Source organism: Fretibacterium sp. OH1220_COT-178, assembly GCF_003860125.1.
In the GTDB taxonomy this organism is placed as follows: Bacteria; Synergistota; Synergistia; order Synergistales; family Aminobacteriaceae; genus CAJPSE01.
In genome coordinates this window covers 1-57,671 of the sequence record NZ_RQYL01000012.1, presented here as the reverse complement: position 1 = coordinate 57,671, position 57,671 = coordinate 1, and the positions used below count along the sequence as shown (strand labels likewise).

The 57,671-nt window shown below is 65.4% G+C and carries 49 protein-coding genes and 1 tRNA gene (1 of these 50 running past the window's edge); 7 read left to right on the top strand and 43 right to left on the bottom strand.

The genetic code is table 11. The features are described from left to right. On the top strand, positions 1-349 hold the 3' portion of the coding sequence (locus EII26_RS06445) for a hypothetical protein (protein ID WP_124888327.1). 275 nt of this gene lie to the left of the window's left edge; 349 of the gene's 624 nt are visible here — the last part of the coding sequence; the start codon falls outside the window, past its left edge; it ends in the stop codon at positions 347-349. A gap of 54 nt (positions 350-403) precedes the next feature. Here EII26_RS06445 and EII26_RS06440 read toward each other — a convergent pair whose 3' ends face one another. The 16 genes from EII26_RS06440 to EII26_RS06365 form a co-directional block, all read right to left on the bottom strand. Next, positions 404-1,306, bottom strand: coding sequence for a chemotaxis protein CheV (locus EII26_RS06440; RefSeq protein WP_124888326.1), 903 nt, complete (start codon positions 1,304-1,306; stop codon positions 404-406). A 39-nt stretch (positions 1,307-1,345) separates the two neighbouring features. After that, entirely contained in the window at positions 1,346-2,533 is a 1,188-nt protein-coding gene (locus EII26_RS06435; protein ID WP_124888325.1) for an NAD(P)-dependent malic enzyme, read from the bottom strand. Between the two features lie 50 nt (positions 2,534-2,583). Beyond that, positions 2,584-2,781: a heavy-metal-associated domain-containing protein gene (locus tag EII26_RS06430; protein ID WP_158612186.1), complete on the bottom strand. Its 198-nt coding sequence runs from the start codon at positions 2,779-2,781 to the stop codon at positions 2,584-2,586. Between the two features lie 207 nt (positions 2,782-2,988). After that, positions 2,989-3,858 carry a hypothetical protein gene (locus EII26_RS06425; RefSeq protein WP_124888323.1) on the bottom strand — a complete coding sequence of 290 codons (870 nt, stop codon included), beginning with the start codon at positions 3,856-3,858 and terminating at the stop codon, positions 2,989-2,991. Continuing rightward, positions 3,855-4,622: a ribonuclease III gene (rnc, locus tag EII26_RS06420; protein WP_124888322.1), complete on the bottom strand. Its 768-nt coding sequence runs from the start codon at positions 4,620-4,622 to the stop codon at positions 3,855-3,857. The genes EII26_RS06425 and rnc overlap by 4 nt, the downstream gene beginning before the upstream one ends. Continuing rightward, positions 4,573-5,808, bottom strand: coding sequence for a beta-ketoacyl-ACP synthase II (gene fabF / locus EII26_RS06415; protein ID WP_124888321.1), 1,236 nt, complete (start codon positions 5,806-5,808; stop codon positions 4,573-4,575). The genes rnc and fabF overlap by 50 nt, the downstream gene beginning before the upstream one ends. A gap of 165 nt (positions 5,809-5,973) precedes the next feature. Beyond that, positions 5,974-6,225, bottom strand: coding sequence for an acyl carrier protein (gene acpP, locus EII26_RS06410; RefSeq protein ID WP_124888320.1), 252 nt, complete (start codon positions 6,223-6,225; stop codon positions 5,974-5,976). A gap of 32 nt (positions 6,226-6,257) precedes the next feature. Beyond that, positions 6,258-6,995: a 3-oxoacyl-[acyl-carrier-protein] reductase gene (gene fabG / locus EII26_RS06405; RefSeq protein WP_124888319.1), complete on the bottom strand. Its 738-nt coding sequence runs from the start codon at positions 6,993-6,995 to the stop codon at positions 6,258-6,260. Next, on the bottom strand, positions 6,992-7,939 hold the full coding sequence (fabD, locus tag EII26_RS06400) for an ACP S-malonyltransferase (RefSeq protein WP_124888318.1): 948 nt from the start codon (positions 7,937-7,939) through the stop codon (positions 6,992-6,994). The genes fabG and fabD overlap by 4 nt, the downstream gene beginning before the upstream one ends. Before the next feature lie 33 nt (positions 7,940-7,972). Then, complete coding sequence (gene fabK, locus EII26_RS06395) at positions 7,973-8,932, bottom strand: enoyl-[acyl-carrier-protein] reductase FabK (RefSeq protein ID WP_124888317.1); 960 nt, start codon at positions 8,930-8,932, stop codon at positions 7,973-7,975. Between the two features lie 70 nt (positions 8,933-9,002). Then, positions 9,003-10,019 carry a phosphate acyltransferase PlsX gene (gene plsX / locus EII26_RS06390; protein WP_124888340.1) on the bottom strand — a complete coding sequence of 339 codons (1,017 nt, stop codon included), beginning with the start codon at positions 10,017-10,019 and terminating at the stop codon, positions 9,003-9,005. A gap of 114 nt (positions 10,020-10,133) precedes the next feature. Beyond that, positions 10,134-10,721: a transcription factor FapR gene (gene fapR / locus EII26_RS06385; RefSeq protein WP_255415941.1), complete on the bottom strand. Its 588-nt coding sequence runs from the start codon at positions 10,719-10,721 to the stop codon at positions 10,134-10,136. 193 nt (positions 10,722-10,914) lie between these two features. Continuing rightward, a complete protein-coding gene (locus EII26_RS06380) occupies positions 10,915-12,483 on the bottom strand; it encodes a hypothetical protein (protein WP_199735089.1) in 1,569 nt (522 codons plus the stop codon). Between the two features lie 15 nt (positions 12,484-12,498). Further along, positions 12,499-14,280 (bottom strand): adenine deaminase, encoded by a 1,782-nt coding sequence (locus tag EII26_RS06375; protein WP_124888315.1) that lies wholly within the window; start codon positions 14,278-14,280, stop codon positions 12,499-12,501. 254 nt (positions 14,281-14,534) lie between these two features. After that, on the bottom strand, positions 14,535-16,562 hold the full coding sequence (locus EII26_RS06370) for a TRAP transporter permease (protein ID WP_124888314.1): 2,028 nt from the start codon (positions 16,560-16,562) through the stop codon (positions 14,535-14,537). An 82-nt stretch (positions 16,563-16,644) separates the two neighbouring features. Further along, positions 16,645-17,655, bottom strand: coding sequence for a TAXI family TRAP transporter solute-binding subunit (locus tag EII26_RS06365; protein ID WP_255415940.1), 1,011 nt, complete (start codon positions 17,653-17,655; stop codon positions 16,645-16,647). A 262-nt stretch (positions 17,656-17,917) separates the two neighbouring features. On the opposite strand from EII26_RS06365, the gene EII26_RS06360 reads away from it, so the two are divergent. Further along, complete coding sequence (locus EII26_RS06360) at positions 17,918-19,678, top strand: GGDEF domain-containing protein (RefSeq protein ID WP_158612185.1); 1,761 nt, start codon at positions 17,918-17,920, stop codon at positions 19,676-19,678. Between the two features lie 82 nt (positions 19,679-19,760). Here EII26_RS06360 and ftsH read toward each other — a convergent pair whose 3' ends face one another. The 3 genes from ftsH to EII26_RS06345 are packed head-to-tail and all read right to left on the bottom strand — an operon-like array spanning position 19,761 to position 23,515. Continuing rightward, positions 19,761-21,638 carry an ATP-dependent zinc metalloprotease FtsH gene (gene ftsH, locus EII26_RS06355; RefSeq protein WP_124888312.1) on the bottom strand — a complete coding sequence of 626 codons (1,878 nt, stop codon included), beginning with the start codon at positions 21,636-21,638 and terminating at the stop codon, positions 19,761-19,763. Positions 21,639-21,657: 19 nt separating this feature from the next. After that, entirely contained in the window at positions 21,658-22,116 is a 459-nt protein-coding gene (locus tag EII26_RS06350; protein WP_124888311.1) for a hypothetical protein, read from the bottom strand. A 43-nt stretch (positions 22,117-22,159) separates the two neighbouring features. After that, positions 22,160-23,515, bottom strand: a complete 1,356-nt coding sequence (locus EII26_RS06345; protein WP_124888310.1) for a dihydroorotase — start codon at positions 23,513-23,515, stop codon at positions 22,160-22,162. A gap of 112 nt (positions 23,516-23,627) precedes the next feature. Here EII26_RS06345 and EII26_RS06340 point away from each other — a divergent pair, with 112 nt between their 5' ends. Continuing rightward, positions 23,628-24,014 (top strand): DUF3870 domain-containing protein, encoded by a 387-nt coding sequence (locus tag EII26_RS06340; protein ID WP_124888309.1) that lies wholly within the window; start codon positions 23,628-23,630, stop codon positions 24,012-24,014. Here the strand turns inward: EII26_RS06340 and zupT are convergent. Continuing rightward, complete coding sequence (gene zupT / locus EII26_RS06335) at positions 23,992-24,816, bottom strand: zinc transporter ZupT (RefSeq protein ID WP_124888308.1); 825 nt, start codon at positions 24,814-24,816, stop codon at positions 23,992-23,994. The genes EII26_RS06340 and zupT overlap by 23 nt on opposite strands. 226 nt (positions 24,817-25,042) lie before the next feature. Here zupT and EII26_RS06330 point away from each other — a divergent pair, with 226 nt between their 5' ends. Continuing rightward, entirely contained in the window at positions 25,043-26,593 is a 1,551-nt protein-coding gene (locus tag EII26_RS06330; RefSeq protein ID WP_124888307.1) for an AbgT family transporter, read from the top strand. A 103-nt stretch (positions 26,594-26,696) separates the two neighbouring features. Here the strand turns inward: EII26_RS06330 and EII26_RS06325 are convergent, their stop codons facing one another. Both EII26_RS06325 and EII26_RS06320 read right to left on the bottom strand, forming a co-directional pair. Beyond that, on the bottom strand, positions 26,697-27,272 hold the full coding sequence (locus EII26_RS06325; RefSeq protein ID WP_124888306.1) for a flavin reductase family protein: 576 nt from the start codon (positions 27,270-27,272) through the stop codon (positions 26,697-26,699). A 70-nt stretch (positions 27,273-27,342) separates the two neighbouring features. After that, positions 27,343-28,626, bottom strand: coding sequence for an amidohydrolase (locus EII26_RS06320; RefSeq protein ID WP_124888305.1), 1,284 nt, complete (start codon positions 28,624-28,626; stop codon positions 27,343-27,345). Between the two features lie 330 nt (positions 28,627-28,956). Between EII26_RS06320 and EII26_RS06315 the strand changes: the two genes are divergently transcribed. Then, the gene (locus tag EII26_RS06315) at positions 28,957-29,604 is read left to right on the top strand and encodes a hypothetical protein (protein ID WP_124888304.1); all 648 of its coding nucleotides are present in this window, start codon (positions 28,957-28,959) and stop codon (positions 29,602-29,604) included. A gap of 143 nt (positions 29,605-29,747) precedes the next feature. Here EII26_RS06315 and EII26_RS06310 read toward each other — a convergent pair whose 3' ends face one another. Beyond that, positions 29,748-30,968 (bottom strand): ABC transporter permease, encoded by a 1,221-nt coding sequence (locus EII26_RS06310; RefSeq protein ID WP_233572637.1) that lies wholly within the window; start codon positions 30,966-30,968, stop codon positions 29,748-29,750. Between the two features lie 209 nt (positions 30,969-31,177). On the opposite strand from EII26_RS06310, the gene EII26_RS06305 reads away from it, so the two are divergent. Beyond that, complete coding sequence (locus EII26_RS06305; RefSeq protein WP_124888302.1) at positions 31,178-31,660, top strand: PH domain-containing protein; 483 nt, start codon at positions 31,178-31,180, stop codon at positions 31,658-31,660. Between the two features lie 124 nt (positions 31,661-31,784). Here EII26_RS06305 and EII26_RS06300 read toward each other — a convergent pair whose 3' ends face one another. The 9 genes from EII26_RS06300 to speD all read right to left on the bottom strand — a co-directional run bounded on the left by EII26_RS06300 (position 31,785) and on the right by speD (position 46,648). Beyond that, positions 31,785-32,732 carry a D-alanine--D-alanine ligase gene (locus EII26_RS06300; protein WP_124888301.1) on the bottom strand — a complete coding sequence of 316 codons (948 nt, stop codon included), beginning with the start codon at positions 32,730-32,732 and terminating at the stop codon, positions 31,785-31,787. A 5-nt stretch (positions 32,733-32,737) separates the two neighbouring features. Continuing rightward, positions 32,738-35,320 carry a selenium-dependent xanthine dehydrogenase gene (gene xdh, locus EII26_RS06295; protein WP_124888300.1) on the bottom strand — a complete coding sequence of 861 codons (2,583 nt, stop codon included), beginning with the start codon at positions 35,318-35,320 and terminating at the stop codon, positions 32,738-32,740. Between the two features lie 347 nt (positions 35,321-35,667). After that, entirely contained in the window at positions 35,668-37,077 is a 1,410-nt protein-coding gene (locus EII26_RS06290) for a uracil-xanthine permease family protein (protein ID WP_124888299.1), read from the bottom strand. A gap of 143 nt (positions 37,078-37,220) precedes the next feature. Next, complete coding sequence (locus tag EII26_RS06285) at positions 37,221-38,462, bottom strand: YgeY family selenium metabolism-linked hydrolase (RefSeq protein WP_124888298.1); 1,242 nt, start codon at positions 38,460-38,462, stop codon at positions 37,221-37,223. Positions 38,463-38,559: 97 nt separating this feature from the next. Next, positions 38,560-41,814, bottom strand: a complete 3,255-nt coding sequence (gene ygfK / locus EII26_RS06280; RefSeq protein ID WP_124888297.1) for a putative selenate reductase subunit YgfK — start codon at positions 41,812-41,814, stop codon at positions 38,560-38,562. Positions 41,815-42,223: 409 nt separating this feature from the next. Continuing rightward, a complete protein-coding gene (gene ssnA, locus EII26_RS06275) occupies positions 42,224-43,549 on the bottom strand; it encodes a putative aminohydrolase SsnA (protein ID WP_124888296.1) in 1,326 nt (441 codons plus the stop codon). A gap of 73 nt (positions 43,550-43,622) precedes the next feature. After that, positions 43,623-44,396: a helix-turn-helix transcriptional regulator gene (locus EII26_RS06270; RefSeq protein ID WP_233572636.1), complete on the bottom strand. Its 774-nt coding sequence runs from the start codon at positions 44,394-44,396 to the stop codon at positions 43,623-43,625. 237 nt (positions 44,397-44,633) lie between these two features. Then, the gene (locus EII26_RS06265) at positions 44,634-46,028 is read right to left on the bottom strand and encodes a cobyrinate a,c-diamide synthase (RefSeq protein WP_124888295.1); all 1,395 of its coding nucleotides are present in this window, start codon (positions 46,026-46,028) and stop codon (positions 44,634-44,636) included. 155 nt (positions 46,029-46,183) lie between these two features. After that, positions 46,184-46,648 carry an adenosylmethionine decarboxylase gene (gene speD / locus EII26_RS06260; protein ID WP_255415939.1) on the bottom strand — a complete coding sequence of 155 codons (465 nt, stop codon included), beginning with the start codon at positions 46,646-46,648 and terminating at the stop codon, positions 46,184-46,186. Between the two features lie 493 nt (positions 46,649-47,141). Here speD and EII26_RS06255 point away from each other — a divergent pair. Then, positions 47,142-47,216, top strand: a tRNA-Thr gene (locus EII26_RS06255). A gap of 48 nt (positions 47,217-47,264) precedes the next feature. Here EII26_RS06255 and EII26_RS06250 read toward each other — a convergent pair. From EII26_RS06250 to EII26_RS06200, 11 genes are all read right to left on the bottom strand, one after another. After that, positions 47,265-47,648 carry a hypothetical protein gene (locus tag EII26_RS06250; protein WP_124888293.1) on the bottom strand — a complete coding sequence of 128 codons (384 nt, stop codon included), beginning with the start codon at positions 47,646-47,648 and terminating at the stop codon, positions 47,265-47,267. Positions 47,649-48,307: 659 nt separating this feature from the next. Further along, positions 48,308-49,408: an ADP-ribosylglycohydrolase family protein gene (locus EII26_RS06245; RefSeq protein WP_124888292.1), complete on the bottom strand. Its 1,101-nt coding sequence runs from the start codon at positions 49,406-49,408 to the stop codon at positions 48,308-48,310. Then, positions 49,405-50,454 carry an ADP-ribosylglycohydrolase family protein gene (locus tag EII26_RS06240; protein WP_124888291.1) on the bottom strand — a complete coding sequence of 350 codons (1,050 nt, stop codon included), beginning with the start codon at positions 50,452-50,454 and terminating at the stop codon, positions 49,405-49,407. The genes EII26_RS06245 and EII26_RS06240 overlap by 4 nt, the downstream gene beginning before the upstream one ends. A 14-nt stretch (positions 50,455-50,468) precedes the next feature. Further along, positions 50,469-51,524 (bottom strand): sugar ABC transporter substrate-binding protein, encoded by a 1,056-nt coding sequence (locus EII26_RS06235; RefSeq protein WP_124888290.1) that lies wholly within the window; start codon positions 51,522-51,524, stop codon positions 50,469-50,471. Positions 51,525-51,564: 40 nt separating this feature from the next. Further along, positions 51,565-52,527, bottom strand: a complete 963-nt coding sequence (locus EII26_RS06230; protein WP_124888289.1) for a carbohydrate kinase family protein — start codon at positions 52,525-52,527, stop codon at positions 51,565-51,567. Positions 52,528-52,573: 46 nt separating this feature from the next. Next, positions 52,574-53,521 (bottom strand): ABC transporter permease, encoded by a 948-nt coding sequence (locus EII26_RS06225; RefSeq protein WP_158612184.1) that lies wholly within the window; start codon positions 53,519-53,521, stop codon positions 52,574-52,576. Next, positions 53,518-54,270: an ATP-binding cassette domain-containing protein gene (locus tag EII26_RS06220; RefSeq protein WP_124888287.1), complete on the bottom strand. Its 753-nt coding sequence runs from the start codon at positions 54,268-54,270 to the stop codon at positions 53,518-53,520. The genes EII26_RS06225 and EII26_RS06220 overlap by 4 nt, the downstream gene beginning before the upstream one ends. Before the next feature lie 47 nt (positions 54,271-54,317). After that, positions 54,318-54,842 carry a PPC domain-containing DNA-binding protein gene (locus tag EII26_RS06215; protein ID WP_124888286.1) on the bottom strand — a complete coding sequence of 175 codons (525 nt, stop codon included), beginning with the start codon at positions 54,840-54,842 and terminating at the stop codon, positions 54,318-54,320. A gap of 29 nt (positions 54,843-54,871) precedes the next feature. Beyond that, positions 54,872-55,684: an ABC transporter ATP-binding protein gene (locus EII26_RS06210; RefSeq protein ID WP_124888285.1), complete on the bottom strand. Its 813-nt coding sequence runs from the start codon at positions 55,682-55,684 to the stop codon at positions 54,872-54,874. Beyond that, positions 55,681-56,478 carry an ABC transporter permease gene (locus tag EII26_RS06205; RefSeq protein ID WP_233572634.1) on the bottom strand — a complete coding sequence of 266 codons (798 nt, stop codon included), beginning with the start codon at positions 56,476-56,478 and terminating at the stop codon, positions 55,681-55,683. Before EII26_RS06205 ends, EII26_RS06210 begins: the two co-directional genes overlap by 4 nt. Next, positions 56,475-57,428: an ABC transporter substrate-binding protein gene (locus EII26_RS06200; RefSeq protein ID WP_233572633.1), complete on the bottom strand. Its 954-nt coding sequence runs from the start codon at positions 57,426-57,428 to the stop codon at positions 56,475-56,477. The genes EII26_RS06205 and EII26_RS06200 overlap by 4 nt, the downstream gene beginning before the upstream one ends. Positions 57,429-57,671: the final 243 nt, after the last annotated feature.

Genomic DNA, 57,671 nt, shown 5'->3' with positions numbered 1-57,671 from the left:
GGCTCCCCGAAAAGCCCCGGCCGATCTCTCGGCCTACGGCGTTCGGGCCCGAAGCGCGGAGGGCGAGAGCTATCTGCCCAGGGACAGGAGCCTCTCCGCAGCCCAACTCGAGGGCCAGCTTGCCCCCAAGTCCGCCTCGGACGACAAGGACCACGGCCTGCTCGGCGACATCGCCCGCGGGGCGCGAAAGATCGTGAAGGCCGTGGACGACGCCGCGCTCTCCGCCTCCCGGCGCGCCTTGGGCGACGTCGCCCGTCCCGACAAGGCCAGGATCCGCCCGCAGGGCGACGGCGTTCGGCTCCACATCAACATCCCCGCACACACCGTGGACCTCGACGGAAAAAAGTAGCGCCCGCCCCCGCAGGGACGAGCGCCTTCCTCCTCGCCGCAGAACCCGCCTCGGCTACTTCGGACAGGGCTCGCCCTTGTAGACCGCCACCACGCTCTCCGCCAGCCCGTAGACGTCCGGCTTCAGGATGCGGGCATGGGCCCCCAGGCTCTCCGCCCGGGCCAGCAGGTCCCTCACCATGATGGAGGAGAACAGAACGATGGGCATGGACTGGGTTCGAGGATCCTTCCTCAGGGCCTCCATCAGGGACAGCCCGTCCATTCGGGGCATCTCGATGTCCGAGATCAGCAGGTCGAACGCCTCGCCCTTCTCCAGCAGCAGCTCGTAGGCCTCGGCACCGTCCCGGACGGGGACGATCCGCTCGAAACCGGCCCTCGTCAGGACGTCGCGGACCTGCTGACGAAGCAGGGGGGAGTCGTCCGCCACCAGGATGCGAAAATTCTGGGCGTTCCCGACCCTGGAGTGCAGCGCCTCCAGCTTGCCCTCGTCGAGCATCCGCTCCGCAACGGAGGGGGCCGTAGCCTGGACGATCGCCTCATAGTCCAGAAGCAGGATGTTCCGGGAATCCCGCTTCATGACGTAGAGCACCCAGGGGCCGGCACAGGTATCCGACAGGGAGGCGTCCAGGTCGTCGGCGCTCACCCGGTGGATGCGCTCCACGGAGTCGACCAGGAAGCCCAGGCGGACATCGTTGAACTCCACGATCATCACCTTGGTCTGCTCCATCGGCACCGGGGAGTCGATCCCCAGAAAAAGGCGCAGGTCGATCAGGGGCAAAGTCATCCCCCGAACCGTGGTGATGCCCACGAAGGCCGGAGCCGTATGGGGGACCGGACGGCACCCCGTCCAGCGCAGAATCTCCCGCGTCTTGTTGACGTTGATGGCGAACGCATCCTTGCCCAGAGAAAAAACGACGACCTCCCATTTGTTGTCCGCCGACAACGACGCACCCTTCATTGATCCGACACCTCCATCGAAACTCCCCCGGCGAGGCGGCTATACGCGCGCGACGCCCGTCCTGCGGGCGGCCTCGGCCACCCGTTCCGCCACGGCGGGGACGACGCGGGCGTCCAGAGCCTCGGGAAGGATGTAGTCCGGATTCAGTTCCTTCTCTCCCACCAGCTCGGCCAGAGCGTAGGTGGCGGCCAGCTTCATCTCCTCGTTGATGCAGCGGGACCGGGCGTTGAGCGCCCCGCGGAAGATGCCGGGGAACCCCAGGCAGTTGTTCACCTGGTTCGGAAAGTCGCTGCGCCCCGTGGCGACCACCGCCGCCCCGGCCGCCTTGGCCTCGTCCGGGTAGATCTCGGGCGTCGGGTTCGCCATGGCGAAGACGACCGGCCGCTTCCCCATCGACCTCACCATCTCGCCCGTCACCGTGCCGGGCGCGGAGATCCCCATGAAGACGTCCGCGCCCCGGATCACGTCGGCCAGGCTTCCACGCTCACCCGCCGGGTTCGACAGAGCGGCCAGTTCCTCCTTGGCGGCGTTCATGCCCTCGGCCCTGCCCCTGTAGAGGGCTCCGGCCCGGTCGCAGAGCACGACGTTCCGGGCTCCCGCCGCGATGAGGTAGCGGCAGATCGCGCCGCCGGCCGCCCCGGCCCCGTTCAGGACGATCTTGACGTCCTCCAGCTTCTTTTCGACGATCTTCAGGGCGTTCAGCAGCCCCGCCAGGGAGATCACGGCCGTACCGTGCTGGTCGTCGTGGAACACGGGAATGTCGCACTTTTCCTGGAGACGCCGCTCGATCTCGAAACAGCGCGGGGCGGAGATGTCCTCGAGGTTGATGCCGCCCAGCCCCGGCGTCAGCAGCCACGCCGTCTCCACGATGGCATCCACATCCTGGGTCCGCAGGGCCAGGGGAAAGGAGTCGATGTCCGCAAAGCGCTTGAACAGGACGCTCTTGCCCTCCATGACCGGAAGAGAGGCCTCCGGGCCGATGTCCCCCAAACCCAGGACCGCACTGCCGTCGGTGATGACGGCCACGGTGTTCCACTTGGACGTCACCTCGTAGACCGCGTCGGGGTTGCGCACGATTTCGCGGCACGGCTCGGCCACGCCGGGCGTATAGGCCAGGGCCAGGTCCGCCATCGTCTCCACGGGCACCTTGCTCCCCGTAAAGAGCTTTCCCCTCGCATCTCTGTGGACCTTCAGGGCCCGGGCTGCGATCTCCTCACGATTCGTCATCGTCGCCTCTCCTCCCGTCATGACATCACGGCCTGAAAAACGTGACTGCGCTAATCCTTCGGAACACAGGGATAGCCGGCCTCCGAAAGTGCCGAAGCGGCAAGGGCCGCCTGAGATTCTGCGACCCGGACCTCCTTGGCCTCGAGCACGATTTCGTAGTCCGTCACCCCCGCGGCCTTCAGGGCCTTTTCTATACGCCCCACGCAATGCTGGCAAGCCATGTCCGCAACACCCAACGTCTTTTTCACCTTGCGACCTCCTTCAGAAAGGGCCTTTCGCCATATCGGCGCCATCGCGGAGCGCAGACACCGGAGCCCCCGGAATCCATCGGGACACGGTCCGCGCTCTCTCTCGCCTCATCTTACCATTTTATGTTTCTGCCGCAACCTGGGGGGAATGGAGAATGGGGCCCCAAAAAACCGTGAAGGAGCCCGGTGGAGCGGGGCCCTCCCTCGTCAACGCCGCTTGGGCCTCGGTTTGGGCTTCTCCGGAACGGGAAGGGGTTTCGTCGTGATCTTGAGCCACAGCGAGATGTACTGGGCGTGCAGAAAGGCAGGGTAGTCCTGGGTCATGGGCGGGCGCCCGAACGAGAAGACCTCCGGCCGGGAGGCCAGAAGCCGGCGCAGCGCCCTGGGCGTCCCCCCGTCCATGACCACCGTCACCTTATCCTCCCGCCTCCGGTCGAGCTCCTGGACCAGAAGATCCTGCTCCTTTCCGGCGCTCCACGCGGCCCAGTCCGCCGAGGCCGGGCGCTCGATCCGACAGCCCGCCGCCCGAAGGAGCACGCCGCTGCAGCCGGTCAGATCGTAGACCGGAACGTCCCGAAGAATCTGGCGCCCCGCGAGCACGGAGCTGGAGAGCCGCGCCTGGAACTCCGCCAGGCGGCGCTGGTAATAGGGATAGTTCGCGGGGTCCCAGTCCGCCAGCACGGTCAGCACGCGCTGGGCGACGAAGGGGAGCACCGAGGGGTCCGACAGCGCGGCGTCGATCCGCGGCTCCTCGACGGGAAAGGGCCGATACAGGGTTCTGAGGTTGGGGAACTTCCGGACGTCCAGCCTGGCGCGCTGCGCGTCTCCGGAGTCGAGCGCCATGACCCGGGCGTCCCTGGGCAGGGAACGGAGCGTCCTGCCCCCCGCGGCCCGCACCATGTCCCCATCCGCGTTCCACTCCAGGAGGGGCGCAACCGTGACGTTGGGGCCTCCGATAAAGGAGGTCAGAAGGGCCAGCCAGGGGAGCGTCACGACGACGTTCACGCTCTCGGCGGCCGCACGCAGGGGAACCGTGAGGAGCAGCCCCAGAAGGACCGCGAGACGAAGCCCCCTCACACGCTTCCCTCCACGCCCTCGACATCCTGCAGAGCCAGCTCCGCGGCCGAGGTCTCCGCCTCCTTGCGGCTGCCCCCGAAGCCGACCCGATCGATGTTTCCAACCCGAAGCCGCACCCGGAATCGGGGCGCATGGGACGGCCCCGAGACCGACTCCACCCGATAGCGGGCCTCCCCCATGCCCCGGGCCTGAAGCAGGATCTGCAACCGGGACTTGGCGTCCGGCCCCGAAGCGGGGACCGGCTCGTCCTCGAAGAACAGACGGCGCACCACGCGCTCCGCCTCGGGGACACCGCCGTCCAGGCAGACGGCGCCGATCAGGGCCTCCAGCGCGTCCTCGCAGAGGGACGGGGGAAGGTCCCGCCTTTTCATGGAGCGGCCGCAGAGGAGGAACTGCGTGAGCCCCAGGGCCTCGGCCCGACGGCGAAGGGAGGCCCCGCAGACGAGATCCGAGCGCCTCCGCGAGAGCTCGCCCTCCGCAGCGCCCGGGTACCGCTCGTACAGGACGCGCGCGACGAGAAACCCCAGCACGGAGTCCCCCAGGAACTCCAGGCGCTGGTTGCTGAGGTCCAGGCCATGTTCGTGGGCGAACGAGGAATGACAGAGGGCCTCCTCGAGAAGCCCTCCGTCCTTGAAACGATAGCCCAGCGCCTCCTGGAGCGCTCCCAGGTCCCGCCCGGCGATGCGGGCGGCCTCCCCCGCACGGAGGAAGGGGCTAAACGTACCGCTGGAAGGCGAGAACCCCGTTGTGCCCGCCGAACCCAAAGCTGTTCACCAGAAGCCTGTCGACCTTCTTCTCCACGCCCTTGCCCGTCGACAGGTTGATGTCGCACTCGGGATCGGGGGTCGTGTAGTTGAGGGTGGGATGGATGTAGTTCTGCTCGATGGCCTGGAAGGCCGCGATGGTCTCGAGCGCCCCGGCCGCACCCAGGCAGTGCCCGATCAGGGACTTGGTGGAGGTCACGACGACCTCCTTGGCCCGGTCCCCGAACACCTTGTGCACCATCATGGACTCCATCTTGTCGTTCAGGTCGGTGGAGGTCCCATGCGCGTTGATGTAGTCCACCTGCTCGGGGGACCATCCCGCCATCTTCATGGCGTGCCTCGTGGCGTAAAGGGCACCCGCGGCCTCGGGGTCCGGCGCCGTGATGTGCCCGGCGTCGCAGGAGGTGCCGTAGCCCACGAACTCTCCGTAGATGTGCGCGCCCCGGGCCTTGGCATGCTCAAGCTCCTCGAGGACCAGCACCCCGGCCCCCTCGCCCATCACGAACCCGTCGCGGTCCTTGTCGAAGGGGCGGCTGGCCGTCTCGGGCGAGTCCATGCGGGTGGACAGCGCCTTCATCGAGGCGAAGCCCGCGATGCTGATGGCGCGCAGCGCGGCCTCGGTGCCGCCCGCCAGGATGACGTCCGCATCGTCCCTCACGATCGTGTGGTAGGCCTCGCCCAGGCTGTGCAGCGACGTCGCGCAGGCCGTGACGACGCAGAGGTTCGGCCCCTTGGCGCCGTGCACGATCGCGACGTAGGCCGTCGACATGTTGCTGATCATCATCGGGATGAAGAACGGGCTGACCCGGCGCGACCCCTTCTCCATCATCGTCTTGAAGCTGTTGAACGAGGTCTCGATGCCGCCCTGACCGGTGCCGATGTAGACGCCCAGGCGATAGGGATCGAGGCTTCCGGTGTCCAGCTTCGCATCCTCGACCGCCAGTTTGGAGGCGGCCACGGCAAACTGGATCGCACGGTCGGAGCGCTTGGCCTCCTTGCCGTCCATCCAGCGCGCGGGGTCGAAGTCCTTGATCTCGGCGCCGAACGTGACGGGACAATCCCCCAGTTCGAACGTCGTGATGGGACCGATCCCGTTACGTCCCTCACGGAGCGCCTGCCAATAGGCGTCCTTCCCCGTGGCGATGGGACTCAGGGGCCCAAGGCCCGTTACGACCACTCTTCTCATAGTATTGGTTTCACTCCCCGGCTGTGCCGTTATACTTGCCTTGCTCTATAGTCATAAGGCCCGCCGTCCGCACGGCGCGGCCGCAAATCCCTTTCGTGGCGTTCCCGAGCTTACTTTTTGAAAAGAGGGGGAAGGCGTTGCTCCCCTCCCCCCCTCGGCCCTGCATTACTCGTCGACCCCAATCTTGCTCAGCGTGTAGTTCAGCGCTTCGCCCACCGAGGTCAGCTTCTCGGCATCCTCGTCCGGAATCTCGATGTCGAACTCCTCCTCGATGCCCATGATCAGCTCGACGATGTCCAGCGAATCCGCTCCGAGGTCCTCGACGAACGTGGCCTCCGGGACGATCTGATCCTCCTCGACATCGAGGCGCTCGGTGATAATCTCCTTCAGCCTGGAAAGGACTTCCTCCTTCTTCATTCTTCTTCACCTCCCTCCGGCAACGTATATCCTTAACACATTGTCATTCCGCCGTCAACAGCCAAAACCTGACCGGTGACGTAGGAGCTCTCCTCCGAGGCGAAAAAGACAACGGCCCTCGCCACATCCTCGGGAGCCCCCATACGGCCCATCGGGATCTGGCCGAGGATCGCCTCCTTGACCTGGTCCTTCAGCACCCCGGTCATGTCGGTCGCCACAAACCCGGGCGCGACGGCATTGACCGTCACGCCGCGCGCGGCATATTCCCGCGCCACGGACTTGGTGAAGCCGATCAGCCCCGCCTTGGACGCGCTGTAATTGGCCTGACCGACGTTGCCTATGAGCCCCACCACCGAGGCGATGTTGACGATGCGGCCCCATCGGGCCTTCGCCATGCCCCGGATGGCCTCCCGGGTGCAGTAGAACGCGGAGTTCAGGTTCGCCGCCAGAACGGAGTCCCACTCCTCGCATTTCATGCGCATCAGCAGGTTGTCCCGCGTGATTCCCGCGTTGTTGACGAGCACCTCGACCGGCCCCATCCCGGCCTCGACCGCCTTGAAGAGCGCCTCGACCTGGGCCCGGTCCGAGACGTCCGCCTTGAAGGCCGACGCCCGCACGCCCAGAGCGGCCAGCTCGCCGCAGAGCTCCTCCGCGGGGCCCGCGCTGTTGTTGTAGTTCACCGCCACATCGAACCCGCTTCTCCCCAGAGCCGCAGCGACGGCTCTGCCGATCCCGCGCGAGCCCCCGGTAACCAGGGCCAGACGGCTCATCGGGAGGCCCCCAGGGCGGCGGCCATGGCCTCGAGCGCCTCGGGCGTCCCGGCGGCCATCTGCGTCAGCCCCTTGCGAATCCTCTTGTTCAGGCCACTGAGCACCTCGCCGGGCCCGAGCTCCAGGAAGGCGTCCACGCCGTCGTCGGCCATGTACGTCACCGAGTCCGACCACAGCACGGGGCTGAAGGTCTGGGCATAGAGCGCCGCCTTGATGTCGGCCGCAGTGGATACGGGCCGCGCGCTCACGTTGGCAACGATCGGCCAGCGGGGGTCCGACCAGGAATACGTCTCGAACTGCGCCTTGAGCTTCTCGGCCGCCGGCATCATGAGGCGGCTGTGGAAGGGCGCGCTGACGTTCAGCATCACGGCCTTGCGGGCCCCCCTGGCCTTGGCCGCGGCCACCGCCTTGTCGACGTACTCCGCGACGCCGGAGATCACGACCTGTCCCGGCGAGTTGAAGTTCGCCGCCTGGCACTCCTCGTTCGGCGCGACCTCCCGGCAGACCGCCACGATATCGTCGGGCTCCAGCCCCATGACGGCGGCCATCGCCCCCACGCCCTCCGGAGCGGACTCCTGCATCCAGCGGCCCCGTTTGTTCACGAGGTCCACCGCGTCCCGAAACGCAAGGACGCCCGAGGCCACGAGGGCCGTGTACTCGCCGAGGCTGTGCCCGGCCCCGCAGGCGGGGGCGAGCTCCGCTCCCATCTCCCCCTCCAGGACCCGCAGCGCGGCGACGCTGGTCGTCATGATCGCGGGCTGGGTGTTGGCCGTCAGCTTCAGCACCTCATCCGGCCCCTCGAAGATCAGTTTCGTCAGGTGCATGGACAGGGCGTCGTCGGCCTCGTCGAAGACGGCCTTGGCGGAGGGGAAGGACTCGTAGAGGGCCCTGCCCATCCCGACCTCCTGAGCCCCCTGTCCGGGGAAACACAATGCGTACTTCATGTAGGTTCCTCCCAAATCGTTTGTCCAAGCGGGCTATTTCGGTTCCAGGTCACAGCTTCCCTGGATCTTTCGCAGCACCTCGCGCGCCTCGCCGAAGAGCCTTTCGAGGATCTGGCGCGCGGGCAGGATGTCGTTGACCATGGCCGCGGACTGCCCCGACATCAGGGACCCCCAGTCGACGTCCCCGTCGACCACGGCGGCGCGGAGGCGCCCCGTCCCCAGGGCCTCGATCTCCTCCAGGGGCGCGAGGCGTGCGTCCAGCTTGTCGAACTCCGCGGTCAGCTTGTTGCTCAGGCAACGGACGGGATGCCCCGTGCGCTGGCCCGTGACCGCGGTGCTTCGGTCCCGGGCGTCCAGGACCGCCTGCTTGAAGTTCGGGTGGACGGTGCACTCCGTGCAGCAGATGAAGCGCGTCCCCAGCTGCACGCCCTCGGCCCCGAGGGCGAAGGCGGCCGCAACGCCGCGCCCGTCGGCGATCCCGCCCGCGGCGACGACCGGGATCTTCACGGCCTCCGCGATCTGCGGGACCAGGACCATCGTCGTCAGCTCGCCGATGTGCCCTCCGGCCTCCATGCCCTCCGCCACCACGGCGTCCGCGCCCTGCTTTTCGACGCGGCGCGCCTGGGAGACCGAGGCGACGACGGGAATGACGATGGTGCCGAGCGGCTTCAGACGCTCCAGGACCTTCCCGGGGCTGCCCGCGCCCGTCGTCACGATCGGCAGCCGGTGTCGGGCCGCCAGCTCCAGGGCATCCGGAGCCGTCGGAGACATCAGCATGATGTTGAGCCCGAAGGGCCGGTCCGTCAGGCTCTTGGCCTTGAGGATCTCCTTATCCAGAATATCCGGCGGGGTGGCCGCCGCTGCGATTATCCCGATCCCTCCGGCGTTGCTCACGGCCGCAGCCAGGGGCGCGTTGGCGACCCAGGCCATGCCCCCCTGAAGAAGCGGGTACTCCGTTCCCAGTAGCTTGCACACGCGGTTGTTTACGATCATGGAAAGCCTTCACCTCAATCCAGGGGACGGACCCCTTTTCGTGTAAATGCCTGACGATAACCTTCGAGTTTCACGCGCCCGAGGGATGATGCAGCTCCTCGCCCAGTTCCTCGCGAATCTGCCCCACGCCGTCCTCGGCGATGAAGTTGCGCGCCGCCGAGAGCGCCCCCAGGATGGCCGGGGCCTTCGACCGGCCATGCGCCTTGATGACCGTCCCCCGGACGCCCAGGAGCGGCGTCCCGCCGTACTTCTCGTAGTTGAAGCGGGCCCAGAGGGCCTTCACCATCGGGATCATGAAGAGCATCCCGAGCTTGGGGAGGAGGCGCTGCCCCATCTCCTGGCCGATGATGGACTTGGCGCCGTGCATGAGCCCCTCGCCGAACTTGAGGATCACGTTGCCCATGAAGCCGTCGCAGACCACCACGTCCGCATGCCCCCAGGCGATGTCGTCGCCCTCCACGTACCCCTTGAAGTTCAGCGGGCTCTCCGCGATCAGGGCCCGGGCCCCGGACACCGACTCGTCGCCCTTGATCTCCTCCGTGCCGTTCGAAAGAAGCGCCACCTCGGGGTTCGCCACCCCCAGAATCTTCCGGGAGTAGACGCTGCCCATCAGGGCGAACTGGTAGAGGTTCTCCGGCCGGCACCGCACGTTCGCGCCGACGTCCAGCAGAAAGGTGCAGCGCTCGATGGTGGGCAGGGGAGCCCCCAGGGCCGGGCGGTCGATGCCCGCCAGGCGCCCCACCACCAGGACCCCTCCCGCCACGATGGCGCCGGTGTTGCCCGCGGAGACGCAGCCCTGCGCCTCCCCGCTCCGCACCATCTCCATGGCGATGCGCAGGCTGGAGTTCCGCTTCCTCCGGATGGCCACGGCGGGCTGCTCGTCCATCCCCACCACCTCGGGAGCATGCACGACCCCGATACGGCCCCGCACCCCGGCGGGAGCGGAGTCGAGATGAGGACGTACCCTCTCCTCGTCCCCGGTCAGCACGACCTCGAGATCGGGGAACGCCTTGCACGCGTCGATCGCACCCTTGCATATCTCCTGCGGTGCGTTGTCGCCGCCCATCGCGTCCAGAGCTACGGTCATCTTTTTCATGTTATGAACGAAATCCCTTCAAGACTCTCAGGATAGGATCGCACCTCGCGCCCAGACACGGACAAGACGGAGGCGAGTCGCAACAAAAACAGCGCGTCCCAGCCCTCAGGACCGGTCCCGGACCTCCACGATGAAGCGTCCGACGAAGATCTCCTTGTCGCCCACCCGGGTACGGACACTGACGATCCGGCGGCCGTCCCGGCTCACGCCGACCTTGGCCCGCGCGATCAGGACATCCCCCACCCGGGCGTGGCCCTTGTACTCCCCCCGCATGGAATCCACGATGACGACCTCCGCCTCGATGGCGGCGACCGCTATCGAGCTGGCCTGGGCATAGATGTAGTGGTCCCAGATGATGTCGGTGGAGCGAAAGGCCATCTCCCGCGCGGTGCGCAGGACGGAGAGGGCCCAGCGGTCGGGCTCCAGCTCCAGCAGCTCCCCGACGATCTCGCTCTGGCTCAGGGAGCGCAGCCGGCTGCTGGCCCTCTGGGCCATGCAGCGCACCCGCTCTCGAAGCTCCGGGACGCCCATCAGGGCACGGTCGAGGCGCACCGTGCTGACGCTCACACCGAGCGTCGCCGCGAGCTCCTGGTCCGTGGCCATAGGATTGCCCTCGATGATCCCGGCAAGACGTTCCTGGCGGAGTTTCTTCGCGGTCTTGATGACAAACGCCCCCTCATCGAGATGTCCCACGGCTCGGATTTGCGCACGCCCAATCCGGCGGCAGCTCCGGCCGGGACGACCCAATCACGATTTAACACCAGGTATCAATAGCTGTTACGCTAACCTGAGTGCAGTATAGGGGCTCGGGGGCTCACCGTCAAGATAAAAATACGCGTTTGGAGGGCCGCCGCCGTTCGGGTCCCCGAGCCCCGGGGAGGGCGATCTAAACGTACTCGAAATCGTCGTCCGGCGCTTCGAGCCACTTGTTCTTCTCCGCCCGGTGCAGGACGGCACACAGGACGGCGACCAGAAGGTACCCCATCATGTAGGGCGAGGAGGGATAGACGCCGAGGGCCGCGCTGTGGATGAAGCCGAAAAAGGAGAGAAGAGCCGCGCTCAACGCGGTCCAGGCCACCTTGTCCAAACGCCTGTCGATGATGAAGACCGTCATGGCGCCCAGCAGCAGACCGACGATGATGGCCCCGTGCTTCACCGCCGGAACGCCGTTCCACATCACGCCGTTCTCCAGGAGGAGCCTGGTGATCTCCTCGTTGTAGCCGGACAGGCCCGAGGCCAGGGTCTCTGGCCATACCTTCGCCACCCCGACCGCGCCGGAGACCTGGGTGAACAGGTATTCGGCCACCGGCGGGACCATCGCCACTCCGATAGCGGCATAATGCCTCTTCTCGCAGGCCTTGAACGCCTGTGCCAGCATGACGACCGCACACCACAGAAACGTCACGGCGCAGATGGCCGGGGGCACCAGGCCGCTGAGGAAGGTGAACAGCCCGAACATCCCGGCGCCTCCCAGGACGAGCCCGGAGAGCCAGGAGTATCCCATGCCGGCCCCGGACTTCTTCAGGCCGGCGTGCCCCAGCCAGACGGTGTTCGGGACGACCCCGCCGAAGAGGGCGGAGACCATCGTGCAGGCGCCATCCGCAAACTGGGCCTCCCGCACGCTGTAGTTGTCCCCGGCGGCGTTGGCCCCCTCGACGTTGTCCATCGTCTCGATGAAGTTGTAGATCTCGACGGGGATGATGATGGTCAGGTAGGGAACGACGACGGCAAAGCCGTTGGCGAGCGACTCCAGGCAGCCGGCCGGGTCCGGGAAATAGAACCCGACCCCGGAGAAGTCGAAGCGCGTCCGGCCCAGGGCGTAGGCATAGACGATCCCCCCGAGGATCGCCACCACGATCGGAGGGATCCTGCGCGGGAACAGATAGCCGCCGAACACCCCGATCATGGCCACGACCAGGATGGGCAGCCCCACGAGGGGATCGCCGTAGACGTCGAACACCCCCTGCGTCGCCATCCAGATGAAGCCGATCCCGGCCACGGTCCCGAGCAGTACGGCACGCGGCAGGCTTTTCTTCATCCAGGGTCCGACGAAGCCGCCGACGAACTCGATCGCCCCCCCTATGAAACAGGCCGCGAGGGCGGCCGACCAGGCCAGCTCGGGGTCCCCGAGCGCGTAGTGGATGGGCATGATGACCCCGTACAGGATGACGAACATGGCGGGCGTGGAGACCCCGGAGGGCAGGGCCGTCACGTCGCTCCGCCCCTCCTTCCTCGAAAGGCGGTACGCCATGAAGGCGTAGTACAGGCCGCCCAGCATCAGGCCGATGGACATGCCCGGGATGACGCGGCCGTAGACGATGGCGTCCGGCCACCCCAGAACGCCGGACAGGGTGGCGATCACGATGAGGTAGTTCACGATATTGTTCGTGATGATGTACGTCATGCCTCCGACATCGCCGCGGCAGAACAACGGGACAAACGCACGCTTTTCCATGATGCACCCCTCTCCTTATCGCCCTTTCAGGTTCAGTATGGGATCGAACGTCCTCAGGGCGATGCAGTCCACCGGCCCCACGTCGGTAATGGCGTAGTCGGGTATGGCCGTTATGGGCAGGAAAAACATGTACATGAGCGGCTCGGGAAGGTCGCAGCCCAACGCCCTGGCGGCATCGGACAACAGTTTTTCGCGGCGGGCGATCTCCTCCGGCTCGTCGTCGCTGGCGATGCCCCCCACGGGCAGGGGCAGAAATTCCATCACCTCGCCGTCCGCGACGACCACCTGCCCTCCTCCGTGGGCGATGAGATGATTGACGGCAAAGGCCATGTCCGATGCCGAGGCCCCGATGACGATGATGTTGTTGTCGTCGGGCGCGGCGGACGAGGCCATGGCCCCCCTCTTGAGCCGCCATCCCGAACAGAAGGCCAGCGACCGGTTTCCATTGCGCCCGAAGCGCTCCAGCACCGAGACCATGAGGACGTCCTGCTCCGTATCGGGGAGCACCACGGAGCCCCGAACCTGGAGGGTGACGTCCCGCCTCTTGCGGACGAAGGGACCCTTGACCTCCATGGCCAGCACCCGGGCCTCCCCCTCCTCGATGTCCACGCGATACTGGAAGTCCCGTTCGGTGACGGGAGGACACTTCAGGACACCGCTGAGGACCGCGCTCCGCCTCGGGGCCCTGAGCTCCCCGATCAGCTTTCCGTCCTGAGCCGCAAGGCGTCCGTTGCTGAAGACGGCGCCCACGCGGAACGTACGGGGATCGTCCACCAACAGGATGTCCGCGATGCGGCCCGGAGAGATGGAACCGACCAGGTGATCGATGCGGTAGGCCTCCGCGCTGTTGATCGATCCCATCTGGATGGCGGTCATCGGTTCGACCCCCTCGGCGATGGCCAGGCGCACCAGGTTGTCGAGGTGTCCCTTCTCCAGGACGTCGGAGGCCGTCACGTCGTCCGTACAGAAGCTGACGCGACGGGCAAAGGCCGGGTTCACCTCGGTCACCGCGCGGATGTTCTCCTTCAGAAAATGCGTTACGGAGGACTCGCGGATCACCATGTGCATCCCCTTGCGCATCTTCTCCACGACCTCCTCGTGGTCGTAGCTCTCGTGATCCAGCCTCACGCCGCCACAGAGATAGCCGTTCAGGTCCTTTCCCCGCGCCATGGGGGCGCAACCGAGGACCGGAAGCCGGTTCTTCATGGCCTCCGCTATGGCGCCGAGGGTGTCCTCGTCCCCCTCCTGGACGAACTCGCGCACGGTCTCCCACACCCCATAGCACTGAGGCCACCGCTGCACCTCGGCATGGACCTCCTTGGTGAAGTTGAAGGCGACGGTCGAGGGGGGGAAGGTGTAGGGCGTCTTGTAAGGAGCCCCCCAGAACACCTTGAGCGGGGTGCCGGCCACCTCCTCGAAGATCTCCCTGAGCCCCTCGAGCCCCGAGACCGAAATATACTCGTCCAGGCCGGAGACGATGCTCGTGGTCCCGCAGGGGACCACCGCCTTGGCGAAGCCGGTGATGCTCAGCTTGCTGCACTCGCTGTGGATGTGCCCGTCGATCAGGCCCGGGACCAGATACCTCCCGCCGGCGTCGAACACGCGGGTCTCGGGCCCGATATAATCCTCCACGTCCCCGACGGCCACGATCATCTCCTTGTAGATCGCGACGTCCGCAGGGTAGATCTCGGAGCTCATGACGTTGACCAGAAGGCCGTTTTGTATCGCCACATGGGCCGGGATCAATCCCCTGCCCGCCCGAACCCGCTCCCGCAACTCCTCGACGCTTCTTCTCATGTCCTTCCTCCATCCATCCCGAATCGTCCTGAATTTCGTTTCCCAATCATCCGCAGGTCATAAGCCGCGAGGCCGAAAAGCGCAGCGACGAGCCGGCGACCAGCGAGCATGGTCGTGCCGATCACCCGGCTTCGGCATCCGCTGCACGAACCGCCATAAGCCGAGCGGCAGCTCTCCGAGCCGACGTCCCTGAGCTCAGAGAGGCCGTCAGGGACCTCATCCGGCTCGCACTCCGGAGCATGCCGGGGAAAGGATCAGACGGCAGCCCTCTCCGACAGTTTTTTCGAGTACAGACAGGCCCCGGCGACGACGACCAGGCCGGCGACGACCGCGGCGTTGACCGGGGAGAGGCAGAGCACCCCCGCGACGCCCAGCAGCACCCGCAGCCAGAGCGGAATGGCCGACTTCATGTACCCCATCCACATGCTGGCGAAGGCGACCACCGACCCCACCCCGCTGACCACGGACCAGGCGATCTCCACCGCGCTGCCGTGCATCAGGAGCCCCGGGTCGTAGCAGAAGGCGAAGGGGACGACGTAGGCCAGAAACCCGAGCTGCATGGCCTGAAAGCCCGTCCTGTTGGGGTCCGCGCCGGCTATCGAGCTGGCCGCGTAGGCCGCCAGCGCCACGGGCGGCGTGATGTTGGAGATGATGGCGTAATAGAACACGAACATGTGCGCCGCGATCGGCTGGAACCCGAGCTTGATCAGGATCGGCGCCCCCAGGGCGGCGGCCAGGATGTAGGCCCCCGTGGTCGGCAGCCCCATGCCCAGGAACGTGGCGATGAGCATCACCAGAATCAGGGCCAGGAAGGGCGTGTTGCCCGCGAAGGAGATGACGAACCCCACGAGCTTGCCGCCGATGCCCGTCAGGGCGACGGCCCCCAGGACGATCCCGGCGGTGGCGCAGGCCACGCAGACCAGCGGAATGTTGCGGGCCCCCCTCTCCACGGCGTCGATCACCTCGCGGGGCCTCATCCCCGGATTGAAGCAGGACGCGATGAGGATGTAGGCGCTGAAGGCGACGAACCGGACGCCGCTGGAAAGGCCGTGCAGAAGCTCCGGCCTATGGACGAGAACGGCCGCCAGCACGGCCGTGACGAGCGCCGTCAGGCAGGCCGCGCGCTTGGACCCGGCGGTCTCGTCCGGAGCGAAGTTGAAGAAGGCCACGAACCAGGCCAGGGCGATCCCCAGAAGCGCCGCCCGCATCGGCGTGTAGCCCGCAAGCAGAAACCCCACCAGCCCGACGATCGGGGCGATCATGTGAAAGCGCTTGAGGACGTCCCGCCTGGAGGGCAGCTCGGAGGCGGAGAGCCCCGTCAGCCCCATCTTGAGCGCGCGCAGACGCACCATCAGGAAAAGCGCCCCGTAGTAGAGCAGGGCGGGGAAGATGGCGGCGATCATGATGTCCCGGTACTGGAGCCCGAGGAAGGAGGCCATCAGAAACGCTCCGGCCCCCATGATGGGCGGCATGATCTGCCCGCCGGAACTGGCCACCGCCTCGACGGCCCCCGCAAAAAAGGGCGCGTACCCGATCTTCTTCATCAACGGGATGGTGAACGATCCCGTCCCGTAGACGTTGGCGACCGCCGATCCGCTGATGGAGCCGAACAGGCACGAGCTGACCACGGCGATCTGGGCGGGGCCCCCCGGGGTCGTGCCCGTGAAGGCCTGGGCCACGTTCATGAACCACTCCCCCGCGCCGCTCTTCTCCAGGAAGGCCCCGAAGATCAGGAAGATCATGACGAAGGTCGCCGAGACCCCGAGCGGCATGGAGAAGATGCCCTCGTCCGTGAGGAAGAGCTGTTCGACGACCTCCGGGTAGGAGAACGCGGCCCCGCGGAGCAGGCCGGGCAGCTTGTAGCCGTAGAGCATGTAGACGACGAACAGCCCCGCGATGAGGGCCAGGGGGAGGCCGACGATCCGCCGCGTCCCCTCGAGCAGCAGCACGACCAGCAGCGTCCCCAGGACCAGCTGCGCGGTCGTCAGGGGGTCGACCTGCTGGATGCGCTCGGCGATCTCCGAGTAGTGAAGCATCGAGTAGATCCCCGGAACGGCGGCCAGGGCCGCGAGGACCCAGTCGTAAAGGGGCGTCCTGTCCATGGGCGAACGGGACGTCATGGGATAGAGCACGAAGGCCAGGGGCAGAACCCAGGCCAGATGGATGGTGCGCTGCAAAAAGGCCTCGTAGTTTCCGGCCTCGGCGGTGAACAGATGAAAGACGCCCATCAGAAGCACGTAGACGTAGATCGCCTTTGACACGGATCCCTGCAGTTTCCTCAACCGACATCCCCCTCGTCAAAAAAATGGGGAGGGAGACGTCCGTCCCCTTCCCCGTGCCGAAACGAGCCTTGCTCGCGGAGCGCTACTTCAGCCCTTTCCAGAACTTCTCGGAGCCGGGGTGGGCCGGAACCTTGGCGGGCAGCGCGATGGAGGGATCCAGCTCCTGCATGTCCTTGACCGCGGCGACCAGGGCGTCCTTGTGCTCCCAGACCGCCTTGTTCAGCTCGAACACCAGACCCTCCGGAAGGTCCCTGCGGATGACGATGCAGGTATAGTCCCCCACCGTCTTGATGGGCTCCTTGGCCGCCTTGTAGGTCCCCGGCTCGATCGTGAAGGTCTCCGTCCCGTAGGCGTCGGAGAGGGAGTCCAGGGCCTCCTGGTCCACCGGCAGGATGACGACGTCGACCTTGCTCTCGATGTTCATGACGATGGAGGCGATCTTGCCCACGGAGAAGGCGAAGCAGTCCAGGTGATTGTCGGCCAGCAGGTCGGCGCCGCCCTCGTAGGAGGCGTACTCGATCGACCCGCCCCACTTCTTGAACTCCTCCTTGTAGTCGAGGCCGTAGCCCTTGTCGAACAGGGCCTTGACGACGAACTCCGAGGACGTCCCCGGCTTGAGGGTCGCGAAGCGCAGCGGCAGCTTCTTGGCGATCACGTCGCCCAGGGCCTTGATCCCGTTCTTCTCCGCGAAGTCCTTGCGCATGATGAAGTAGGTGTACTGGGTGTAGAGGTTGGTCATGATGACCGCGTTGTCGACGGTCCTGCCCTCGAAGTCGGCCGCCCCCTGCACGGCCGCGCCCACCAGGGAGGTGACGGAGAAGCCCAGGTCCCCCTTGCGGGAGCTGGCGTTGAGGATGTTGGCCACGCCGCCGCCCGAGCTGCTGGTGGTCTGAGGCAGCTTCGCCCCCGTCCACATGTCCGCCAGGGCCGTGCCCAGCGCAAACCAGTTCCCGCCCGGAGGCCCCGCCATGAAGCGCAGCTGATCGGGCCAGCCGGCCCTGTCCGGCTCGGCCGCGACGGCGGACGAGCCCATAACGCAGACGAACGCAACGGCAAAAATCAGGAACACAGACTTGAAACCCTTTCCCCTCACGTTACCAGCCCCATTTCCCGAAAGTGTGATGTTCTACTTCGATCCCAACCGCAACCTTCATCTCCAAAGCATTCCATCCATAACGGAGTTTATCATATTCGGGCCCGGAAAAAAATGCAGCGGCTCCGCCTGCGGAGCGTCTCGCCCCGAAGATCCCGCGCCGTTCGGCCCCCTTTCGCCTCATTCGCGTATTGCCTTTTGCCGCTATTTTTATAAAATGGGGAGGAAACGTTCCTCGAAGAACGAAAGGACTGTAGCTTCGATGCGCAGATACCGTCTTCTGACGTCTTTTCTCGTCTGCCTCTTTCTTGTGGCCGGCATTTTCTCCTTCGAGGCCGAAGCCGGCCCCGAGGACTCCGGCTTTTCGCTTCTGCAGGGGGCCGAAGAAATGGTTTTGGCCCCATCGGCGCCCCTCCGGAACCCGGGAAAGGACATCCTCTTCGAGCCCGTCTCCGGTGGCGTCATCAAAATGGGGTCCTTCAACAATTCGCGCTGGTTCCGAATCTCCATGAAAGACCTGATCCAAGGGCTCGAAAAGCTGCCCTCCTATCCGGAGGAGGAGGGCATCCTGATGTTCGCCAACCCTCACGTCACCCACGTGGACTGCTTCATCCCCGAGACGCCGACCAAATACGCGCGCTACACCTTCGGAAACGCCTCGGGAAACGTTCTTCACTTTCTTTACACCCGTTATCCGGTCCTCTGGATGCCGTCCCTGAAAAATTTCATGGAGGACGGCTACGTCTACCTGAACGTGCGGTCGGATTACCCCGTATCCGCCCAGCTCTATCTGCTGGCCCCGCGCACCTTCATCCGCTTCTTCTTCCGTTCCCTGATCATCCAGCTCGGGTTCCTCGGGATCATGATCTCCTTCACGGTCACCTATTTCCTGTTCTACATGATGACGGGGGAAAAGGTGTACCGGACCTTCATGCTGATCCAGCTGGGCATGACCCTGCTCATCTCCGCCTTCAACGGGCACCTTCACGCCTATCTGAAGCTGCCGATGCCGGTCTCCACGTTCATGACCTGGGGCGCCTTCGGCCTGATGAACATCGTCGGGACCCGCTTCTTTCTCGGAGAGCTTCAGGACAGGCCCCGAGCCCATCGGCTGTACCGGCCGGCCCTCTACTTCCAGTCCGCCATGGCCCCGGCCGTGCTCGTCCTCGCCATGAGCGACCGTTTTTTCTGGGTTTTTCTCGGGGCCCTGACGGCGTTCAGCCTGAGCTTCGCGGGTTCGCTGCTCCTGTTCGTCTCCCAGCTCCGCAAAAAGACACCCCCTCGGGCTCTGGCCCTTTATGCAGGGGCACACACCACCTTTTTTCTCGGCATCGGGGGGATGTTCGCGTGCACGTACTACGCCCCCCACTACTTCACCCGCCTGTCCTATCCGGACCTCATCTACATGGTCCTTCTGGTGATCTCCCCGTTCCTGCTCGTCTGGCTGCTGCTCTCCGGCAGCCGGGTCCGTTTCGACAGCTACAACCTTCTGAAGGCCCAGAGCTCGCACTATCGGGAGCTCAGCCAGAGGGACGGCCTGACGGGGCTGTACAACCGGTCGTACCTGGAGCACGTCCTGGAGGAGAGCGTCAAACAGGCCCGGAAGACGGGCAAGGCCCTCGCCTTCATCATGCTGGACATCGACCACTTCAAGCGCTACAACGACACCTGGGGGCACCAGGAGGGCGACCGGGCCCTCACCCTGGTCGCCAGGGTCATCCGGGACTCCCTCAGGGAGCAGGACGTCGCCGCGCGTTACGGGGGCGAGGAGTTCAGCGTCATCCTGTCCGGCGCGAGCCTGCCCATCGCCTGCATCGTCGCGGAACGCATCCGCCTCAGCTGCGAGGAGCACTCCAGCACCCTGGGCGCGGACAAGACCCTGACCGTCTCCCTGGGCATCTCCCTGTTCCACCCCGGAGACACCCCCGAAACCTTGATCAGGCGTGCCGACGACGCCCTCTACCGGGCAAAGAAAGAGGGGCGCAACCGAATGGAGCTGGAATCCGGCTACGCCCCCTGCTGAGGCCCAAACAAGCCCAAACAAGAGGAGAGCTCCCTGAGGAACGCGTTCGCCGCATTCCTCAGGGAGCTCTCCTCTTGAAAGTTCAGCTGTCCCGGGGCTGCCTCCACGGGACCGACGGGCAGTGCGGGACGATGTCCACCCCCTCGATGCGCTTTACGACCGCCCGGATCTCCTCCCCGCCGATGACCTCCTTCTCCTGAAGGATGCGGGCCACCTCGTGCAGTACGGCCTCGTGCTCGCGGAGGACCGTTCCCGCTCTTTCCTGAGCCTCGGTCACGAGCGCGCGGATCTCCCCGTCGATCGCGGCGACCGTCTCGGGGCCCAGGTCGGTCCGGCTGCCCGAGGCGCTCCTCAGGTAGGTCGCGGCGGAGCCGGCGTAGCGGACCGGCCCCAGGCGCTCCGACATGCCGAACTCGGTCACCATCCTCCGCGCCAGGTCCGTAACGCGCTCCAGATCGTTGGAGGCGCCCGTCGAGGGCTCCCCGAAGACGAACAGCTCGGCGGCCCGGCCGCCCAGCATGACGGCCATGCGCGACTTCAGCTCCATCTCCCCGATCAGGTACTGGTCCTCGGTGGGCATCTGCATCGTGTAGCCCAGCGCGCCCTTTGCGGTCGGGATGATGCTGACCTTGTGCACCGGGTCCGTGCAGGGCAGGTAGCAGGCCACCAGGGCGTGGCCGATCTCGTGGTAGGCCACCTTCCGCCTCACGTCGGGGGTCAGCGGCGTCTTGCGCTGGAGGCCGGCCACCACCCGCTCGATGGCGAGGTCGAAATCCGCCATCGCGACGGTCTCGGCCTTGCGCCTCACCGCCAGCAGCGACGCCTCGTTGGCGATGTTGGCCAGGTCCGCCCCGGAGAACCCCGGGGTGACCTTCGCGATCGCCGCCAGGTCCACGTCGGGGTCCAGGGGCATGGACGCCGTATGGATCGCGAGGATCTCCCTGCGCCCCTCCTCCGTCGGCAGCACCACCTGGATCTGCCGGTCGAAGCGCCCCGGACGCAGCAGCGCCGGGTCCAGGATCTCCGGCCGGTTCGTCGCCGCCATGATGACGACGCCCGTGTTGGGGGTGAAGCCGTCCATCTCCGCCAGGAGCTGGTTCAGCGTGTTCTCCTGCTCGCTGTTCGTCCCCATGACGCCCGCACGCGCGCGGGACTGTCCGATGGCGTCGATCTCATCGATGAAGATGATGCAGGGCGCCTTCTTCTTGGCCTGCTCGAACAGGTCGCGCACCCGCGCCGCCCCCACGCCGACGAACATCTCGACGAAACTCGATCCCGTGATGTAGAAGAAGGGCACCCCCGCCTCGCCCGCCGTCGCCCGCGCCAGCATGGTCTTGCCCGTGCCGGGGGGCCCCACCAGGAGGATCCCCTTGGGCAGCTTCGCCCCGAACCGGTTGAAGCGCTCGGGCTCCTTCAGGAACTCGATGATCTCGCGGAGCTCGACCTCCGCCTCCCCCACGCCTCCGACGTCGGCGAAGCGCACCCCGGTCATCTCGCCCTGAAGCTCCTGGGCCTTGCTGCGCCCCAGGGACATGACGCTTCCCCCGCCGCCCTGCATCCGCCTGAAGATGAAGTACCAGATCAGGGCCAGGGGCAGGAAGGGAAGCAGGATGCTGAAGAGCGTGTCCAGCAGGCTCTGGGTCTGGGCGACGCCGCCGAAGGCGACGTCGGCGCTCGCCAGCCGCTCGACCAGCAGAACGTCCGGCACCCGGACCACGCTCCGCACGGGCGAGGCCCTTCGGACCCCGTCGTCACTCGCCGGCTTCAGGGAGTAGACCACGCGGTCGTCGGCCAGGCTGACGTCGGCGATGGCGCCCCTCTCGAGATCCGACAGAAAGGTGCTGTACGGCACCTCGGTCTGGCTCGCGATATAGGGTTTGTAGACGAGATCCCCGAAGAGCCACACCACCAGGAGCGTCAGCAGAAAATACCCGGCGGAGAACTTCTGTCCCTTGTTCATTCCCTCATTCCTTTCGCGTCTAAAGTCGGGCGCTTCGGCTCAGCGCTCTGCGCCCCTCGTTCCTTCGGGCATGCCCCTTGATCCTCTCGAACTCCTCGGCCAGACGCGCCCGCTCCGCGGCCGGGGCCCCCAGGCGGACGAGAAGCGCATCCAGCCGATCCTCCAGCTGGGCCACCTCCATGGGGGACGGCGGCATCGTGCGCCCGATCCGCTTGAAGCCGTTGAGCGCCTCGTCCGCGAGGAAGAGCCCCAGCTCCGTCAGAATTTCGCCGGACTCCGGACGCTCCTCGACGAACGGCTCCTCCTCGTCGCGCATCCCGCGGTCCCCCGCCAGGGAGAAGAACAGAAACATCGCGGACAGGGCCACAAACGCCCCTCCGGCCGCCGCCCTGTCGAGGTAGAAGAGGTGCCCGGCCTCGGCGCCGCAGAGCATCCCCGCACCGAACAAAATCCATCGCATCGCCCTGTCGCGCCTCATCGGCATCCTCCCCCGGCCCCCGCGCGTCCCGATCCCCGGAAGCTCATCGCGCCAGGAAGAGCCCCCGGCCGGGCCGGGCTGGGAACGTTCCCGACCGGTAGACGCACTCCCCACGGGAATACGTCTCCCGGACCCGGCCCCGCACCGTACGGCCCTCGTAGGGCGAGAAATCGCAGCTCGAATGCAGGCCCTCCGCGGAGACCGTCCACTCCTCCGTCGGGTCCAGCACCGCGATGTCCGCATCGGCCCCCGGCAGCAGGCTGCCCTTGCGCGGCCAGAGCCCGTAACGACGGGCAGCCGCGGCCGCCGTCCGCTCCGCCAGATCCGAGAGGGAGAAACGCCCCCCCAGCACCCCCTCGGAGTAGGCCAGCGGCAGCATCAGCTCGACGCTCCCCATCCCGTAGGGCAGGCGGTCGAACGTCCCCCTCCACTCCTTCTGGGCGCAGGTGAAGGGGCAGTGGTCGGTGGACAGAAAATCCACGTCCCCCGATCCCAGCGCGCCCCACAGGGCCTCCCGGTCCCCGTCCTTCCGTAGCGCCGGAGACGCCGAGTAGAACCGCGCGTCCTCGCGTCCGTAGACCGCATCCGTCAGCAGCAGGTAGTGCGGACAGGTCTCCGCGGTGATGTCCGCGCCGTCCCGCCGTGCCTCCAGCACCTCCTCCAGCCCCAGTGCGGAGCTCAGGTGCATGATGTGGACCCTGGCCCCGGCACGGCGCGCCAGCCAGGCCACCTCGCGCACCGCCGAGGCCTCGCAGAGGTCGGGGCGCGAGAGCCCGAGCGCCGTCATGCAGCCCTTCTCCCCGTCCCCCATCAGTTCCAGGCGCGCCTGAATCAGGCTCTCGTCCTCCGCGTGGACGGAGGCGACGGCGTCCAGCTCCGCCAGGACCTTCATGGACTCGAAAAGGGGGCCGTTCCCGGTCCTGCGGCCCGACGCCGCGTAGGCCGTGAAGAACTTGAAACTGCGCACGCCCCGCTCCGCGACCTCGCGCATCTCGACGAGGCGCGCAGGCGTCCAGCCCACCACCTCGGCGTGGAGCCCGTAATCGACGATCGAGGCCGCCGCCGCCTCCAACCGGGCGGTCAGGTCGTCCGTCATCGACGTCTCGCGGCTGCCCACGGTAAAATCCAGAATCGTGGTGACACCCCCGGCGGCCGCGGCGCGCGTGCCCGTCAGGAAGTCGTCGCAGGAGCGCGTACCCCCGACGGGGAGCTCCATATGGACGTGGGGATCGACGGCGCCGGGCAGCACCAACATCCCGGACACGTCGACCGTCTCGGCCGCCGCTCCGGCGAGATCGGCTCCCAGCGCGGCGACCCGCCCGTCCCTGACGGCCAGATCCCCGGCGAACACGTCGTCGGGCAGCACCAGCATGCCATTTTTCAAAACAAGGTCGTACATCGTAAACTCCTCCAGATTCGACTCGCCATCCACGCATCCGCCTGTGTTATGCTAGGGCGCAGGGCGGAGGGCCGAACGCCTTCGCCACTACGAAGAGGCGGGACATCGAAAGATGGGCGAAAACACGACAGCGACGCGGGAGTTCCCGAAGGACTCCCTTCTGATCGTCGGCAACGCGCAGGTATCCGGGGACAACCCCATCAGCCATCGCTACAACGGCTTCTTCATCACCTTCATCCTCTCCGCCGCTGGCACGGTCCTGGAGTGCAGCTCGTCCGTGGTGCTCCCCCTGACCGACCGCTTCATCCGGGACCTCTTCATCGGGCGTTCCCTGACCGGGGACGAGCCGCTGATTCTGGCCGACCTCGAGGCCCGCTACCACGGTTCCTCCCGAAAGGCGATCGTCGTGTGCTACAAGGACGCCCTGAAAAAGTTCCGGGAGCTCGGGCGGGGGGCACGGAAGGATGGGCTTCCCTCTACAGGAACAGCAGCAGGCTGACCGCCATGACCGCCATCCCGACGATCAGGCCGTAGATCGAGACGTGGTGCTCCCCGTACTTGCGGGCCGAGGGCAGGAGCTGATCCACGGAGATGAACACCATGATGCCCGCCACCCCCGCAAAGATCAGGCCAAAGAGCACCCCGTTCAGGAACGGGGCCAGCACCAGCCACGCCAGGAGCGCCCCGAGGGGCTCCGCCAGGCCCGACAGGAAGGACAGGCGGAAGGCCCGGGCGCGGCTTCCCGTGGCGTAGTAGACCGGCACCGATACGGCTATCCCCTCCGGAATATTGTGAATCGCGATGGCCAGGGCGATGGGCACGGCCAGGTGCGGATCGTGCAGCCCCGCCATGAAGGTGGCGATGCCCTCGGGGAAGTTGTGGATCGCGATGGCCAGAGCCGTCAACATCCCCATACGCATCAGGGCCCGCTCCCGCCCCTTCTCCGCGGCCGCTCCCTGGATCTCCTCCACACGATGCAGTTCGTGCGGGTTCTCGTAGGAGGGCACGAACTTGTCGATCAGCATCACGACCACCATGCCGCAGAAAAAGGCGACCACCGACAGCCAGGCTCCCGTCCTCTCCCCGACGACCTCCGCCAGGGCCGCCTGCGCCTTGGTCAGGATCTCCGTCATGGATACGTAGATCATCACCCCGGCGGAGAACCCCAGGGAGAACGCCAGAAAACGCGTGTTGGTCCTGCGTGCGAAAAAGGCGATGGCGCTGCCTATACCCGTGGAGAGCCCCGCGAACAGGGTCAGCCCAAAGGCGAAAAACACGTTGCCTAGATTTGTCGTCTCCATCTCTTCGATCCATCCTTTCCGATGCGGCTGCCGCTTTCTTTATGATACAATACCCGCCCCTCCCCAATAAGAGGTCCGACGCCCCCACAGCAGGAAAACATTGTTCCCCCGAGGGGATTTTTAACGTAAGTATTTCACTCAAAAATATATTTGAATATCCCCGGGGCTATTGATACTATAATTTGCAACTCATATTTTCATTTTCACAAGGAGGTCTTTCATTCGCATGGTTGAACTGCAAAGGAGAAAAGGACTGCTCTACCGTTTTCTGGACGCCGTCGAGCGCGGGGGCAACAGGCTGCCCGACCCGGTGACGATCTTCGTCATCCTGACCCTGTTCGTGATGGTGCTCTCGGCCATCTGCGCCCACTTCGGGCTCTCGGTGACCTACGAAGGGGTCGACCGGGCGTCCAACAACGAGATCAAGATGCTGACCGTGAAGGCCGTGTCCCTGCTGACGGCCGACGGCCTGCGCGGCTTCTACACCAGCATGGTCAAGAACTTCACGGGCTACGCGCCCCTGGGGACCGTCCTGGTGGCCCTGATCGGAGTGGGCCTGGCCGACGGATCGGGGCTCCTCTCCGCACTCATCCGCAAGATGGTCCTGAGCACGCCCAAGCGGCTCGTCACCCTGATCATGGTCTTCGCGGGCGTCATGTCCAACATTGCGTCCGACGCCGGCTACGTGGTTCTGGTGCCCCTCGGAGCGATCGTCTTCATGAACTTCGGGCGCCATCCCCTGGCCGGCATGGCAGCAGCCTTCGCGGGCGTCTCCGGAGGCTTCTCCGCCAACCTCCTGATCGGCACCATCGATCCCCTTCTGGGAGGGATCTCCACCGAGGCCGCACGGCTGCTGAGCCCCGATTACGTGGTCCACGCCACCGCCAACTGGTACTTCATGATCGCCTCCACCCTCCTGATCACCCTCATCGGAACCTTCATCACGGAGAAGATCGTCGAGCCCAGGCTGGGCGAGTACAAGGGAGATTCCGTCGACATCTCCGCCGCCATCACCGAGTCGGAGAAGAAGGGCCTGCGCTACGCCGGCATCACGATGCTGGTCTTCATCGCGCTCACCCTGCTGGCGACCGTCCCGTCCTGGGGACTCCTCAGGGACCCCAAGACCGGCGACCTTCTGCGCAGCCCCTTCATGACCGGCCTGGTCTCCTTCATCATGTTCTTCTTCCTCGTGCCGGGCCTCGCCTACGGCATCGGGAGCGGCAGCATCTGCAGCGACAAGCAGGCCGTGGCGATGATCGGCAAGAGCATGTCCACGATGGGCGGCTACCTGGTGCTGGCCTTCGCCGCCGCGCAGTTCCTCTACGTCTTCAACGTCTCCAAGCTCGGCACCATCCTGGCGGTCGAGGGCGCGATCTTCCTGAAGGCCATCAACTTCACGGGGACCCCCCTGGTCATCGCCTTCATCCTGATCTCCGCCTTCATCAACCTTTTCATGGGCTCCGCCTCGGCCAAGTGGTCCATCATGGCGCCGGTCTTCGTCCCCATGTTCATGGGCATCGGCTTCTCGCCCGAGTTCACCCAGTGCATCTACCGCATCGGGGACTCCAGCACCAACATCATCACCCCCCTGATGACCTACTTCGCCTTCATCGTGGCCTGCGTCCAGAAGTACGACAAGGACGCGGGGATCGGCACCCTGATCTCCATGATGCTGCCCTACTCCGTCTGCTTCCTCATCGCCTGGTCGACGCTCATGGCCGTCTGGTTCGGCTTCGACCTGCCCCTGGGCCCCGGCGTGGGGATCTTCCTCAAGTAGCCGCTCGATCCACGACCCCACACGAAACGGGGACGCCCCACGGGGCGTCCCCGTTCGCGTCCGGGGCGCCAACGTCAAGGGGAGGCAGCCCCCGAGCCACCGCTCATTCGTGGGGCATCAGGCGCTTACCGACCTCGAAGCTCGAACCCAGACGCGGCCCGAGGTCGTAATAGCCGTCCCCGGGCATATAGACCAGCGCCTCAAGCGCATTCGGATCCAGCCGGCCCCGCGCGTCGAGCACCGACTCCTCGGCGGAGCAGGAGACGATCTCCCCCACGAACAGGTCGTGCGACCCGACGGTGAAGGTGTGCAGCAGCCGGCACTCGAGACAGACGGGAAACTCCGCCACCAAGGGAAGCCCCAGCTCGGGGCCGGACTCGACCGTCAGGCCCGCCGCGGCGAACTTGTCGCAGCTGCGCCCGGACGCGATGCCGCAGAAATCCGTCTGGTCCATGTAACGCTTCGAGGGAACGCAGACGCTGAAGGCCCCCCGGCCGACGATGGCGGCGTGACTGTAGCGGCTGGGGCGAAGCGAGACCTGGACCGCGGGCGGTTCCGAGCAGCAGATGCCGACCCAGGCCAGAGTGACGAGGTTGGGGCGCCCCTCCCCGTCCGTCGTCCCCACCAGCACGACGGGCGTGGGAAAACCGACCGTTCTGGGACCGATGTTCTTCTTCATGACGAGACCTCCCAAGGATCAAAAATCCGGGGGCTTCCCCCCGCCCGGGGCCGGAGGCCCCGGAACGCGATCATTTCGAATTCAGCAAACGCTCCGTGACCGCGACCATCGCACGCACGCCCGGCACGATGCTGCGCTCGTCCAGATCGAACCGCCCGTTGTGGTGCGGCGCGGCGATGTCCGAGCCCAGAGCCATGTACGTGGCCTGGCCCCCGCCCTCCTGAACGCGGCGCATCATCCAGGTCGCGTCCTCGCTGCCCCCGCCCCGAACGGTCTCGACGACCTCCTCGAAGCAGTTCAGGGCGCGCACGGCCTCCCCGGCCAAGGACACGAGTTCCGCGTCCCCGCAGGCCGTGGTTCCGGCACCGGTCCTCTCCAGCTCGACCGTCGTCCCGTACATGGCCGCCGCACCGTTCAGGACCTCGACTGCGCGTTCGTAGACGTAGTCGGCGATCTCCTGGTTCTCGCCCCGGGTCTCCACCTTCATCGTGGCGCTGCCGGCGATGACGTTGCGGCCCGTCCCGGCGTTCAGGACCCCGACGTTGACCCGCATCGCCCCGTCCCGGTGCGGCGCGATGGCATGGAGCCCCAACGCCGCAGCAGCCGCGGCCAGCAGGGCGTTGCGCCCCTCGTGCGGCGCGCCCGCCGCGTGGGCCGGACGGCCCGTGAAGTGCGCGTCGAACTTCGTCGTGCTCAGGTACCCCAGCGAGTTCAGCCCGAACGTCCCGGACGGCACCCCGCCGCCGATGTGCATGGCCAGGAAGTAGTCCGAGCCGTCGACGACGCCCTTCTGCACCATGGCGTAGGCCCCTCGGCATCCCTCCTCGCCCGGCTGGAAGATCAGCCGCACGGTCCCGTTCAGCAGCCCTTCCCTGGCGATCAGCACCTCCGCGACCCCAAGACCGATCGCCGTGTGGGCGTCGTGACCGCAGGCGTGCATGAGGTGGGGATTGACGCTGGCGAAGTTCTCCCGCCTCGGACGATGGTCGGGCGATTCGTCCTCGTCCACGTCGACGCAGTCCATGTCGAACCGCAGCGACACGACCGGACCGGGGCGGCCGGTCTCCAGCACCGCGACGACCCCCGGATAGCGCCCCATCGCCTCGATCCAGCCGACGTTGCCGCCCTGCGTGACCGCGCGCCCGATGTGGCGGTCGATCTCCTCCTCCGAGGGACGTCCCATGACGGCGTCGACCTCCACGGTCTCCAGACCGACCGCCGGCTTGTAGCCCAGACGCTCCAGGCGCTCCGCAACCAGCGAGGACGTCCGGAACTCCGTCCAGGCCGCCTCGGGATATCGATGCAGATCGCGCCGCAGGGCGATCAGGTCCTGTTCCAGCCTCCTCCAATCCATTACGCCACCACCTCCCTTCCCTACTTTAACACGACACCGCCGATTCCGTCCCGACGTTTCTCCTCCGGCAACCGCTTTTCAAAAGTCAGGAAGACCTGCAACCCGATTTTTACTCAAAAGCCCCTGATAGATTCTCCGCTTGACAAAAAATTGCCTCTTTATAAACTATTGGCCATGAGCCGGCTTTTGGCTAAATCGATGGCGAAGTGCGGCTCAGCACTCCTGAAGGAGGGGGATCGTGCCGTTCGGGCTTCCGGGGCGACGCCGGGGTGGAAAGCGCGTGACCGTTTTTCCCTCAGGAGAAGACATTTCACAGGAGGAACCACAACAATGAAGAAGAATTTGGCTGTGTACGCATGTGCGGCTCTTTTGGCGTTTTCGCTGCTTCTGACGCTCGGCGGCTGCGGAGGCGGTGGCGGAGGAGGAGAAGGAAATCGGCCTTCCCCCAATCAACCCTCCCAGCCCGGACAGACACCTCCGCCCTCCCCCAATCAGCCCTCCCAGCCCGGGCAGACGCCTCCGCCCTCCACCAACCCCGGAGCGGTGCAGCTGAAGGACTTCGAGGGGAACTGGAAGATCAACATGGCCTCGCTGCGCGGACAGACCAAGGACAAGTCGACCGAAATGCAACGCTATCCGCTGAAACCGCTGATCGAGGGCATGGACTATCATCTGAAGATCGAGGTCGGTGCGGGGGCAAGCCCGTCCCTTCTCGTCTCCGGAACGAACAGCTGGACGGCGCCCACCGCAGGGGCGGGGCATACCTTCACCACCGCGGAGCCCGAGACGATCCGGGCGCCCGGCTACAAGCTGAGGGGGAACGAGCTGGAGATCGACTATCCCCGCGGCCGCAAGCAGGAGTACGACCTCAGGCTGTCGGCGGACAAGAAGAGCGTCCGCGTCAAGGAGGACGGAGAGTACTCGATCGGCGGAGTGTGGTACGAGTACGAGCTGGAGTACGACGCCTACATCAACTGACGTTCCCCGGGGCCGCCCCATGGCCCCCTGTCGCCGCTCCGAACGGCAAAGGGAACGGCCAACCCGAAGGGAGCCCGACGCTGCAAAGCCCCGCGTCGGGCTCCCTTCGTTTTTCTCCGTCCCCCTTCACGGCCTGCCGGCCTTCACTCCGTGCGCAGGGCGTCGATCGGGTCGAGGTTCGACGCCTTCCAGGCGGGCCAGAACCCGAAGAACACCCCCACGGCCGCGGAGAACCCCACGGCCACCAACACCGACTCGGCGGTGATGATCGTCGGCCACTCCAGGAGCTCCGTGACGGCCCGCGAGACGCCGACGCCCCCAACGATCCCGATCCCCCCACCCAGCAGCGAGAGCACCACGGCCTCGGTCAGGAACTGCATGCGTACATCCGAGGGCCGGGCGCCGACGGCCATGCGGATCCCGATCTCCCGCGTGCGCTCGCTCACCGAGACCAGCATGATGTTCATGATCCCGATCCCGCCGACCAGCAGCGAGATCGAGGCGACCGTCCCCAGCAACAGCCCCATGACGCGCGTGGAGCTCGCGGCGTTCTCCAGGATCTGCGTCATGTCCCGGATGTCGAAGTCGTCCTCCCCGCCCTCGGGGATGCGGTGCCTCTGACGAAGGATCGACCGCACCTCCTGCTGGACGGCCTCCATGGACTCCCGGCTCGCCGCCTGGACGGTGATCCTCCGAACGGAGCCGCGCGTTCCGAAGCGAAAGAGGTTTCTCTGGGCCGTGGTGATGGGCACCACGACGAAGTCGTCCTGATCGCTGCCCCAGGGGCTCGGTCCCTTGGGCGCCAGGACCCCCATCACACGAAAGGGCACCCTGCGGATGCGAACGACGGCATCCACGGGATCGGCGCCGCCGAAGAGGTTCCGCGCGACGGTGGCTCCGAGGAGGCAGACCTTGGCCGCGGCCCGCACGTCCGAGTCCGAGAAGGGCTGCCCGGCGGACACGCGCCACTCCCGAACCGTCGTGAGGTCGGGGGTGCTGCCCAGGGTCATGGTGTTCCAGTTGCTGTTTCCGTAGACGACCTGTCCCGCCCCGTACACCTCCGGGACCACCCTCGCGATCAGCACGCCCTCGTCCATCAGCGCCTGGGCGTCCTGCAGCGTCAGAGAGGCCCCCGTCCCTGCGGCATGACGGGCACCGCCGGACCGCGGCGCGCCGGGAAACACCAGGAGCAGGTTCGAGCCGACGCCCGATATGAACTGCTCCATCCGGGACGCGGCGCCGCGCCCGATGGCCACCATCGTGATTACGGCACCGACCCCGATGATGATGCCCAGCATGGTGAGCAGCGAGCGGGTGCGGTTGGCCAGAAGCGACCGCAGCGCGGTTTTGACGATCTCGAACAAGGGCTTCCCTCCTGACGCGCGGGGTGAACGCGGCCTCATCGCGCCCCAAAAGTATACGCGATGGCTCCTCGGATGGAAACGGCGGCGAACGCGCGCTTTTCCTCAGCCACAAAACACCCGAAATCGCGTCCGGGTCGTCAAAAAGCCTCCGTTCTTGCTATAATGAAGGCGCTAGGCATCAAAACAGACCCGAGAGGGAGGCAAATGACATGAGCTTGGAGAGCCATACGTACAAACCCGCGTGGAGAAGTTTCTATCTGCATATCGCCGCAATGATCGCCTGCCTGGTCCTGGTGATCCTGATATCGGTCAAGGTGACCCTGACCCCGACCTATCAAAAGGTCCTGTGGTGGTTCCTGGGTTTGTTCGTCCTCGCCGCCCTCCTGGACATGGCCGTCAAGCGCCTCTCCACCACGCTGATCGTGCGCCCGGACGAGGTCGCGCTGGAGAAGGGCATCCTGAAGCGGGAATCCATAGAGATCGGAGCCCGCAGCATCCGAACGGTCCAGGTGACCCAGGGAATCGTGCAGCGTATGCTGAACATCGGGGACATCTCCATCGCCTCCTCGGGAACCGACAACTACGAGATCCGCATCGCCAACATGCCCTCCCCGCACGAGATCCGGAACCAGATCCAGGACCGCGAGCGCGCCGAGGACAAGCAGGCGGACGCCAACAAGGCCGAAGCCTGATCGGCAAATCGGGCCGCGAACCGACGCACACAACACAAACAACACAAAAAGAGTTCCTTCGTCCCGGGCGAAGGAACTCTTTTTGTGTTCGCCGCTGTGGGGCGGGCTTTCAGGTTTCGGGAGCTCATCGAGGGGCGGACCATTGGTCCAAAGAGGCCTCCACGATCGCCCGGACGAGCTCGGGAAAGCTCAGGCCGGCCGCCCCGGCCGCCTTGGGGACCAGGCTCGTGCCAGTCATCCCGGGCGCGGTGTTGACCTCCAGGATGAAGGGCACTCCTTCCTCCGAGAGACGGAAATCGGCCCGGCTGTAGGCCCGGCAACCCAGCACCCGATGGGCCGCAAGCGCGGCGGCCTCGACACGGCGCAGCACCTCGGGCTCCAGGGGGGCGGGGACGCGGTAGTCGGTCGCCCCCTCGGTGTACTTGTTGGCGTAGTCGTAGAACCCCCGGCGCGGGACGATCTCGACTACCGGCAGCACGGCCGCCGTCCCGCCCCGCTCCAGAACCGCGGCGGTCAGCTCGCGGCCCGCCACGTAGGACTCCACCAGGACCTCGGGCCCATAGCGGCGCGCGTACTCGACCGCCCCCCCAAAGTCGCCCTCCGACGCCGACCGGAGGATCGTCACCCCGACGGTGCTGCCGCCCGAACAGGGCTTCACGACCAGGTCTTCGCCCAGTGAGCCGACGACACTCCGAAAGTCCGCGGGCTCGCCCGGGGCGAGCAACATCCCCCTCGGGACTGTCAGCCCCGCCCGGACAAACCGCTCGAGCGACCGGCCCTTGTGCATGGCGAGGGCACAGGCCGAGGGGCCCGACCCCGTGTAGGGAAGCCCGATCTCCTCCAGGACCGCCTGAAGCGTCCCGTCCTCGCCCCAATCTCCATGCATCGCGACGAAGGCGACGTCGAAGCGCCCGGCAAGCGCATTCGCCCCATCGAGGCTTTGCAGATCGATCGTCTCCGCCTCGAGCCCCGCGGAACGCAGTGCCGCACACACCGCCGCCCCGCTGTTCAGGGAGACCTCCCGCTCCGCGCCGTCCCCGCCGCAGAGCACGGCAACCTTTCCGACGGACATCGCCGCTACTTCTTCCGGCTGTACGGCGTCCCCTCGAGCGGAAGGCTGTCCCGGAACCTGCCGTCCCACCGCTGATAGGCCAGGGCCAGGGTCGGCGCCGGCGGGACCAGAACGACCTCGCCCACCCCCTTGGCCCCATAGGCGCCCGCGCCCTGCGGATCCTTGCAGTCCAGGAGGATGCACTCGATCGGCGGGACGTCCGGGGCGCGGAACATCCCGAGCGTCCCCAGCCGTGCGCGCGGAATACCGCCCTCGAGGCGCAGGTCCTCGGTCAGCGCATAGCCCAGCCCCATCACGACGCCGCCCTCGATCTGCCCCTCCACGCTGTTCAGGTTGATGACCTGCCCCACATCGTGGCAGGCGACGTACTTCTCCAACCGGCCGTCCTCATCAAGGATGCAGACGTGGACCCCGAAGCTGTAGGCCGCGTGGCTGACCGGGTTCGGCTTGTCCGAGCCCATCGGGTCCGTTACGAACAGGAACTCGTCGTAGAACTCCCGCCCCTCCAGTCGGGCAATGTCGCCCCCCTCCTCCTTCAGGGCCTCCATAAACTTCATGCAGACCCGCCGCGTCGCCTCGCCCGTGAACAGGGTCTGGCGCGAGGCCGTCGAGGTCCCGCTGTCCGGCGTCAGGGCGGTGTCGGGCTCGTTGAAGGCGATCCGGTTCACGGGAAGCCCCGTGGTGAAGGACGCGATCTGCACCATCGTCGTCGCCACGCCCTGCCCCATGCAGGCCGCGCTGGTAAAGAGCCGGATGCCGCCGTCACGGACCACGAGGCGCATCCGCCCCGTGTCGGGGACGCCGACCCCCAGGCCGCTGTTCTTCCAGGCGCAGGCCAGGCCGGCGCGGGGCGATGAATCGAAATGCGGCTTGACGGCCTTCAGGCACTCGCGGATCCCCGTGTTCGGAGCCGCGATCTGGCCGTTGCCCAGCACGTCGCCCGGCTCCACGACGTTGCGGTCCCGGATCTCCCAGTACGAGAGGCCGGCCTTCTCCGCCAGCAGGTTCAGCGTGGACTCCACCGCGAAGGCGGACTGGGTGACGCCGAACCCGCGGAACGCCCCGCTCGGCGGGTTGTTGGTGTAGACGTTCGTCCCCTCGATGTCCACGTTCGGGACGCGGTAGGGCCCCGTGGCGTGGGTGCAGGCGCGCTGCATCACGGGGCCGCCCAGGGACGTGTAGGCGCCCGTGTCCCCCCGGATCCGGATCCTCATGGCCGTGATGCGCCCCTCCGCGTCGCAGCCGGCGGTGTAGTCCATGAACATCGGGTGCCGCTTGGGATGCACGATCATGCTCTCCTGGCGGGAGAGGGACACCTGGACCGGCCGCTTGACGTGCCACGCCAGAAGCGCGGCGTGGTGCTGGACGGACATGTCCTCCTTGCCGCCGAACCCGCCGCCGACCAGCGCCGAGATCACGCGAACCTGCCCCTCCCCGCAGCCCAGCATCCGCGTCACCTCACGGTACTCGTCGTAGACGCTCTGCCCGGACGTGCGCAGCACCAGCCTTCCGCCCTCATCGGGGTAGGCCAGAGCGGTCTCCGGCTCCAGAAAGGCATGCTCCCCGACAGGAGAGCTGTAGGAGTGGCTCACCACATGCGCGGACTCCGCCAGGGCCCTGTCCACATCGCCCCGCTTGACGACCGCATTGACCTTCACGAGATTGCCGAAGGGATGGATGGGCTCCGCGTCAGGGGCCAGGGACTCCTCGATGGTGAGCATGGGCTTCAGGACCTCGCTCTCCACCCGGATCAGCGCCAGGGCCTCCTTCAGCGCCTTCTTGCCGGTTGCGGCGACCAGGGCCAGAGCGTCGCCCGCGTATCGGGTCACCTCGCCCGGCGCGATCAGCACCGGCCAGTCGTGCACGATGTGCCCGATGTACCGCTCGCCCGGCACGTCCTTGGCCGTCAGCACGGCCACGACGCCCGGATGCGCCTCCGCGGCGCTCGTGTCGATGCTCAGGATCCGCTCGCGCGGCGTCTTGGGGCGCAGCGCGGCGCCGTAGAGCATCCCCGGCATCTTGAGGTCCTCGACGTACTTGCCCGTGCCCAGGACCTTCTCGCGGGCGTCGAGGCGCGGCATCCGCTCGCTCAGCGCATAGGGACGGCCGTAGGGGTCCCGCGGAGGGACAAAATCGGGGTCGCGCAGGGCCTCCGCGGCCATCGCCACGGCCCTCTCGATCTTCGCGTACCCCGTGCAGCGGCAGAGGTTCCCCTTGATCGCCTCCTTGATCTCCGGCACGGTCGGGCTCGGGTTGGCGTCCAAAAGGCCCTTTGCGCTCATCACCATGCCGGGGATGCAGAAGCCGCACTGCACCGCCCCCGCGGCCCCGAAGGCCCAGGCGTAGATCTCCCGTTCGCGGCCGGAGAGCCCCTCGACCGTCACCACCGTCCTGCCGTCCAATCGGGAGACCTTCTGGACACAGGCACGTGCCGTGCGTCCGTCGATCAGGACCGTACAGGCTCCGCAGGCCCCCTCGGCACAGCCGTTCTTCACGGACGTGATGTCGGCCGTGTCGCGCAGGTAATCCAGCAGCGATCCGTCCTCTTCAATATCATGGACCTTGCCGTTGATCGTCAGCCGGTACATGCACCATCCCCCCCTCTCCTCAATCGTAAACCAGGCCTCTCCCCTCCGAAGGACGGAGCGAGGTTCTGCTCCATATATTCCGATGCTCAGTCCGATACCAAATCATGCCCAATCAATTCGACGATAAAATCGACAGCAGATCTTTGAGTTGCGCGTCGACGAACTCAAGTTCTTCGCCGGGCGGCTTTTACGAGCGGGAGCAGACGGACCGCCGACAAGCGAAAGGCGCGTTTTGCGGATCGCACGGGAGCTTCACCGGGCGCATCCACAGCACGCCGGCAAAGGGTCGCGAAGCGGCCGAGACGACAAAAAAACAGCAACCTGCACGGCTGACTTGATGTTGAAATTCAGATATCTATGACCGCCAGATCCTGCTCCTCTCTTGGGAACACGGCATTTGCCAGGATTCCCACGACGCAGACCGCCACGACGGAATCTCGGAAAACATACTGAATCGGCCCAGGAAGGCGGGCCAGCACCGCATCGGGCGCACCACCGAACCCCATTCCCAGCGCCAAGGTTATTCCCAGCACGATGACGTTGCGCTGGCTGAAGCCCGTTTTGGCAATCAGTTTGATGCCGTTGATGGTGATCATCGCGAAGACCATAAGCAACGCCCCACCCAGAACCGGGTTCGGCATCATGGAGAAGAGCGCTCCCACCTTCGGCAGAAACCCTGCAATCACCAAGACGGAGGCTCCCAGGGCGATACAGAATTTGTTGACGACCCCGGTCATTGCCACGATGCCCGCGTTCTGGCCGAACGCGGTGTTCGGCAGCGTATTGAAGGCCGTCGCCAGCATGGATCCGAACGAGTCCGCAAGGATCGCCCCCGCCGTCTCATCCACCGTGGCCTCGCGGTCGAAGGCCGCGACGGTGATGCCCGACGTGTTGCCGATGGTCTCGAGCCCGGAGACCACGTAGAGCGCGGCAAAGCCCAGGACGGCATCCCAATGGAATGCGTACCGGAAACGGAAGGGCAGGGGAATGTCCACCCAAGCGGCATCCAGCAGCGGAGAGAAGTCGAGGGTTCCCATGAAGAACGAGAGAATGTAGCCTACAAGGAGCCCGATCAGGAGCGAAGAGAGCGCCACCATCCCTCTGCCGAACCGCTGACACGCCAGTACCGTCAGAAACACGACCAGCCCGACGCACAGATTGGCCGGACTGCCGTAATCCGGGCTGCCGATCCCGCCGGCCCAGTAGTGCATACCCGTCGTGAGAAGATTGGCACCGATCGCCATCAACACCGCTCCGATAACCAGCGGTGGGAAAAAGCGCTTGAGCGGCTTGATGAAAAAACCCATGAAGAACTCCACCAGACTGCCCAGCAACGCGCCGCCCAGAATGGCGGGGAGCCCGTAGAGCCGGCCGATCGTGACCGACGTGGGAACGAAGGCAAAAGAGGTTCCCATCACGATGGGAAGCTCGGCCCCGATGCGCGGGCGCCCCTGCCTGCGACCAAAGAGGTATATGGGATAGAGCTGCAGAAACGTCGTGACTCCCGAGATCAGCATGGTGCACTGCACCATGATCACCTTGTCCGCACCGCTCATCCCCAGAACGCCCGCCAGGATGAAACAGGGAGCCAGATTCGAGGTGAACATGGCCAAAACATGCTGAAGTCCCAGAGGCAAGGCAAGCTTCAACGGCGGGATGCCGTGAAGCCGGTAGATTGCAGAACGGGGATCTGTGGCGGCATCGGTCCCGTCCGCCGAGACGGTATTCTCGAAATTTCTTTCCGTAGCGCCGTTCATTCCGCATTCCCCCTCCCTCGTCCTCCTCCCCCGGGAGGAGGACAATTTTTAAGGAAGCGTCTCGAAGCCTCGGAAACAACCGCATCGAAGAGCTTGGGCCGGAGCGCAAAACGGCGCCCCGGCTTTTTGAAAGGGAAACGCTCTCAGCGCTCGACGATGTTCTCCGTGTGCTCGGGCATCTTGTCGGCGTACTTCCGGACGTAGAGCCCAGGGACGGCGGCATAGAGCGCCGCGCAGGCCACCAGCTCCTCCTTCCAGGTCACCTCGTTGGGCGCATGGGCCTGGTTCTCGTGCCCCGGCCCGAACCCGATGCAGGGGATCCCGTGCATGCCCATGATGGAGACGCCGTTCGTCGAGAAGGTCCACTTGTCGAGCCGGGCCTTCTTGTTGAAGAGGCTGGAGTACGCCTCCATCAGCGTCTCGCAGACGGGGTGATCCTCCTCGATGACCCAGGTCGGGAAGTAGCAGTCCGTGGGATAGAGCAGCCCCGTCCAGGACGGGCGCTCGTACTTGTACATGCGCACCTCGGCGCCCGCGGCCTCAACCGCGGGAAGCCGGCGGATCTGGTTCATGGCGTACTCCGCCGTCTCGCCGCGCGTCAGGCGCCGGTCGATGGAGATCCGACAGCCGTCGGCCACCGCGCAGCGCGAGGGCGAGGAGAAGAAGATCTCGGACACCGTCAGGCTCCCCTTGCCCAGGAACGCGTCGTCCTTCAGGTTCGGGTGCAGCGCCTTGAGCTCGTTCAGGATCGGCCCCGCCTTGAAGATGGCGTTGTCGCCCCGCTCCGGTGCGGAACCGTGGCAGCTCACGCCCTTGATGACCACCTCGATCTCCATCCGGCCGCGGTGCCCGCGGTAGATGCCGCCGTCCGTCGGCTCGGTGCTGATGACGAACTCCGGGCGCAGCTTGTCCTCCTTGATGATGTACTGCCAGCAGAGGCCGTCGCAGTCCTCCTCCTGGACGGACCCGACCATCACCACGGTGTAGTCGTCCTCGAGCCCCAGGTCCTTGATGATCTTGCCCGCGTAGACCATGGAGGCCATGCCGCCCTCCTGGTCGCTGGCGCCGCGGCCGCCGATCACCTGGTCGTCCTCCATCCCCTCGTAGGGGTCGAACTTCCAGTTGGCGCGCTCGCCCACGCCCACCGTGTCGATGTGCGCGTCCAGCGCGATCAGGTGCTTGCCGTGCCCGATGGTGCCCAGGACGTTGCCCATCGGGTCGATCTCGACCTTGTCGAACCCGACCTTCTCCATCTCCTCCTTGATGCGGTGAATGACGCGCTTCTCGTCGCAGCTCTCGCTGGGGATCGCGATCATGTCCCGCAGGAACTTCGTCATGTCCTTCTCGTACGATTTCGCCTTCTCCAGAATCTTTGCGTAGTCCATAACCCATGCACCTCTTTGCGTATTTTTGTTATATGGGGTTCCGGGGAGCTTGCTCCCCGGACGGGGGACGGGGGCGGCGCCCCCGCGTCGTCATCCGTTACAGCAGCCAGGGGAGCGCGTCCGCCACCCCTTCGTACACCACCCGCATCTCCGCCGCGCGGACCAGCGACCGCTCCCCCTCGAACGGCTTTTTCGCCTTCAGGGACTCCACCGCAAAACCGCGGTCGAAGGTGACCTCCAGGTCCCCGTCCTCGTAGCGGTAGCCGCGGTCCGTGACCGAGAGCCGCATCTCCGCACCGCCCTCGCGGCGCCTCAGGAGCCCGTCCGAGACGCGCCAGACGTTGTCATCCTGCGACGCGAAGTCCTCCTCGTTCAGGCAGATGCGCGGTTTGTCCATATAGGGCCTGCCCTGATGGACGCAGAACGTGGCGCAGTTGCCGCACTCGTTGCAGAAATCCTCGACGTGCAGGATCTGGCGCGGCTGCGTCACGGCAAAGCGCTCGTGGGCGACGATCGCGGGCGCATCCCCGCGCATCGCGACGACCGGGACCTCGAACGCCGCCGGCAGGGCCACGTAGGTGTAGTTGGCGCGGTTGGGGCAGACCTCCACGCACTTGTCGCAGTGCGACGTGCACTGAAGGCAGCGCCTGGCCTCGCTCCGAGCCTCGGCCTCGCCGAGGGTCCGCTCCACCAGCTCGAAGCCCTTGCGATCCGCAACCGGCAGGTGTTCCTCCTTGTGCGGATCGGCCCGGCGGGCCCGGGCCCGCTTGGCCTCCAGGATCTCCTCCCGAGTCAGTCCCGGCAGGCTCGGCAGGGGCGGCAGCTCCACGCCGAGGTCCCGGCAGATGGCCTCCGCCGCCCGGGTGCCGTCGGCACAGGCGCGAATCACGATGTCCGGCCCCGAGATGAGATCCCCGCCCGCGTAGATCCCGCTGCGGCTGGTGCGTCCCTCCCGGGTCGTGATGACGGATCCGTTGCGTCGCAGCGCGACGCGGCCGTCCCCGAACAGTTCCCGGTCGGGGCTCTGCCCGATGGCGATCACGATGGAGTCCGCCTCCAGGATGAACTTCTCCCCCGTCGGCACCGGGGTGGGGCGACCGTCCAGGTCCGCCTCGCCCAGCGCGTTGCGCTCGCACTCGAGCCCCGCGACGCGGCCGTCCCTCACGACGACGCGCACCGGCGAGGCCAGCTCCTCCAGAAGGTTCCCCTCCTCGAACAGCAGGTGACGTTCCTCCTCGATGGCGGGCATCTCCGAACGCGTCCGGCGGTACACCACCGTGACGGGAGCACCGGTCAGGCGCTGTGCGGTCCGCGCCGCATCCATCGCCGTGTTCCCCCCCCCGATGATCAGGGCCTTTTTCCCCAGATTCGGCCGCGAGCCGTCCATGGTGGCCTCGAGCAGTCCCATGGCCGTCCAGACGCCCTCGGCCTCCGCCCCCTCGATTTTGAGCGGCAGATCGTAGGGGAACCCCGTGGCGACGTACACCGCGTCGAACCCCTGCTCCAGCAGCCGCTCCGGCGGTTCCGTCACCCGATGGTTCAGGACGAACGTGACGCCCAGATCCTTCAGGCGCTGCACGTCCTTATCCAGAACGTCGTGGGGCAGGCGGAAGACCGGGGCGATCGCCATCATGCCGCCCACCCGGCTGCGCGCCTCGTAGAGCGTCACCTGAACGCCGGCCAGAGCCAGCCGCATCGCCGCCCCCAGACCGGAGGGACCGCCGCCGATCACGGCGACCTTCCGCGCGCTCCGTTCCACCCGCGGCGTCGCCACCTTGCCGCGTTCCGCGGCAAAACGCTTGAGGGCCCGGATCTCCACGGCCTCGTCGTAGTTCGACCGCGTGCAGCGGGTCTGGCACAGGTGCGTACAGATGTAGCCCGTCAGACCGGGAAGCGGGTTTCGGCGCAGGATCGCGGACAACGCCCCATCGTAGTCGCCGCGCGCGATCAGTCCCACGTACTCCGGCACGTCCTGGCAGACGGCGCACTGCGCCATGCAGGGCGCCGTCACGCAGTCGAAAAAGCCCAGTTCCGACGGGACCTTCGGCGCCCCGGGATAATAGCTCTTCTTGTAGCGCCGGTCGGTCAGGGCGTCCGCCGCGGCCCTCTCCAGGTTTGAGGCCGCGTCGCGCGCGAACTCCCGAAGGTCGGAAGCCCCCTCCTTCTCCATCGCGGCCTTCAGGTTCTCCAGGCACTGTCCCATACGCGCGTAGCCGCCCGGCTTGAGCAGGTCGGACGCCATCGTCACGGTCAGGGCCCCGCAGGAGAAGATGCGGGCGATGTTCTCCGCGTCCGCCCCCGCGGAGTAGGAGACGTTGAGGTCTCCGCCGAACTCCCGGTTCAGGCGGTTCCACAGGTTCATCGAGACGGGGTAGAGCGCGCGGCCGGACATGTACATCTCCTCGCCCGGCATGATGCGGCGGTAATTGTACATCGCCAGCGTGTTGGTGAGCTTGACGCCGAAGAAGCGGCCGTGTTTCGCCGACGCCTCCTTCATCATCCGGATGATCTCCACCGCCTGCGGGTACTTGAGGTCGTGGTCGAAGACGGGATCGGGGATCTGGATGTCCTCGTAGCCCAGGGTCTCGTTCAGGATGGAGCGCACCTCGTCCCGCCCCAGAAGGGTCGGGTTCATCTTGACGAAGAGGTGGAACTTGCGCTCCTCCAGCAGGTAGCGGGCGATCTTGCCGATCTCGTCGGGCGGGCATCCGTGCATGGTCGAGAGCGTGACGCTGTTCACCAGCGCGCTCGGCGCGGTAATGTCCGCGTACTGCGGGAACTCCCGCTTCAGCACGGCGCGGTACTCGGCCAGCTCCTCGGAGGCGTCCAGCATCTTGGCGATGAAGGTCTGCATCCGGGGCTGAAGGATGCCCTCCAGGTTGTAGCCGACGCTCATGTTGAAGATGAGGCCGCCGGCCCCCTCCGACCCCTCCCAGCCCAGAAGGCGCTCCAGGACGGGGATCAGCAGCCAAGCCTTGACGTACTCCCTCACGGACTGCTCCAGCTTCAGCTCCTGCGACCACTCGGCGTTGTAGCCCTCGTCCTCGACGTCGATGCAGGGCCGGCCGAACTCCAGCTCGTCCATGATTTGAACGGTCTTGAGCTCCATGTAGCGGGCTCCGCACAGCCACGAGGCGACGATGTTCTGCGTCAGCTGCGTGTTGGGGCCGGCAGCCGGGCCGATGGGCGAGGATACCGGACCGCCGAAGAGGTCCGGGACGAAGAACCGCTCCCTTCGGGGTTGCCAGAAGAGCGACTTGTGGATCCCGAAGATGGAGTCCTTCTCCCTGTACTCCCTCTCGATCCAGTGCAGCAGCGCGGAAAAACTCTGAGGTCTCATGAAGTGAGACATGCGCACACCCCCTCCTTCAATATCCGTCCCCCCTCGCCCCTCCTGCCGGGCAAAGAGGAATCAAAGCTGCCGAGCACTAAAAACGCCTGCGCCGAAGCGCTTCACGGTCGTCTGCGCCTCGACGGCTCTGAACGAAGAGCCGGGCTGGCCGTCTGCGCCTGGCCAGTCACGGTCCAAAAGGGCCAGTCATTCACGCCTGACCAGCGCCTATCCGACTCCCCAGATTGGCCGTCTGCGCCTCGACGGCACAAACTGTTGTGCCGTCGAGATAGTGACAGACACGGCATTTGCGGCCTAAAAGGCCGCAAAGGGCCGGTCATTCACGCCTGGCCAGCGCAAACTGTTGCGCTGGCCAGATAGCGACCGGCACAGCATCCGCGGGCTTCGCCCGCGGAGAGCTGGCCGTCTGCTAGAACCTCTCCCACGTCTTGACCGCCAGCTCGCGGGCCTTGGCGGCGACGGCCTTCTCGTCGATCCCCTGGAGCACGCGGTTCTCCATCAGCACCTTGCCCCGCGCGACGGTGGTGACGACGCTCCGGCCGGATGTCCCGAAGAGCAGATGTCCGTTGATGTTGACGTCGGACAACGGGGTCGGCGGCGCGTAGTCGGACACCACGACGTCGGCCGAGTATCCGGGCGACAGACGGCCCAGCGGGACGCCGAAGTACCGCTCCGCGATGCGCGCGTTGTTCTCGAAGAGCATCTGCGGGATCTCCCCCCAGGCCACGTTGGGGTGCCCGTTGGCGTGCTTCTGCAGGGCGTTGGCCATCTTGTAGGACTGGAGCATGTCGCTGACGTACCCGTCGGTCCCGAGGCCGGTCAGGAGGCCGCGGCGGCAGAACTCCAGGACGGGCGACGTACCCACGGCGTTGCCCATGTTGGACTCCGGGTTGTGGACGACGGCCGTCCCCGTCTCCTTCAGGATGTCCATCTCGCGCTCGTTCACATGGATGCAGTGCACGGCGATGGATTTCTCCCCCAAAAGCCCGAAATCGCGGAAACGTTCCAGGATGCGCTTGCCGTACTTCGCCTCGGAGTCCGTCTCATCGGTCGGCCCCTCGGCCACGTGGACGTGGAAGCCCGCGTCCGCATCCCCCATCGCCTCCCGGCAGGCCGCCAGGGACTCGTTCGAGAGCGTGATGGAGGCGTGGAGCCCGAAGGTACCGGCCAGCAGGTCGTCCTCCTTGGCCGCGGCGCGGATGAACTCCATGTTCTCCTCGATGCCCTCGCGCAGGATCTCCGGCCCGTCCCGGTCGGACACCTCGTAGCAGAGGCAGTTCCGTATCCCGGTCTCGCGGGCGGCACGGGCCAGCTCGAACAGGCTGCCCCTCACCGCATGGGGACTGGCGTGGTGATCCAGCACCGTCGTCGTTCCGTTCTTGATGCAGTCGATCATGCAGATGAGACCGCTGTAGTAGCAGTCCTCCAGGCTCAGCGCCTTGTCCAGGCGCCACCAGAGCCGTTCCAGCACCTCCATGAAGTTCTGCGCCGGCGCGTCCTTCGTGAACATCCCGCGCGAGAACGCGCTGTAGTGGTGCATGTGGGCGTTGATGAAGCCCGGCATGATCAGCCCGCCCCGCGCGTCCAGGAATCGGGCCTCGGGGTATTGGGTCCGCAGCTCGGCCGTCGGTCCCACCGACACGATCAGCCGGTCCTCGACCGCCACACAGCCGTCGGGAAACCACGGATTTTCGGGATCGCGCGTCACCAGCATTCCGTTTCCGATCAAGAGCATGGTCGTTACCTCCCCACCCAGCCTCCCCCCATCCAAGGCGGGGAGAAAATTTTTCGGACAAACCCGTTCGCGCTCAGTTCTTCAGATACCGGTATATCGTCTGCTCCGACACGGCAAGGCGCCGTGCGACCTCCGTGATTACGCCCTTCAGCAGGAAGACCCCCCGTGCATTGAGCTCGTCCACCACCTCGCGCTTCTCCCGTGCCGTGAGCCGCACGGGGTCCGCCTTGCAGGCGGACAGCACCCGGTCGAGAACCGAGTAGACCATGTGTTCGATGTCGCGCGAGGACTCGGGAGGCGGAAGGGCTCCGTCGGGCGAGGAAGCCGCCCCGGGGCGCCCCGGAAAAAGGGAGGCGATGGAGGGAGGCAGAGAGCCTCCGGCAGGATCGGCCTCCGAAAGCGCCAGAAGGCGGTCCATCGTCTGGCGCGCCGCCAGAAGCTGCGTGAGGTCGACGTTGATGCCCAGGATCCCCACGACGCTCCGGTCCTCGTCCCGAATGAAATAGGAGGAGGAGCGCAGGATCTTCTCGCCCGCCGGCTGACCGAAATAATTGGCCATGTAGGACTTGCCTCGCTCCTCGGCCCGGCGCACCATCCTGAGGGCGGACTCCGTCGCGGTGGCGTCCCCCACCCTGCGTCCGGTCAGCTCCCCGTTGCGGATGGCGATCATGGAATGCTCCTCACGGCGGAGGTCGTGAAGGACGATCTCCGCGGTCGGACCCAGGGCCTCCGCCAGAAAGTCGACCAGAGGCAGGTAGGAAGCGACGATATCGGAACCGGTGGGCTCGCCCGATGCGGTCTCGGCGACGCTCACATGATCTTTTTTCTCCAATCTTTCGGAAGCCAAAGCCACACCTCCCAAACGGAGCACAGCCCCTTGACCCCCTCCTGGAAAGCAGGACTGCGATTTTTTTAATGACGTGATAATTTTTTCTTACTCCAATAAAAGTTTACGCTCAGGGAAGGGGCCTTGTCAAGAAAGGGGTGGGGGAAATGGAAAATTCTCGGGCTCGGCCGAAGCGTGTAAACGCACCACGCCAAAGGGACACGTCCTCCCACCTCTTCCCTCGGCCGTCGAGCCCGCCTACAAGGTGCGGCGTTCCTTGAAGGCAAGGCAGCGCCCCAGGAAATGGTCGGCTGCCGAGGGGTTGCCCGCCAGGTTGAGGTGCAGGTAGGAGCCCAGAATATCCCCGTTCGCGTACCCCCCGGGGCAGCGGACGCCCGTACGCTTCCTCTCCAGGGAGAAGGCATGGGGGAACGCGTCTCCGGAGGATTCGGGCTCCACTGAAGAGAAATGGAACTCGTGCCCGCGCAGCTTTGTCCCCTCGGAACAAAGCACCGTCTCCCTCAGGGCGAGGGCCTCCACATACCCCACGGTCTGGAGCCGGTCGTTCATGCGGCAACGTGCGGGAACGACTCCCGCCATCTCGAAGGATTCGCCCCGAAAGTCCGTGATCGACCGCGTCAGGTACATGAATCCTCCGCATTCCGCGAGGATCGGCATCCCCCGCTCCGCCGCCGCCGCCACGGCAGAACGCATGGCCGCGTTGGCCGAGAGCTCGCGCGCAAAAACCTCCGGGAAGCCGCCGCCCAGGATCAGGGCATCCGCATCGGGCAGCGTCCCGTCCCGTATCGGGCTGAAGAAGACCAGCTCCGCCCCACGGTCCTCGAGAGCGGAGAGGCTGTCCGGATAGTAGAAGGAGAAGGCATCGTCCCTAGCCACCGCAACGACGACCCTCCGCGCGAAGGGGCGGGGGGAAGGGACGGGCTCCAGGGCAAGCGGCCCCGCCGAGCGCGCGGCCGCAAGCAGGGCCTCGACATCGACATCGTTCTCGACCGCAGCGCGGATGCGGTCGATGCGGCCGGCGTCCAGCCCCTCTCCGGCCGGGACCAGCCCAAGATGCCGTTCGGGCATGACCAGCGCCTCGTCGCGCCTCAGTGCTCCAAGGAGGGGAATGCCGACCCGGTCCAGCGCCTCGCGGATCATCGTAGCGTGGGATTCGGAGCCCAGGCGGTTCAGGATGACGCCCCGAAGATCCACCTCACGGTCGTATTCCCGAAAACCCAGGGCGACCGCGGCCGCGCTCTCCCCCATGGAGCGCGCATCGACCACCAGGACCACGGGGAGGCCCAGAAGCTTCGCGATCTGCGCACTGCTGCTCACTCCGCCCCGCCCGCCGTCGTACAGGCCCATGACGCCCTCCACGACAGCGACGTCGGCTTCTTCCGACGTCCGAGCGAACAGGCCGGCCATCGTCCGTTCGTCGGTCAGCCAGGTGTCCAGATTGAAGACCGGGCAGCCCCCCGCCAGCCGATGATGCCCGGGATCGATGTAATCGGGCCCCACCTTGTATCCGCAAATGCGAAGCCCCCTCCGCCGAAGGGCAGCCAAGAGCCCGCTGACGATCGTCGTCTTGCCGGACCCGCTCTGCGTTGCTGCGACGAGAAGGCGGGGAATACGCCTCAGACCTTTGTCCATTGCGCCAACCTCCCTTAAGGCATGGGAACACGGACCCATTCTACCGCAAGGGACTCGGCCCCGCCAAAGGGAAAAGGACCGTCCTCTCCCAAAACGAAAAAGCCGGTCCCTCCGGACCGGCCTCCAACACAGAACAAGGATTTGGAAAAAAATTCTCAGGCGTTTGCCTTCTCGGTGTCGCCGTTCTTTCTGAGGATCTCCTCCCAGGTGATGAAGGAGTGGTAAAAAACGTGGTCGTCGTCGTCCAGTCCGCGGGAAATTTCGGTTATGTGGCTGCGCTTGGCGTCGATCATCTTCAGCACGTATTCCACCGCCTTGAAAGGCTTGCTGTTGACGCCGCAGGTGTAGATGTCGAGGGCCATGTAATTGGCCTCGGGCCAGGTGTGGACCGACAGATGCGACTCGCTGATCACCACCACGCCGCTGACCCCGTTGGGCGGAAAACGGTTGAAGGAAACGGACCATACCTGGGCGTTGGCCTGTTTCGCCGCCTCCACCAGAATATCCTGCAACTTGACGACATCCGTAATGACCTCGCCGCACCCGGAAGCTTCCACGATAAAATGAACCCCTTTTGGCGACAACTCACCAAACCCCCTTGTGTTCGAGATAGACGCCATTGTCGCCCTGCACCCCGCATCGTCGTAACATAGGGATTCGTCAAACGCCGGCTCTTTTTATTTTACCTCAAACGAAAACAACGGTCAAAAAGCTCTCGAGCTTGCGTCATCGCCAAAGGGGGCCCCAAAGTCGTCGGCAATGACCTGCGCCCCCTTTTTCTCCAGAAGGACAACGGCCCTTCGCCACGAGGCTCCCTCGACCCGGTTCGGATTCCTTCACGGGATCGAGCTTCCTCAAAGCTCGGCCCCTCTCCTTGAAGGACGTAGCACAGGCTCCGAAAGCGCCCGATGCGACATCTTGCGCCGCCCGTTCCGACGGAACAGGTCCCTCTCAATCCAATTTCGACTTCCCTGAAGGGAATTCGGGGAAGAGGACCTCGGACATTCCCATTCTCTACTGAAAATGGGGCGGGGGCTTGTCAAAGCTTCAAGAACCTGATAAAATTTTTCGCCGTAGCGGAAAGACTGCGTCTGACTCCGCAGGATCGTAGAAGCCGGCGTGGCTCAGGGGTAGAGCAGCGCACTCGTAATGCGCAGGTCAACAGTTCGAATCTGTTCGCCGGCTCCAGAAATAGCAAGGGTTCAGGGGATTTTCTCCCGAACCCTTTTTTTTGCTTTACAGCAGAGAAAGCCCTTCACTGACGGTAGAGCATTTTGGCGGATATTTTTTGCCCGGTTTCTCTTCTTCGCGACTTTCGCAGGGAAAGAGGGCTGAAAAAGCGATCTTGCAGCGTGAAAACAGAATAACGAGCCAGAAAAAACGGCATGGGAGCCTTTTGGGCAAAATTGCATCGTCCAAAAACACAATCCCCTGGAGGTCCACGCCACGCAAAGCATAACACAAACCACCGCTGCCCCGAACGAGACATCCTCCATCATCGAGTCCTTCTTCCGTTCCTTCAAAGCAGGTTCTATTCTGAAGAGAAGCGGAGCCTACAAGGAAGAAGATGTTCCGGTACTCGACATCTTCCGCAAACTCTTCGAACCGGCGTTCATCCACAAAACCCCGTTCGAAGCCCTCCGATCTCTCAGGACAGGGCTCCCGACGCGATGACGGAATTGCTCCGCGGCGCACTCGCCACGGGACTGAAGGCGTCTTACGTGCTCTTCGATTCCTGGTTCTCGACGCCCGCGAACATTCTGGCTCCGAAGGAGCTGGAGCTCGACGTCATCGCTATGGTGAAGGAGACGTCAAAAGTCCGCCCCCTTTACAAGGAGCATCTGGTTCCGCTCAGTTCGGATGTTTCTCTTTCGGCGGAGGAGAATCGTTTCATTGTGCTTGTGACGAGCTTGCGGATATCACGTTGCCGGAAGCCTTCGAGCTCTTGGTGGGGGGTGGGTGGCGTATGTGTCGGAGAAGCTGTGTCTGTCGGAGGAAGGGCCGAGTGCAAGGCTCGAAGTCTTTCCGACCTCCCTTCCGGTTCCCTCGAGGAAAAGGCTGAAACTGTCCGCTCAAGCGATTTTCTGAAACGATTCGGCTCCGCTCAACGAGCTAATGTCAGAACTTTTCATGACTAAATGTTAGACGTGAAAGTTGAGTTGGAGAGATATCGAGCACCGGCTTTCGGCCGGTGCTCGCAATTCAGGCCCAACCGCACGATCCATCGGGCATCCGACATCCGGAGGACGGCTTACACGGGCAAAAGCCCGTAAGCAGCCCTATCGTTCCTGCAGCTCATGCGCCACACCGCCATCACGCGCCAGGCTTCGCGCTTGGATCAGCTCGCAGAAGCGCGCGCCCGTCTCCTCGATATCCAAAGGATTCTTTTCCTGGATCGTGCGGCGATCCTCCGCGCGCGTCGACTTCGCTCCCAATAAGGCTCCGGCCAAAGCTCCGGCAAGGGTCGCAATGGCACTGGTCTCGTCTCCGACATTCACCGCATCGAAGATCGAGGGCATGGTCTCCCCGCTGTTGCAGACCAGAATGGCGAGAGCCACAGGGACCGTCTCCGCGATGGCGGGGCCGGTGCCCAGGGTATCCGCCAGAAGGGCTATCCGCTCCTCCTTAGGCAGTCCCTTCATAACCAGCCGAATCGCCATCTCCATACGCTTCGGTACGGAGGGCCCCGGATAGCTCATCGCATTGGACGGGGCCCACTCCAAGCCCCTCCCGGCTCCGTAAAAAGCGGCGTCGACCATATCCTCGACGCTCGCCCCATCCTCCATAGCCCGGCTTGCCGCGGCGGCGACGGCACAGGCTCCCGAGATGCTGATCCGGTCGTCGTGGGAGGTCATGCAGATCGTCATCGCCTCACGGATCGCCCGGTCGGGGTCCCCCGGATTCAGTATTCCGGGGACAAAGGCCTTCACCGCAGCGCCGTTGGAGGAAAGCGCGTAGAAGTGGCTCTTGAAGAGCTTGTTGCCGAGCCTGCCGGCGTACTCCCAATAGTTCATCGTCCCGGCGGCATCGTTCAACTGGCGGATCACCTTTTTCGTCGTCATCCCCGCAAAACGCTCGAACACATCCGCGTCTGCGCTCCACTCAAGAAGAGCATCGACCCCTGCCCGGGCGTCCACCTCCCCACGGCGCACGATCTGCCGAGCCAGTGCCCACGGAATGCCGAAGGCATCCGTAATCTGTCCCGCCTCTCTGCCGGAGGCGGGCGTCTCCGGGGCGGGTTTTCGAAATGCCGTCACCCGGCCCCCGTAAACCTCCTCGATACGGCGGCGCGACAAGGTCTCCGTCGCGGCGCCCATCGCGTCCCCAATCGCAGCGCCGTAAAAGGCCCCCAGCACCTTCTCCTTCAGGTTTACGCTCATTCCACCTCCCCCTCCTTCCCCCCTGAACGGCCGGTGTCCTGAAGGGCGAGTTCGAGAATGCGGTCCGCCAGAGACGCGATCTCAAAACCGTTCACGCTCTCCAGGACCGAAAGGAAATGGCGGGGAAAGGCCTCCGCCCCCGACAGGGCTCCGGCGATGCCTCCCGCGATGGTCGCCAGAGTATCCGTGTCGTAGCCGATGTTGACGCAGTCGATCAAGGTCTCCATGGCGTCCCCGCGCCGAGAGGCCAGGATGCCGAAAGCCGCAGGGACCGCCTCGGCAATGTGAAGTCCCGTACCGATCCGATCCCGTATCTCGACCGCCTTGTCCTCAGGCGCGAGCGGGCCCAGGCCGATATCCAGGGCCAGCTCCAGCTTGTTGACAACCCGGGGACCGGCCACGTCGTGCGACCGTTCCCTGCCGAGCCGCTCTCCCTCGAGGGCTCCATAAAGCCCCGCCTCCAGGACGCTGTAAAGCCCGGCGTCGGGCGACAAGGCCCGGTTCACGGCCGCCGCCACGGCACAGGCCCCCGAAAGGGCAAGGACGTTGTCGTGGGTGAGGCGCGCGACACGGAAGGCGTTTTCGACGGCAAGGTCAACGGCCCCGGGGAACAGGAGCCCGATCGGAGCGATCCGCATAGCCGCGCCATTCGTCGCCTGCCGGGAGGAGAGGTTGATCCCCCGGAAGGAGGGGTCCTCTCCCGTCTTGAAGCGCTCGATCGCCATCCGCGTGGTCGGGCCGGCGAAACGGTCGAAGAACACCTCGTGCTCCGACCACTCGACAAGGGCTGCCTTCACCTCATTTTCATCCACCTTGCCCCCGTTCCGGACGACGCTCCGGACGATGAAATAGGCGGAGCTGAAGTCATCCGTCACCTGTCCCGCGACGCTGCCGGCGGCGAAGGTGTCCGGCGGCGGAGTCTCGAAATCGGTCACCCTGTGCCCGAAACGCTCGAGGATCTGCTCCGTGGTGCGCGCCTCCGTGGCGGCCCCCATTGCATCCCCGGCCGCTGAACCGATCAGGCTCCCCAGAATTTTCGAACGCAACGAAGGTCGTTCCCTCATCTCCATCCTTCCATGGAGGCGACGTTTGCCTTATCCACCAGCTTGATGGGGGTCCACACGACATCCTCGACAAACGTGTCGCCGCGAAGCGCCTTCAGGGACAGGATCGTCCCCGCCTTCCCCAGAAGGTAGGGCGACATGGCGACGGTCGCATCCAGCTCCCCCCTTTCGATGGATGCTTTCGCCTCCTCGATGAAATCCACCCCGACGACGACGACCTTGTCCTTCATCCCCTTCCTTTTCAGGGCCTCGACCGCCCCCAGGGCCATGACGTCGTTGCCGCAGGCGATGCCGGCCAGATCCGGATTGGCGTCGATCAAAGCGGCGGCCAGATCGTAAGCCTGACGGCGGTCGAAGTTCGCGGCCTGAACCGCGAGGACCTCCATCCCCGCCTTTTTGAAGGCCTCCACCGCCCCGTTCTTCCGCGCCTCGCTCTGAGTAGCCCCCGGAATGCCCTCGATGACCGCAACCTTACCCTTGCCACCGGTCCTGCCGACGATGTACTCGGCCCCCAGCTCACCCTGCATCCTGAAATCCGTCGTCACGTGGACATCTATCCGCCCGCCCAGTTTTTCCAGGGCCTCCCTGTTCACGCCGTTTCCGACGGTGACAATTTTCACCCCGCTCTTGTTGGCCTCGACGACGCCCAGAAGCAGATTCTGCTCCGTAAGCGGAGAGACGGACACGGCATCGTATTGCTTCCCGATCATCTGCTTCAGGATGTCCAGCTGTCCTGCCAGGTCCGTCTCGGTGGCCGTGGCCTGGACATCGATGGTCACTCCATACTCCTTCGCCGCATCCCGGTACCCCTCCTCCATGGTGATCCAGAAAGGGTTGGAAAGGGTGCTTTCAATGGCCCCCAGCCTCGCATTCATCCCCTTTTCAGGCAGGGGCTTCAGGGCATCCATCAACGATTTTTCCGCCTCAAGCATCGCCTGCGCTCCTTCCGGACCGGCATCGGCGGCCCAGGCCGGGACAAAAGAACCCTGGACAAGAGCAAATCCCAGGACCATCGTCATCCCAAACGCAGAAAAACGTTTTCCTCCGCGCATAACCCTAACCTCCTTGAAATGATGTGTTTTCCGAAAAAATTCAAACTTTTTGCTCCCATTCTCCGACAAACCCGAGGACCTCCTCCCGGGAGGTCCTGACGCGCGGCCCGTGCTGCGTACACTTCAGGGCCGCAGCTGCGGCCGCAAAACGCAGCGAGGCCGCCCTGCCCATGCCCTCTCCGTAAAACCCGCAGATCAGGCCGGCACTGAAACAATCCCCGGCTCCCGTCGTATCCGCGACGGAGACGGGATAGGCTTTCACATGCAACATCCCCTCGCGGTCGCACCAGAAGGCTCCGTCCTCCCCGCAGGTCAGGACGACGCCGTCGGCAGGACCGAAACGCCCCAAGATAGAGGAGAGGGCCGAAAAAACCGCCTGCTCTCCCAAGCCGCCTCCACAAAGCCCTCCATAGCCTGCCCGTCCCATCAGAAAGAGGTCGGACAGGGCCATCATCCTCCCGATGTCCTCCCGCGACGCCCCGATCCTTTCCATGAAGAGGGGCGGACACTGGAGGTTGAACACGACCTTGATCCCCCTTTTCCTCGACTGTTCCGCCAGGTACAGAGCCGCCTCGGGGGCGAAGAAATCCGTGTAGAAGACGTCGATGCCATCCAACAGTCCGGACGGAAGCTCCAGGGGACTCAGCTTCGTAACGCAATCCCCGATGTTGGCGAAGATACAGTGTTCCCCGCCCGGGGCGGCAAAGACATAGGTATGGAACGTCGTTCCGCCCTTGAGAGTCACCAGACGGCTGACGTCGATCCCCTCATCGGTGAGCGACCGGACCAGATGTCCCCCCATGAGGTCATCGCCCACCTTACCGGCCTGCCGGACGGACGCCCCCAGCTGCACCAGGGCGACGGAGGTATTGGAGGCGCTTCCGCCCGGGACCATCCGCTCCGCATCGATGAAGCCGAAACCGTCCGCCCTCGGCAGTTCCGAGACCGAGATCACCGTATCCATCGCCATCACCCCCAGGGACAGAACCGAAATGCCCTTCATTCCTTTCCTCCCTCCACAATGTTCCACGCCTGCGCAGCCCGCTCCCCTAAGTTCTTCTTCCGTGACGGATTTCCGACACGGAGACCGCGGCAAGGACGATCAGCCCCATCAAAAGCTGCTGATATCGGGCCGATACGTTTAGGACGACGAAGCCGTTCCGGAGCAGTGCCAGAAAGAGGCAGGCAAGCAGGCTCCCCGCGGCACTGCCCCGTCCGCCGCGAATATCCGTACCGCCGAGAACGACTGCGGCGATGACCTCCATCTCGATGCCGACTGCGGCAAGCGGCTCCGCCGTGTTGAGTCGAGCGCAGAGGACCAGGCCGGCGAGCCCGGAACAGAGACCCGACAGGGCGTAGAAAGCCAGCTTCCAGCGATGGACGCTCACCCCGCTGCGGGACAGGGCCTCCTCGTTGCAGCCCATGAAACAGGCGTAGGCCCCGAACTTCGTGAAACGCATCAGGAATACGCCCATCCCGGCGACGGACAAGGCCAACAGGGCGGGAACGCTCAGCCCGCCCGGAAGTGTCCCCCCAAGGGCCATGAAGGACTCCGAAAAATCGAATACGGGGCGTCCGTCGGTCAGCATCAGGGCCGTCCCGCGAAACACCGACATCGTGCAAAGGGTCACGATGAACGGGTTCAGTCGAACGGAGGAGATGAGGCATCCGTTCAGGACCCCGCCCCCGGAGGCCAGGAGCAGCCCGGCCACGAGCGAGAGCGAAAAAGCGCATCCCTGCTTCAGGAGCAGGGCCGTCACCAGGGAGGAGAGCGCGATGTTGGCGCCTATGGAAAGATCGATACCCCCTGCGGCAATCACGAAGGTCATGCCCACCGACAGGATGATGCCGGCGGAGGCTTGATCGAAGATATTCGCGATGTTGCGCCCCGTCCAGAAATACGGCGAGGCCCGGCTCAGTCCGAGGCTCAGGACCAGCAATCCGACAAAAAGGATATGAGGGTTCGGGTTCCCGATGTTCCGCAGAAGACGCTTCACAACGCCTCCCCCTCCGCCCCGGTCATGAGAGCGACGACGCGTTCGGGGTTCAGCTCCGAAGCGGGACGCTGCGCCACGATTCTGCCCTGCCGCATCACACAGATCCGATCGGCGATCCCAAACACCGCGTGCAGATTATGGGAGATCAGGACGATGCCGTGACCTTCCCCGGCCAGACGTTTCAGCAGACGAAGGACAGCGCCGGATTCGACAGGCCCCATCGCGGCAGTCGGCTCATCCAGAATCAGGAGCCTTCCGCCCCGCTGAAGGGCCTTCGCGATCGCGACAGCCTGCCTCTGACCGCCGCTGAGAAAACGAACCTCGCTGCGGACATCCGGCAAAACGACATCCATTTTCTTCAGCAGAGCCTCCGCTCCCTCGTCCATGGCACGCCTGTCGAGGCACAGCCCCCATCGGGCCGGCTCCTCGCCCAGGAACACGTTGAAGGACACGCTTCCCGTATCCGCCAGCGCGAGGTCCTGATACACGACGGCCACCCCCTTCTTCAGGGAGAGCGCCGGAGTAAGGTTCTCCACACGCTCTCCCCCCAGAGACAACTCTCCCCTGTCCGGGCGAAGGACTCCCGAGACGATCTTGACCAGCGTCGACTTGCCCGCACCGTTCGTGCCGACGATCGCCAGAACCTCCCCCAGCCGAATTTCGAGCGAGACATCCTGCAGCGCCTCGACGCTGCCGAAACGCTTTTCCAGGCCGCGTATCCGTACAAAAGGGTCGCCCGGGACAGTCATGGCATCTTTACACGAACCCTTCCGGAAAAGTCACCTGCCGCCCGCCCCTATTTCGCGGGCTCCCTGGGGGCGACGACCAGCTCGTTGTAGGTGGAGACGGGGCATTTCTCACGCTTGTAGACGACATCCAAGAGCTCCATGATGACGATCTCCATCGTGGTACGCGTGATGCTGCCGCTCTTCATCATGTGTCCGCCCCACATCCTGCCGTCCCCGTCGGCGATGGAGAGGTGCAGGTGCCGCCCTCCCGGCTCGAGCGTGCCGCTCAGACAAATCGTCTCGAAGTCCCCCTTCAGCAGGGTCCCCTCCTTGCGGTTGGCAAATCGAAGGTGCGCCTCGGAGAGGCTGCCCACCGACGACACGATCGCGGCAGCCTTGATGCCCTTCCTCTCGACGAAGGCCAGCAGCTCCTGCACCACGTCCGTGCCCGGCAAGAGACGGATGGTGTAGAAACGGGCGCTCGAGGCGACGGCGTCCAGGACATCGGCCTTCGCCGCAACATCGAAACTGGCCGCAAAACTCGCCCCGGCCGCCAGCAGAACCAACGCAAATCCGATCAGAAATTTCCTCATCTCAAGCATCTCCTTTGCTGAACTCAAAATTATGACCGAGAACCTCGAGGCCCTTCAGCACACTCTCCCGCGCCGCAATCCCCAGCAGCCGCCTCCGAGGCCAGCAAATCCCGTACCTCCCGGCAAAGCCGGACGAAGGCGTCGTCGAACCGATCCCGCGGCCGGGAGATCGCCACGGGGACCTCGGCCCGAATGCGGCCCGGCGCCCGGCCCATCACCAGGATACGGTCCGCCAGCGTGACGGCCTCCTCCACATCATGGGTCACGAAAAGGGACGTCCCGTTCGTCTCCCGCATCAGGGACAGGAACAGCCCGTGCATCTCCCCTCGGGTCAACGCATCCAGGGCACCGAAGGGCTCGTCCATCAGCAGCACCTGCGGCCTCAGGATCAGCACGCGGGCCAGGGCCACCCTCTGCTTCATCCCCCCCGAGATCTCACGGGGAAGATAATCGCCGAAGGACGCCAGCCCAACCTTCTCCAAATAGCGGTTCACCTCCGCATCCATCGCCTCGCGGGACATCTTCCCCCGTGCACCGAAGGCGACGTTCTCCCGGACGGTCAGCCAGGGGAAGAGGGCGTCCTCCTGGAACACCACGCACCGGTCCGAACCGGGGCCCACAATCCGCTCCCCGCCGATCTCCACGCACCCCGCGTCGGGCATAAGAAAGCCGGCGACGATCCTCAGCAGCGTGCTCTTGCCGCAGCCGCTCCCGCCGAGCAGGCACACCCGCTCCCCCTCCGCGATGTCGCAGCTCACCCCGGACAGCACCTCCAGGACGTCCCCGCCGTTTCGGAACACTTTGGATACGTTCCTCAGGGAGAGAAGCGGCCGCCCGCTCATGCGGACCTCCGCGCCGATCGGAAGCACGCCCGCATCGAGGCCGTCAACAGCAGGTCGCTCAGCCGCCCCATCACGGCGATGACGACGATCCCCACGATGATGACGTCGACGCGGCCCAACATCCTCGCATCCATGATGACCGCCCCCAGGCCGTTGGGAACTCCGGTGAGCTCTCCCAGCACCAGATAGGCCCAGGAGGTTCCCAGACCCAGCCTCAATCCGGCAAGGATCTGGGGCATGGCCGCCGGCAGCAGGATGGTCCAGACGCTTCTCAACGGCCCCACCCCCATCATCGCCCCGGCCTGGCACAGGACCGGGTTGACGCCGAGCACGCCGCTCGCCGTGTTGAGGTAGACGGGGAAGAACGCCGCCAGGGCGATCAGGAATACCGTCGTCCCCAGCCCGATGCCGAACCACGCCATGGCCAGGGGCAGCCAGCTTATCCCCGGGACCGCGCGTGCGCCGTCGACGGTCGTGCCCAGAAGGCTCCGCACCATCAAGCTCCTTCCCGACAGGACGCCCAGAGGCACGCCCAGCAGCACGGCAACGCCGAACCCCAGGAGAACCCGCGTCAGGCTCGCCGCCGCGTCGGCGGAGAAACGCCCGGCATAGGGGGCGCTCCCCGCCTGGCCAAAGACATAGAGGGAGAACGAGCGCACGATCCGACTCGGTTCGGGAAGGAGATAGCCCGGCATCCATCCCGTGCCGCTGGCAAGGCCCCAGGCCGCCAGCAGCACGGCCGGCAGCAGCCAGGGCAGGAGACGCAGGGCAAGGGAGGAGGGGGTGTCCCTCAAAGCCCCAGCTCCTCCCGCACCTTTTTGACGAAGCTCAGGTCGAAGAGCTCGTCGTAGTCCGGCTGACGGTCGATCACCTTCAGCGCCTCCATCCGGGCCCCAAGAGCCTTGGCCCTCTCCACGAAGCTCTCGTCGATCAGCCAGGCCAGCTCGATGTTCTCCGCCGCCAGGTCCAGGATCGCGCGCTCGGTGCCGAACGAGGCCGCCTTGTCCAGCCAGGCCCCGGGGTTCCGCTGCAAGAACAGCGTCGCCTTGACGTGGGCGCGCACCAGCTCCAGAACCCGCTCGGGGTGTTTCTCGATGTTCTCCCGCGTCGTCAGCATTCCCGCGTTGATGGTCCCCACGCTGTCCTCGTAATAGGGGTGGGCGAGGATACGGCCGTATCCCTCGTGGACCGCCAGAGTGGGGAACGGCTCTCCCGAGAGGAAGGCGTCGATGGAACCGCGGGACAGAGCCGTCCCCATATCGAAGAAGTCCACGCGCATCAGCTCGACGTCCGAGTCCGGGGAGAGTCCGCTGCGGGTCAGCGCCTCACGGAGCAGGATCTCGTGCATCGTCCCCGGCACATAGCCGATCTTTCTGCCCTTCAGGTCGGCGACGCTCTTGACCGGGCCGTCCTTCGCCACCACCAGGGCCGAGCACTTGTTGCACAGGGCCGCCACGACCACCACCGGCTGTCCCTGGGACGCGGAGTGAATGGCGTGGGCCAGGGTCGTCCCGCACATCTCCAGGCTCCCCGCCAGAAGCGCGGTCTTCTGGTCCGCGGGGTTGGTGAAGGACAAAACCTCGGCCCCGCCAACGAGGTGATCCGGGTAGAAGAACGGAGCGATGGTCTGCGCCGTCTTCCACGTCCCCACCCGGAACCCCTCGGCCGCATGGGCGGACGGGACAAAAAAGATCGTCAGACCCAAGATAACCGCCAAAGACCGTAAGCAATGCTTCATAACCATAGGGAAAGCTCCTCCTTGAATTCCTGCGAGTGCACCTTATTCCGAATCGGAACGGTTCGCATCAACTCGCTCCAGTATGGTTCAAAATCCCTGAGGCAAGCCTGATTTTTTATGCAGACCTTCCCGACCGACGGCCCCGAATTTCTGCATCTCGACAACGCAAAAGGTTGCGTCGTCGAGATAGCGATCAGCTCATCCCACAAGGCTTACAGCCTTGTGGAAGATGGCTGCCTGACCCTCGAC

What these genes read in the sequence shown, in the direction of transcription:
- EII26_RS06440 (WP_124888326.1), bottom strand. Translation starts at nt 1,306, where the DNA reads ATGAAGGGTGCGTCGTTGTCGGCGGACAACAAATGGGAGGTCGTCGTT.
- EII26_RS06435 (WP_124888325.1), bottom strand. Translation starts at nt 2,533, where the DNA reads ATGACGAATCGTGAGGAGATCGCAGCCCGGGCCCTGAAGGTCCACAGA.
- fabF (WP_124888321.1), bottom strand. Translation starts at nt 5,808, where the DNA reads ATGAGAAGAGTGGTCGTAACGGGCCTTGGGCCCCTGAGTCCCATCGCC.
- acpP (WP_124888320.1), bottom strand. Translation starts at nt 6,225, where the DNA reads ATGAAGAAGGAGGAAGTCCTTTCCAGGCTGAAGGAGATTATCACCGAG.
- fabG (WP_124888319.1), bottom strand. Translation starts at nt 6,995, where the DNA reads ATGAGCCGTCTGGCCCTGGTTACCGGGGGCTCGCGCGGGATCGGCAGA.
- fabD (WP_124888318.1), bottom strand. Translation starts at nt 7,939, where the DNA reads ATGAAGTACGCATTGTGTTTCCCCGGACAGGGGGCTCAGGAGGTCGGG.
- fabK (WP_124888317.1), bottom strand. Translation starts at nt 8,932, where the DNA reads ATGATCGTAAACAACCGCGTGTGCAAGCTACTGGGAACGGAGTACCCG.
- plsX (WP_124888340.1), bottom strand. Translation starts at nt 10,019, where the DNA reads ATGACCGTAGCTCTGGACGCGATGGGCGGCGACAACGCACCGCAGGAG.
- EII26_RS06380 (WP_199735089.1), bottom strand. Translation starts at nt 12,483, where the DNA reads ATGGAAAAGCGTGCGTTTGTCCCGTTGTTCTGCCGCGGCGATGTCGGA.
- EII26_RS06375 (WP_124888315.1), bottom strand. Translation starts at nt 14,280, where the DNA reads ATGAGAAGAAGCGTCGAGGAGTTGCGGGAGCGGGTTCGGGCGGGCAGG.
- EII26_RS06360 (WP_158612185.1), top strand. Translation starts at nt 17,918, where the DNA reads ATGCGCAGATACCGTCTTCTGACGTCTTTTCTCGTCTGCCTCTTTCTT.
- ftsH (WP_124888312.1), bottom strand. Translation starts at nt 21,638, where the DNA reads ATGAACAAGGGACAGAAGTTCTCCGCCGGGTATTTTCTGCTGACGCTC.
- EII26_RS06350 (WP_124888311.1), bottom strand. Translation starts at nt 22,116, where the DNA reads ATGAGGCGCGACAGGGCGATGCGATGGATTTTGTTCGGTGCGGGGATG.
- EII26_RS06345 (WP_124888310.1), bottom strand. Translation starts at nt 23,515, where the DNA reads ATGTACGACCTTGTTTTGAAAAATGGCATGCTGGTGCTGCCCGACGAC.
- EII26_RS06340 (WP_124888309.1), top strand. Translation starts at nt 23,628, where the DNA reads ATGGGCGAAAACACGACAGCGACGCGGGAGTTCCCGAAGGACTCCCTT.
- zupT (WP_124888308.1), bottom strand. Translation starts at nt 24,816, where the DNA reads ATGGAGACGACAAATCTAGGCAACGTGTTTTTCGCCTTTGGGCTGACC.
- EII26_RS06330 (WP_124888307.1), top strand. Translation starts at nt 25,043, where the DNA reads ATGGTTGAACTGCAAAGGAGAAAAGGACTGCTCTACCGTTTTCTGGAC.
- EII26_RS06325 (WP_124888306.1), bottom strand. Translation starts at nt 27,272, where the DNA reads ATGAAGAAGAACATCGGTCCCAGAACGGTCGGTTTTCCCACGCCCGTC.
- EII26_RS06320 (WP_124888305.1), bottom strand. Translation starts at nt 28,626, where the DNA reads ATGGATTGGAGGAGGCTGGAACAGGACCTGATCGCCCTGCGGCGCGAT.
- EII26_RS06315 (WP_124888304.1), top strand. Translation starts at nt 28,957, where the DNA reads ATGAAGAAGAATTTGGCTGTGTACGCATGTGCGGCTCTTTTGGCGTTT.
- EII26_RS06305 (WP_124888302.1), top strand. Translation starts at nt 31,178, where the DNA reads ATGAGCTTGGAGAGCCATACGTACAAACCCGCGTGGAGAAGTTTCTAT.
- EII26_RS06300 (WP_124888301.1), bottom strand. Translation starts at nt 32,732, where the DNA reads ATGTCCGTCGGAAAGGTTGCCGTGCTCTGCGGCGGGGACGGCGCGGAG.
- xdh (WP_124888300.1), bottom strand. Translation starts at nt 35,320, where the DNA reads ATGTACCGGCTGACGATCAACGGCAAGGTCCATGATATTGAAGAGGAC.
- EII26_RS06290 (WP_124888299.1), bottom strand. Translation starts at nt 37,077, where the DNA reads ATGAACGGCGCTACGGAAAGAAATTTCGAGAATACCGTCTCGGCGGAC.
- EII26_RS06285 (WP_124888298.1), bottom strand. Translation starts at nt 38,462, where the DNA reads ATGGACTACGCAAAGATTCTGGAGAAGGCGAAATCGTACGAGAAGGAC.
- ygfK (WP_124888297.1), bottom strand. Translation starts at nt 41,814, where the DNA reads ATGTCTCACTTCATGAGACCTCAGAGTTTTTCCGCGCTGCTGCACTGG.
- ssnA (WP_124888296.1), bottom strand. Translation starts at nt 43,549, where the DNA reads ATGCTCTTGATCGGAAACGGAATGCTGGTGACGCGCGATCCCGAAAAT.
- EII26_RS06265 (WP_124888295.1), bottom strand. Translation starts at nt 46,028, where the DNA reads ATGGACAAAGGTCTGAGGCGTATTCCCCGCCTTCTCGTCGCAGCAACG.
- speD (WP_255415939.1), bottom strand. Translation starts at nt 46,648, where the DNA reads ATGGCGTCTATCTCGAACACAAGGGGGTTTGGTGAGTTGTCGCCAAAA.
- EII26_RS06245 (WP_124888292.1), bottom strand. Translation starts at nt 49,408, where the DNA reads ATGAGCGTAAACCTGAAGGAGAAGGTGCTGGGGGCCTTTTACGGCGCT.
- EII26_RS06235 (WP_124888290.1), bottom strand. Translation starts at nt 51,524, where the DNA reads ATGCGCGGAGGAAAACGTTTTTCTGCGTTTGGGATGACGATGGTCCTG.
- EII26_RS06230 (WP_124888289.1), bottom strand. Translation starts at nt 52,527, where the DNA reads ATGAAGGGCATTTCGGTTCTGTCCCTGGGGGTGATGGCGATGGATACG.
- EII26_RS06220 (WP_124888287.1), bottom strand. Translation starts at nt 54,270, where the DNA reads ATGACTGTCCCGGGCGACCCTTTTGTACGGATACGCGGCCTGGAAAAG.
- EII26_RS06215 (WP_124888286.1), bottom strand. Translation starts at nt 54,842, where the DNA reads ATGAGGAAATTTCTGATCGGATTTGCGTTGGTTCTGCTGGCGGCCGGG.
- EII26_RS06210 (WP_124888285.1), bottom strand. Translation starts at nt 55,684, where the DNA reads ATGAGCGGGCGGCCGCTTCTCTCCCTGAGGAACGTATCCAAAGTGTTC.
- EII26_RS06200 (WP_233572633.1), bottom strand. Translation starts at nt 57,428, where the DNA reads ATGGTTATGAAGCATTGCTTACGGTCTTTGGCGGTTATCTTGGGTCTG.